This window comes from Pseudomonadales bacterium (assembly GCA_041395945.1).
GTDB lineage: Bacteria > Pseudomonadota > Gammaproteobacteria > Pseudomonadales > Azotimanducaceae > SZUA-309.
In genome coordinates this window covers 1,957,035-2,014,705 of record JAWKZN010000001.1, presented here as the reverse complement: position 1 = coordinate 2,014,705, position 57,671 = coordinate 1,957,035, and the positions used below count along the sequence as shown (strand labels likewise).

Annotated in this window: 46 protein-coding genes (2 of these 46 cut by a window edge); 24 read left to right on the top strand and 22 right to left on the bottom strand. The window is 62.1% G+C overall.

Going from position 1 to position 57,671, the window contains the following annotated elements:
- A protein-coding gene (locus R3E82_09395) for a MaoC/PaaZ C-terminal domain-containing protein (protein ID MEZ5551089.1) crosses the window boundary here: on the top strand, window positions 1-427 show its 3' portion. The gene continues 50 nt to the left of window position 1, outside the view; 427 of the gene's 477 nt are visible here — the last part of the coding sequence; its start codon lies beyond the left edge, outside the window; it ends in the stop codon at window positions 425-427.
- Between the two features lie 193 nt (window positions 428-620).
- Here the strand turns inward: R3E82_09395 and R3E82_09390 are convergent, their stop codons facing one another.
- The gene (locus tag R3E82_09390) at window positions 621-2,219 is read right to left on the bottom strand and encodes an isocitrate lyase (GenBank protein MEZ5551088.1); all 1,599 of its coding nucleotides are present in this window, start codon (window positions 2,217-2,219) and stop codon (window positions 621-623) included.
- 138 nt (window positions 2,220-2,357) lie between these two features.
- Between R3E82_09390 and R3E82_09385 the strand changes: the two genes are divergently transcribed.
- Entirely contained in the window at window positions 2,358-3,632 is a 1,275-nt protein-coding gene (locus R3E82_09385) for a neutral/alkaline non-lysosomal ceramidase N-terminal domain-containing protein (GenBank protein ID MEZ5551087.1), read from the top strand.
- A gap of 51 nt (window positions 3,633-3,683) precedes the next feature.
- On the opposite strand, the gene R3E82_09380 is transcribed toward R3E82_09385, so the two are convergent.
- Entirely contained in the window at window positions 3,684-5,378 is a 1,695-nt protein-coding gene (locus R3E82_09380; GenBank protein MEZ5551086.1) for an amidohydrolase, read from the bottom strand.
- A gap of 206 nt (window positions 5,379-5,584) precedes the next feature.
- Here R3E82_09380 and R3E82_09375 point away from each other — a divergent pair, with 206 nt between their 5' ends.
- The gene (locus tag R3E82_09375) at window positions 5,585-6,844 is read left to right on the top strand and encodes an MFS transporter (GenBank protein MEZ5551085.1); all 1,260 of its coding nucleotides are present in this window, start codon (window positions 5,585-5,587) and stop codon (window positions 6,842-6,844) included.
- A gap of 328 nt (window positions 6,845-7,172) precedes the next feature.
- Here R3E82_09375 and R3E82_09370 read toward each other — a convergent pair whose 3' ends face one another.
- Complete coding sequence (locus tag R3E82_09370; GenBank protein MEZ5551084.1) at window positions 7,173-8,321, bottom strand: cytochrome c peroxidase; 1,149 nt, start codon at window positions 8,319-8,321, stop codon at window positions 7,173-7,175.
- Between the two features lie 94 nt (window positions 8,322-8,415).
- On the opposite strand from R3E82_09370, the gene R3E82_09365 reads away from it, so the two are divergent.
- The 4 genes from R3E82_09365 (at window position 8,416) to R3E82_09350 (ending at window position 12,425) form a co-directional block, all read left to right on the top strand.
- Entirely contained in the window at window positions 8,416-9,501 is a 1,086-nt protein-coding gene (locus R3E82_09365) for a hypothetical protein (protein MEZ5551083.1), read from the top strand.
- Entirely contained in the window at window positions 9,498-10,145 is a 648-nt protein-coding gene (pdxH, locus tag R3E82_09360; GenBank protein ID MEZ5551082.1) for a pyridoxamine 5'-phosphate oxidase, read from the top strand. The genes R3E82_09365 and pdxH overlap by 4 nt, the downstream gene beginning before the upstream one ends.
- Before the next feature lie 112 nt (window positions 10,146-10,257).
- A complete protein-coding gene (locus R3E82_09355; GenBank protein ID MEZ5551081.1) occupies window positions 10,258-11,478 on the top strand; it encodes a phosphoribosyltransferase family protein in 1,221 nt (406 codons plus the stop codon).
- Between the two features lie 20 nt (window positions 11,479-11,498).
- Complete coding sequence (locus R3E82_09350) at window positions 11,499-12,425, top strand: DMT family transporter (protein ID MEZ5551080.1); 927 nt, start codon at window positions 11,499-11,501, stop codon at window positions 12,423-12,425.
- A 21-nt stretch (window positions 12,426-12,446) separates the two neighbouring features.
- Here the strand turns inward: R3E82_09350 and R3E82_09345 are convergent, their stop codons facing one another.
- The 5 genes from R3E82_09345 to R3E82_09325 form a co-directional block, all read right to left on the bottom strand.
- A complete protein-coding gene (locus R3E82_09345) occupies window positions 12,447-15,554 on the bottom strand; it encodes an efflux RND transporter permease subunit (GenBank protein ID MEZ5551079.1) in 3,108 nt (1,035 codons plus the stop codon).
- The gene (locus R3E82_09340; GenBank protein ID MEZ5551078.1) at window positions 15,551-16,744 is read right to left on the bottom strand and encodes an efflux RND transporter periplasmic adaptor subunit; all 1,194 of its coding nucleotides are present in this window, start codon (window positions 16,742-16,744) and stop codon (window positions 15,551-15,553) included. Before R3E82_09340 ends, R3E82_09345 begins: the two co-directional genes overlap by 4 nt.
- A complete protein-coding gene (locus tag R3E82_09335; protein ID MEZ5551077.1) occupies window positions 16,741-17,421 on the bottom strand; it encodes a CerR family C-terminal domain-containing protein in 681 nt (226 codons plus the stop codon). The genes R3E82_09340 and R3E82_09335 overlap by 4 nt, the downstream gene beginning before the upstream one ends.
- A 196-nt stretch (window positions 17,422-17,617) precedes the next feature.
- Window positions 17,618-20,536, bottom strand: coding sequence for a TonB-dependent receptor (locus R3E82_09330; GenBank protein MEZ5551076.1), 2,919 nt, complete (start codon window positions 20,534-20,536; stop codon window positions 17,618-17,620).
- Between the two features lie 248 nt (window positions 20,537-20,784).
- Window positions 20,785-22,443: a thiamine pyrophosphate-binding protein gene (locus R3E82_09325; GenBank protein MEZ5551075.1), complete on the bottom strand. Its 1,659-nt coding sequence runs from the start codon at window positions 22,441-22,443 to the stop codon at window positions 20,785-20,787.
- Between the two features lie 168 nt (window positions 22,444-22,611).
- On the opposite strand from R3E82_09325, the gene R3E82_09320 reads away from it, so the two are divergent.
- From R3E82_09320 to R3E82_09295, 6 genes are all read left to right on the top strand, one after another.
- On the top strand, window positions 22,612-23,583 hold the full coding sequence (locus R3E82_09320) for a D-glycerate dehydrogenase (protein MEZ5551074.1): 972 nt from the start codon (window positions 22,612-22,614) through the stop codon (window positions 23,581-23,583).
- Between the two features lie 44 nt (window positions 23,584-23,627).
- The gene (locus R3E82_09315) at window positions 23,628-24,092 is read left to right on the top strand and encodes a GFA family protein (GenBank protein ID MEZ5551073.1); all 465 of its coding nucleotides are present in this window, start codon (window positions 23,628-23,630) and stop codon (window positions 24,090-24,092) included.
- Complete coding sequence (locus tag R3E82_09310) at window positions 24,089-24,772, top strand: TIGR00153 family protein (protein MEZ5551072.1); 684 nt, start codon at window positions 24,089-24,091, stop codon at window positions 24,770-24,772. The genes R3E82_09315 and R3E82_09310 overlap by 4 nt, the downstream gene beginning before the upstream one ends.
- The gene (locus tag R3E82_09305) at window positions 24,769-26,025 is read left to right on the top strand and encodes an anion permease (protein MEZ5551071.1); all 1,257 of its coding nucleotides are present in this window, start codon (window positions 24,769-24,771) and stop codon (window positions 26,023-26,025) included. Before R3E82_09310 ends, R3E82_09305 begins: the two co-directional genes overlap by 4 nt.
- Before the next feature lie 9 nt (window positions 26,026-26,034).
- Entirely contained in the window at window positions 26,035-27,108 is a 1,074-nt protein-coding gene (locus tag R3E82_09300; GenBank protein MEZ5551070.1) for a class I SAM-dependent methyltransferase, read from the top strand.
- Window positions 27,109-27,205: 97 nt separating this feature from the next.
- A complete protein-coding gene (locus tag R3E82_09295; protein MEZ5551069.1) occupies window positions 27,206-28,354 on the top strand; it encodes an alpha-hydroxy acid oxidase in 1,149 nt (382 codons plus the stop codon).
- Here R3E82_09295 and pgaD read toward each other — a convergent pair.
- From pgaD to R3E82_09265, 6 genes are all read right to left on the bottom strand, one after another.
- Window positions 28,321-28,803: a poly-beta-1,6-N-acetyl-D-glucosamine biosynthesis protein PgaD gene (gene pgaD, locus R3E82_09290; GenBank protein ID MEZ5551068.1), complete on the bottom strand. Its 483-nt coding sequence runs from the start codon at window positions 28,801-28,803 to the stop codon at window positions 28,321-28,323. The two genes, R3E82_09295 and pgaD, sit on opposite strands and share 34 nt — an antisense overlap.
- A complete protein-coding gene (gene pgaC / locus R3E82_09285; GenBank protein MEZ5551067.1) occupies window positions 28,793-30,067 on the bottom strand; it encodes a poly-beta-1,6-N-acetyl-D-glucosamine synthase in 1,275 nt (424 codons plus the stop codon). The genes pgaD and pgaC overlap by 11 nt, the downstream gene beginning before the upstream one ends.
- The gene (gene pgaB, locus R3E82_09280) at window positions 30,067-32,007 is read right to left on the bottom strand and encodes a poly-beta-1,6-N-acetyl-D-glucosamine N-deacetylase PgaB (protein ID MEZ5551066.1); all 1,941 of its coding nucleotides are present in this window, start codon (window positions 32,005-32,007) and stop codon (window positions 30,067-30,069) included. The genes pgaC and pgaB overlap by 1 nt, the downstream gene beginning before the upstream one ends.
- Window positions 32,007-34,493 carry a poly-beta-1,6 N-acetyl-D-glucosamine export porin PgaA gene (pgaA, locus tag R3E82_09275; protein MEZ5551065.1) on the bottom strand — a complete coding sequence of 829 codons (2,487 nt, stop codon included), beginning with the start codon at window positions 34,491-34,493 and terminating at the stop codon, window positions 32,007-32,009. The genes pgaB and pgaA overlap by 1 nt, the downstream gene beginning before the upstream one ends.
- 90 nt (window positions 34,494-34,583) lie before the next feature.
- Window positions 34,584-35,804 carry a D-arabinono-1,4-lactone oxidase gene (locus R3E82_09270; GenBank protein MEZ5551064.1) on the bottom strand — a complete coding sequence of 407 codons (1,221 nt, stop codon included), beginning with the start codon at window positions 35,802-35,804 and terminating at the stop codon, window positions 34,584-34,586.
- A complete protein-coding gene (locus R3E82_09265; GenBank protein ID MEZ5551063.1) occupies window positions 35,801-37,006 on the bottom strand; it encodes an MFS transporter in 1,206 nt (401 codons plus the stop codon). Before R3E82_09265 ends, R3E82_09270 begins: the two co-directional genes overlap by 4 nt.
- An 84-nt stretch (window positions 37,007-37,090) precedes the next feature.
- Between R3E82_09265 and R3E82_09260 the strand changes: the two genes are divergently transcribed.
- Window positions 37,091-38,074: a prenyltransferase gene (locus R3E82_09260; GenBank protein ID MEZ5551062.1), complete on the top strand. Its 984-nt coding sequence runs from the start codon at window positions 37,091-37,093 to the stop codon at window positions 38,072-38,074.
- 56 nt (window positions 38,075-38,130) lie between these two features.
- Window positions 38,131-39,540, top strand: a complete 1,410-nt coding sequence (locus tag R3E82_09255) for a Na+/H+ antiporter NhaC family protein (GenBank protein MEZ5551061.1) — start codon at window positions 38,131-38,133, stop codon at window positions 39,538-39,540.
- Here the strand turns inward: R3E82_09255 and R3E82_09250 are convergent.
- Window positions 39,525-40,733, bottom strand: coding sequence for an NnrS family protein (locus tag R3E82_09250; protein MEZ5551060.1), 1,209 nt, complete (start codon window positions 40,731-40,733; stop codon window positions 39,525-39,527). The genes R3E82_09255 and R3E82_09250 overlap by 16 nt on opposite strands.
- Window positions 40,734-40,864: 131 nt before the next feature.
- On the opposite strand from R3E82_09250, the gene R3E82_09245 reads away from it, so the two are divergent.
- Window positions 40,865-41,599, top strand: a complete 735-nt coding sequence (locus R3E82_09245; GenBank protein MEZ5551059.1) for an AAA family ATPase — start codon at window positions 40,865-40,867, stop codon at window positions 41,597-41,599.
- A gap of 48 nt (window positions 41,600-41,647) precedes the next feature.
- Here R3E82_09245 and R3E82_09240 read toward each other — a convergent pair whose 3' ends face one another.
- Window positions 41,648-42,616 carry an NmrA family NAD(P)-binding protein gene (locus tag R3E82_09240; protein ID MEZ5551058.1) on the bottom strand — a complete coding sequence of 323 codons (969 nt, stop codon included), beginning with the start codon at window positions 42,614-42,616 and terminating at the stop codon, window positions 41,648-41,650.
- A 260-nt stretch (window positions 42,617-42,876) separates the two neighbouring features.
- Between R3E82_09240 and R3E82_09235 the strand changes: the two genes are divergently transcribed.
- Entirely contained in the window at window positions 42,877-45,081 is a 2,205-nt protein-coding gene (locus R3E82_09235; GenBank protein ID MEZ5551057.1) for a PQQ-binding-like beta-propeller repeat protein, read from the top strand.
- A gap of 45 nt (window positions 45,082-45,126) precedes the next feature.
- Here R3E82_09235 and R3E82_09230 read toward each other — a convergent pair whose 3' ends face one another.
- A complete protein-coding gene (locus R3E82_09230; GenBank protein MEZ5551056.1) occupies window positions 45,127-45,747 on the bottom strand; it encodes a DsbA family oxidoreductase in 621 nt (206 codons plus the stop codon).
- A 215-nt stretch (window positions 45,748-45,962) separates the two neighbouring features.
- Here R3E82_09230 and R3E82_09225 point away from each other — a divergent pair, with 215 nt between their 5' ends.
- A complete protein-coding gene (locus R3E82_09225; protein MEZ5551055.1) occupies window positions 45,963-46,838 on the top strand; it encodes a sulfurtransferase in 876 nt (291 codons plus the stop codon).
- 7 nt (window positions 46,839-46,845) lie between these two features.
- On the opposite strand, the gene R3E82_09220 is transcribed toward R3E82_09225, so the two are convergent.
- The 3 genes from R3E82_09220 to R3E82_09210 form a co-directional block, all read right to left on the bottom strand.
- Window positions 46,846-47,538, bottom strand: coding sequence for a peroxidase-related enzyme (locus tag R3E82_09220; protein ID MEZ5551054.1), 693 nt, complete (start codon window positions 47,536-47,538; stop codon window positions 46,846-46,848).
- A 169-nt stretch (window positions 47,539-47,707) separates the two neighbouring features.
- Complete coding sequence (locus R3E82_09215; GenBank protein ID MEZ5551053.1) at window positions 47,708-49,876, bottom strand: cytochrome D1 domain-containing protein; 2,169 nt, start codon at window positions 49,874-49,876, stop codon at window positions 47,708-47,710.
- 81 nt (window positions 49,877-49,957) lie between these two features.
- Window positions 49,958-52,192, bottom strand: coding sequence for a TonB-dependent hemoglobin/transferrin/lactoferrin family receptor (locus R3E82_09210; protein ID MEZ5551052.1), 2,235 nt, complete (start codon window positions 52,190-52,192; stop codon window positions 49,958-49,960).
- Between the two features lie 264 nt (window positions 52,193-52,456).
- Here R3E82_09210 and R3E82_09205 point away from each other — a divergent pair, with 264 nt between their 5' ends.
- The 6 genes from R3E82_09205 to R3E82_09180 all read left to right on the top strand — a co-directional run bounded on the left by R3E82_09205 (window position 52,457) and on the right by R3E82_09180 (window position 56,881).
- Window positions 52,457-53,707: an alginate export family protein gene (locus tag R3E82_09205; GenBank protein ID MEZ5551051.1), complete on the top strand. Its 1,251-nt coding sequence runs from the start codon at window positions 52,457-52,459 to the stop codon at window positions 53,705-53,707.
- An 85-nt stretch (window positions 53,708-53,792) separates the two neighbouring features.
- A complete protein-coding gene (locus R3E82_09200; protein MEZ5551050.1) occupies window positions 53,793-55,109 on the top strand; it encodes an aminotransferase class III-fold pyridoxal phosphate-dependent enzyme in 1,317 nt (438 codons plus the stop codon).
- Window positions 55,106-55,324, top strand: a complete 219-nt coding sequence (locus R3E82_09195; GenBank protein ID MEZ5551049.1) for a hypothetical protein — start codon at window positions 55,106-55,108, stop codon at window positions 55,322-55,324. Before R3E82_09200 ends, R3E82_09195 begins: the two co-directional genes overlap by 4 nt.
- A 21-nt stretch (window positions 55,325-55,345) precedes the next feature.
- On the top strand, window positions 55,346-55,858 hold the full coding sequence (locus tag R3E82_09190; GenBank protein ID MEZ5551048.1) for a PQQ-binding-like beta-propeller repeat protein: 513 nt from the start codon (window positions 55,346-55,348) through the stop codon (window positions 55,856-55,858).
- On the top strand, window positions 55,773-56,522 hold the full coding sequence (locus R3E82_09185; GenBank protein ID MEZ5551047.1) for a hypothetical protein: 750 nt from the start codon (window positions 55,773-55,775) through the stop codon (window positions 56,520-56,522). Before R3E82_09190 ends, R3E82_09185 begins: the two co-directional genes overlap by 86 nt.
- A gap of 38 nt (window positions 56,523-56,560) precedes the next feature.
- Complete coding sequence (locus R3E82_09180) at window positions 56,561-56,881, top strand: hypothetical protein (protein MEZ5551046.1); 321 nt, start codon at window positions 56,561-56,563, stop codon at window positions 56,879-56,881.
- Window positions 56,882-56,933: 52 nt separating this feature from the next.
- On the opposite strand, the gene R3E82_09175 is transcribed toward R3E82_09180, so the two are convergent.
- Both R3E82_09175 and dinB read right to left on the bottom strand, forming a co-directional pair.
- Window positions 56,934-57,374: a hypothetical protein gene (locus tag R3E82_09175; GenBank protein ID MEZ5551045.1), complete on the bottom strand. Its 441-nt coding sequence runs from the start codon at window positions 57,372-57,374 to the stop codon at window positions 56,934-56,936.
- On the bottom strand, window positions 57,371-57,671 hold the final stretch of the coding sequence (gene dinB / locus R3E82_09170) for a DNA polymerase IV (protein MEZ5551044.1). 956 nt of this gene lie beyond the right edge of the window; only the last 301 of its 1,257 coding nucleotides appear in the window; its start codon lies beyond the right edge, outside the window; it ends in the stop codon at window positions 57,371-57,373. The genes R3E82_09175 and dinB overlap by 4 nt, the downstream gene beginning before the upstream one ends.

Sequence of the window (57,671 nt, the reverse complement as noted above, 5' to 3'; positions counted from 1 at the left end):
ACAGACTGATTGGGTGGAACTGGACCAGATGCAGGTGAATATATTCGGTGAGATCACGCGGTGGCCGAAGCGCGGCCACAACGATCCCGAATGGGCAAGGAAACACAGTCCTTACGGCGGCACTCTGTTACACGGTTTTTTCATGGTCAGCCTGGTGACCCACTTTCTCGAACTCGGTGGATTGCTGTACTCAGATGGTCACAGCCCGCTCAACTATGGAATGGATAAGGTCCGTATTCTCGCGCCGGTTGTTATCGGAGACGGTGTCCGCCTGCGCGACCGGATCTCGATCATGGCTGTACAGGACAAAGGCGAGGGAAAGCGACTCATTAAAACGTCGCATCATATCGAGGCAGAGGGAATGACCGGTCCCGCGGCCTATGTCGAGTACCTGAATCTCTGGCATCCCAGAGCGCTCCCCGACTAGCAGCGAAACCATTCCGTCTTCCGTAACCGATCGAAGTCCGGAGGTCCTCCGCTGTTGCCGGTAAGGTGACAAGGTAGACGATTCCACATCGAACCCGATGAACCCGGCATCGGTAGTGCTCTGTTCGACTTCGAGGGCACAACGGCGACCCGAGGGCCGCCGTCGCATCGTCCGGTTCAGCAAAGCCGATGGATCAGAACTGATTCATCGTATTCGCAGCGCCGCCCGCCAGCAGCGCCTTCTCACCGAGGAAGTACTCCTTGTGATCGTCACCGACATTGGAACCGGCGAGATCCTGGTGCTTGACCGACGCCAGATCCCGGCGGATTTCCTGACGCTGCACGTCGCGCACATAGGCCAGCATGCCCAGATCACCGAAGTAGCCCTGACTGAGTACATCGGTCGACAGTGCCGCCGTGTGGTAAGTCGGCAGGGTGATCAGATGGTGGAAAATGCCGGCTTCGCGCGCTGCATCGCGCTGGAAGTTCTGGATCAGGCGATCGGCTTCCTTCGCCAGCTCTGAATCATCCAGGGCGACATCCATCAGTCCGCGTTCGTTCTTCTTCGGGTCCGGATACCTGGAGACATCCTTGCCGGCCGCCTTCATTTCTTCGTAAACCTGCTCGCGGAACTTCATCGTCCAGTTGAAGGACGGCGAGTTGTTGTACACGAGTTTGGCTTCCGGCCGCTTCCTGCGGATCGCGTTGACCATCTCGGCGATCTGCTTGAGGTTCGGCTTTTCGGTTTCGATCCACAGCAGATCGGCACCGTGTTCGAGACTGGTGATGCAGTCGAGCACGACCCGGTCAAAACCGGTGCCATCCTTGAAGGCGTAAAGACCATTGTCCAGACGCTTCGGCTTCATGAGCTGACCTTTCTGGTGGATGGTTACATCGCCGTCCTTGAGTTCACTGATGTCGTGTACCACTTCCGCATCAAGGAATTCGCAGTACTTGGCGCCGAGGTCGCCGGGTTTCAGAGGGACCGGTACCTTCTGGGTCAGTCCGGCACCGAGGGAGTCGGTACGGGCGACAATGATGCCGTTGTCCACGCCGAGTTCGAGGAACGCATAGCGCACCGCGTTGATCTTCGAGACGAAGTCTTCGTGGGGTACGGTGACCTTGCCGGCCTGGTGACCGCACTGCTTGGCATCCGAGACCTGGTTTTCGATCTGGATGGCGCAGGCACCGGCTTCGATCATGCGCTTGGCGAGCAGGTAGGTGGCTTCTTCGTTGCCGAAACCGGCGTCGATATCGGCAATGATCGGCACCACGTGGGTCTGGAAGTTGTCGATCTTGGCCAGCACCGCATCGACGTTGCCGCCCCTGGCACGGGTTTCGTCGAGTTCCACGAAGATGTGGCGCAGTTCCCGGGCGTCGGCCTGCTTCAGGAAAGTGTAAATTTCTTCGATAAGGTCCGACACGGATGTCTTTTCGTGCATGCTCTGGTCAGGCAGCGGACCGAACTGGGAGCGCAGAGCAGCGACCATCCACCCGGACAGATAGATATAGGAACGTTCGGTGGTCTGCTTGTGCTTCTTCACCGACATCATGGTCTGCTGGGCGATGAAACCGTGCCAGGCACCCAGGGACTGGGTGTACTTGCTGGTGTCCTTGTCGTAGTTGGCCATGTCACGGCGCATGATGTCTGCCGTGTAGCGGGCGATGTCGAGTCCGGTGCGGAACCGGTTCTGCAGCCGCATGCGGGCCACATATTCGGAGTTGATGGCACCCCAGCTCGGATGACCCTCGCGCAGGGAGGCGATTTCGTCGATGGTCTTCAGGTAACCCATGGTGTTCCTCTACCGGTCCGGTTTAAAAGAGCGCGCACTGTATACGAACAATTATGGAATGGGTGGACACTAATACATTCCAAACGAGAATTGTTGGCGAGTCCCGCATGTCCGGGCCATCAGAGAGGTAGTGGTAAGATGATTGACGTTTCCAGCAGACTGCTCGTGAGTTTCCTGGTCTGGGCTCTCACGGGGCCCGCTGCGGCAGGGGGTCTGGAGGTCGGCGCTGCCTCGGCATCCGTGTCGCCGCCGAACGGGACCTTTCTCGCCGGTTACGATCGGGATCGCCGTTCGGAAGGGGTGGCCGACGATCTCTTTGCCCAGGCGGTGGTGGTTTCCGACGGGCAGATGGCGCTCGCCATTGTCGTGATCGACTGTATCGGGCTGCTGCACGACGATGTCCGCGCCATCCGTGCAAAGGCGATGGCCGGACTTGCGGCCCGGGGCAGCAGGCTGCCGCTGACCGCGGAGCGCATCCTGGTGACCTCCACCCATACCCACGCGGGCCCCGATGTGGCGGGACTCTGGGGTGCGCATCTGTTTTCCAGCGGTCGGGACACAGCCTATCTCGAGCGGCTTATCGAGGTAGCGGCAGCACAGGTGCTTCAGGCAGCTGAAGCCCTCGAACCCGCGCTCGTGCGGGTGGGGTCGGCGCCACTCAAGCTCGACTGGGTGGAAAATGTCAGCGAACCCGGCCTGCTCGATGACCGCCTCTCGGTGATGCAGTTCCTGCGCGCGGACGGCCCCGGAACGGGCACGAGTATCGCCACCCTGACCAACTTCGCCTGCCATCCCACCGTGCTCGGTCCGGACAATCATCTGGTGTCCGCTGATTACGTTGCCGGTTTTTATCGGGATATGTCCTTGAGTCTCGGTGGAGTGAATCTGTTTCTGCAGGGCGCCATTGGCGGCTGGGTACAGCCGCAGCAGGGGGATCGCACACTGGCGCTGGCGGACGCGTACGGCGCCATGCTCGCGGGTCTGGCCCGGGGGCTGCTCGCCGCTGGCAGCAATCAGCTCAGCAGCCCCCTGGCCTTCAGAAGTACACAGGTGCGCTTCCCCCTCGACAACTTCGGCTTCCGGCTGATGCTGTGGCTCGGCGTGCTGGAACGGACACTCGACGACGGTCACTTCGTGACCGAGGCCGCCTGGTTCGCCATCGGTGATACCCAGTTCGTGACCCATCCCGGTGAGACCTCACCCGCCTATAGTCTCGCGAGTCGCGCGCTGATGCGGGATGCCCGGCACAGTTTCGTGCTGGGTCTGGGACTCGACGCCCTGGGCTACATTCTCAAGCCGGAATATTTTGAATCACCGGAAGCCTTTCCCAATGGCGAATACCTGACTTCCGTGTCGGTGGGACCCCGGACCGGACCCATCCTCATGCACGCGCTGGAATCGCTTATTCCGTAACGAAAGCCACATGCGCACGCGCTGAGCAAATGAGGCTTTTTCAACAGGCTGCTAGGGCGCTGCGAAGACCGTTACCCCGCCGATCACCGTCCTCAGCACCTTCGTATCGCGTATTTCCGCAGGCGGTATCCGGGTGAGATCCCGATCGAGCCATACCAGATCGGCGAGCATGCCGGCCTTCAGCATGCCCCGGTTGCCCTCGTCGAAAGACGCATAGGCGGCATCCCGGGTATAGGCGGCCAGGGCCTGCTCCACACTGATTCTCTGCTCAGGAACCCAGCCATCCGGATTGGCCTCATCCAGGGTACGGCGGGTCACTGCCGCATAGATGCCGAGCAGGGGTACAGGGGGTGCGACAAACCAGTCACTGCCGAAGGCAACGCGCGCGCCGCCTTCGAGCAGGGAGCGGAAGGCGTAAGTAGTGCGCGCACGCTCTGCACCGATCACCCGATCCGCCCAGCGGCCGTCGTCGATGGCGTGGTAGGGCTGCATGCTGGCAATCACGTCGAGTTCGGCAAAACGGGAGATGTCGTCCGGGTGGATATGCTGGGCGTGTTCGATGCGGAAGCGTCGATCCCGGGGTCCGTTGCTGGTGATGGTGTCTGCATAGATGTCGAGCAGGGTCGAGATCGCCCGATCGCCAATGGCATGTACCATGACATGCAGGCCCGCCCGGTCCGCGTCGCGTATCCAGGCTGCCATGTCCGCGGGTTCGTTGATGAAGAAGCCGCGGTCACCCGGTGCGTCGGTGAATGGCTCGAAGAAGGCGGCGGTGTGTGAGCCGAGCGAACCATCCATGAAACCTTTCAGCCCGCCTGTCTGCAGCCAGTTGTCGCCCCGGCCGTTGGTGGCGATATCGTCCACCAGGGACGGCCACTCGCTCAGGGGCCGCACAGAATAGATTCGAGTGCCGAGTCCGCCCGTCTGCCGGCTGCGCCGGTAGGTGGCAAGACTCCGGGCGTCGGCCATATCGTGCACGGTGGTGACGCCCTGTGCCGCCACATGGGCGCTGGCGCTGGCCAAAGCCCGGTCGAGCTGAGCCTCGGTCGGTGCCGGCACCACTTTCTCCACCAGACCCATGGCATTGTCTTTCAGCACGCCGGTGGGAATCCCGTCCGCATCCCGCACGATCTCACCGCCGGCAACATCCGCGGTGTCTGCGTTGATCCCGGCAAGTTTCAGGGCAAGGCTGTTGGCCAGCACCATGTGACCATCGAGCCGGTTGATCATGACCGGATTGTCCCCGGTCACCCCATCGATCCAGTCCCGGGTCGGCAGCCGGCCACCCCAGTTCTCGTGGTCCCAGTCACCATTCTGGATCCATTCCCCGGGAGCCAGGGTTGCAGCATAGGCACCGATGCGGCTGGTGAAGACTTCGGGTGTGGCCGCATCCCGCAACTGCACGGAGGACAGCGCGAAGCCGCCGGTGAGGAAGTGCACATGGGTGTCAATGAAACCTGGCACCACCATGCCCCGATCCGCTTCGATGATTTCTGTCTGCGGTCCGGTGAGTGCGGGATCCGCGGCGGCGGCCCCCACGGCGAGAATTCTGTCCCCGCGAACGGCCAGGATGTCTGCCCAGGGTTCGGCGGGATCTCCGGTCCAGATCCTGGCGTCGCGGATGATCAGATCCGCCACCGGGACGCCGACCGCGGCCGCGTCGGCAGCATCCCGGGCAGGTGGCAGTTCGGGCGTGCAGGCTGACAGCAGCATCAGTAAGGCGCAGGTACGAAGCGGGGTGAGCATGAGATTTTCCGTTGCAGCAGTGAAAGTGATTGCAGGAATCGAAGCAATTCCGGAACCGACACTATAGCGAACGGCTGCCCGGGGTTCGCGCCGGGATGCCCGCAGCCGGGTGTTTGCCTGCCTGTGATGGCACAGCCGGAAATCCAGGTTGCTTCCCGTCGGTGTTTGTGGAGGATGGGCGCCACACTCCGGACGAACCCGCGATCATGGTTGCGACACTCTCCCGGGTCAGCATGCTGCTGATCGCGGTAGCCATCCTGCTGATGGGCCACGGCCTGCAGCTCACGCTGCTGCCGATGCACGCCCAGGCGGTGGGCTGGTCGACCTATGCGGTGGGTGTGACCGGGTCGCTGTATTTCCTCGGCTTCGTCATCGGCTGCGTGCTGGTGCCTTCGATTGTTGCCCGGGTGGGCCATATACGCACCTTCATGGTCATGGGGGCACTGGCCACCATCGCGCTGCTGCTCTGTGCGCTGATAGTGGAGGTGCCCGCCTGGGCTGTGTTCCGTTTTGTTACGGGTTTCGCGCTCTCGGGTCTGTACATGGTGATCGAGAGCTGGCTTTCTGAAGTGGCGCCGGCAAAACAGCGCGGCACGGTGCTGGCGATCTACACCATGATCTGTCTGCTCGCCATGAGTGTCGGTCAGTCATTTCTCGGTTTTCTATCTCCCGAAGGACTGGAGCTGTTCCTGATTGGCGCCATGCTGCTGTGCCTGGCCATCGTGCCTATCGGCATTGCGCGGATGGCGGCGCCACGCCCGCTGCCCTCAGCCCGCTTTTCGCCAAGAGTGCTGTTGAAAGCTTCCCGGGTCGCGGTTGTGGTGTCCTTTCTCAGCGCGCTGGTGACGGGTGCGTTCTGGACTGTCGGCCCGCTGGTCGGACGCGCCTACGGTCTCGATGCCGCAGGTGTCGGCATCATGATGAGTGCAGGCATTCTCGGGGGCGCTTTTTCGCAGCTGCCAATCGGGCGTCTCTCGGATCGCTACGATCGCCGCGCGGTGATCGGTGCCGTGCTGGCATTCGGTGCGGCGATCTGTGTGGTGGGCTGGTTCTTTGCCGGAGACAGCGCGCTGCTGCTGTACGCTGTCATGTTCATGATTGGCGCGGCCACCATGCCCGTATATGCACTTTGCATTGGCCATGCCAGCGAAAACACCAGCATCCCGATGGTGGAAGTGGCCAGCGGTATCCTGGTGATGAACAGCCTGGGTTCGATCGTCGGTCCGATGGCGGTCGCCGCACTGATGGACACCTTCGGACCTGCGAGCTTTTTCGGCTATGCGTTTGTTGGTCTGTTTATCGCGGCGGCGTTCACCTTCTATCGGCTCGCAGTGGTCGAGCGCCCGCATCACACCGACCACCCCATCCGGGTATTGCCGCGAACCACCCAGGTGGTCGCCGAGTTGTCTGACGAGTATGTCGAGGCGGAGCCGTCTGCCGGGCAGGATCGAACGGAGAATTCCTGACGCGCATGCGTCACGGTATGAGTTCACGTTTCGCGGCTGATTGCACCTGCTGTTGATTTCGCTTGGCTGGTGGTCGGTGTGGCCTGTTGTCGGAGCCTGTTGCGTGGCTGGGGAGGAGAGGGGGTGTTACGGACCTACGCTCGGGCCCTCCAGGCTGCCCTCTGTTGACGGACCTGCCTCGCGCAAAGCCGCGAGTCAATCCGCTGCGCGAGGGCACAGCGGAGCTGCCGAGCGAGGCCCGGAGTTGCAGGTCCTCACCCACGCACGGATCAACCTTCTTCCGAAATTCCTGGTCAGGCGGAACGTGTGAATCGGTGACGAATGTGGGCTAACGCAGCAGATGCTCAAAACGCGCATCAGTCAGCGTGCGCAGAAAGGCAACCAGCAGTTGCGCCCGATGATGGTCAATGGGCTGACCCTGTCGGAGCAGGTTCATATCCACTGTTTCCGGGATTTCGGCACTTCCCCAGGGCAGTCCGGTTTCCGGATTGGTGTGACTCACCGCGTTGTTGAGAGTGTATTTGCCGTAGAAGAAGACTGCGGTGTGCAGATCGGTAAATACGCCGTTGTGCATGTAGGGTCCGGTCACTGCCACGTTGCGCAGTGTGGGGACCCGGAAGCGTCCGGCCTGTGCGGCGTCATCAATCGCGGGGTTTGCCTGCAGCCCGATGTCGGGCACCACGCTGCCGTCCGGGTCTGGAATGGCGGCATTCGTCGGCACACCGATGTTGTGGTATCGATAGCTGGTGAAGGTCTCCCTCCGGGAGATCTGCTGCGGGCTGCTCAGATGACAGCTCGCACAGTTTGTGAGATTCGAGAAAAACAGCTCCCGACCCAGACCCTCATCTCGGCTGAGGACGGCTTCGCCTTTCAGGTAGCGATCGTATTTTGAGTCAAAGGTGCTGAACGCGGAGGAGCGTTCGAAGGTTGTCAGTGCGGCGACCAGTGCCTTCGCAACCTGTGCCGGCCGATCCAGCAGGGCAGCACCGAACAGGCGCGCGAGTGCCTCACGGTAACCGGCCTTCTCCAGCACCCGGATCACCACGGCGTTCATGTCCGGCTGTGCCATTTCGATCTTACTCAGCAGCGGGCCGCTTAACTGTTCATCCAGGGTGGCTGCCCGGCCGTCGAGAAAGAAGCCACCCACCGGGAAGCCTGTGCTGTCGTAGTGGAAGGGCGGGGTCAGCGCCGCGTAAGTGAGGGTGGGTGTGTTGCGGCGTCCTGCGGAACGTCCGTCTGCACCCAGCGATACCGCGCCGGACGCGATATCCCGTCGTGGATCCACAAAGGCGAGATCCGGATCGTGGCAGGTTGCGCAGGACTGGGTACGCTGCAGGGACAGATCGGTATCGAAGAACAGCGCGCGCCCGAAGTCCTCTACGCTGTCCATAGTCAGGGGCGACTGTGGTAAAGCCGGTGGCGCCAGACTCAGGGACAGCAGAAGGGTGGCTATGTGTGGCAGATTTCGGGCCTGCATCGGCGCATGGTAGTGCAGTTGCGGTTCGCAAACTCGACTTCAACCGGTCCCGGACTTATGCTCCGGAAGTCACTTTGAGACCTGCGGAGTTCCCATGTCCCCACGATCCACCCTGTCGAGCTGCTTTACTTTCACGCTTCTGCTGTTCGCGCTGCTCGCAGTATCTGCAGCGGCTGTTGCCAAGGACCGCACGACAGCTCGAGATCTGAGCGGTACCTACAACATTGCCACCCTCACACCGCTGCAGCGTCCGGATCGCTTCGCGGGCAAGGCGACGCTGACCGAGGAGGAAGCCGCCGCCATCGCCGCCTACTGGGCCGGCAACCTCGCCAAGGACAACGAACTCAGTGATCCGGATCGCGGCGCACCACCGGTGGGCGGTGCGGAAATTTACGTGCCCGAATTCGAGGGAGCGGCGGGTGGTGTCGGGGGCTACAACGCCTTCTATGTCGACATCGGTGAAAGCAACTTCAAGGTCGATGGGCTGTACCGTACCTCGATCATCACCAGCCCGGACAACGGCAAGCTGCCTGCGATGAGCGCCGCAGGGAAGGCGCGGATGATGAAACAGCGCGGCGAGTTCAGGGAAAACACCGGCACCGCCTGGTGGATCGACATGGAGCAGGGACCCTTTGACGATCCGGAACTGCGACCACTCGCGGAACGCTGCATTCTCGGTTTTGGCTCCACCGCCGGCCCGCCCGCTCTGCCGGTGATGTACAACAATCTGAAACGCATCGTGCAGACCGACGATTACGTGATGATCCTCAATGAGATGAACCACGATGCCCGGGTGATCCGTATCGGCGGCGAGCACGCTCCTGCGGATGTCAGAAAATGGCTGGGAGATTCGGTCGGTCATTGGGAAGGCGATACGCTGGTAGTGGATACCACCAATTTCCGCGAGGAGCCTGGACTCTTCATGGCGACCGGCGATCTGCACGTCGTCGAGCGGTTCAAGCGCCAGAACGACGGATCGCTGCTTTATTCCTTCACGGTCGATGATCCGACCTGGGTGGAACCCTGGAGCGGCGAGTACCCCTGGCCGGCCTCCGAGGATATGGTCTTCGAATATGCCTGCCACGAAGGCAACTATGCCCTGGGGGGCATCCTGCGAGGTGCGCGGATACTCGAGGAAGAGGCGCTCAGCCAGCAGGCTGACGGTAACCCGTCGGATTGACCGGGGCAGGCGACAGCCGCGACCACCGTCGCGACTACCGTGCACATGAGCTGCAGCGTGACAGGCTGCCCGATGATCCCTTCGTCCAGTTCACCCGCTGGTTTGACGAAGCGGTGAGCAGTGGTACCAAGGACGCCACGGCGATGGCACTGGCGACCGTGGATGGCGCCGGAGTCCCTTCGGTGCGCATTGTGCTGCTGAAACACTATTCTCCCGAAGGGTTCTGCTGGTACACCGATTACCGCAGTCAGAAGGGCCGGGAGCTGGCCGCCAACCCCACCGCGAGTGCGGTTTTCTACTGGCGCGATTTCGACCGCCAGGTGCGCATCACGGGCTTCGTTGCCAAAGTCAGTGCAGCGGACTCCCAGGCATACTTCGACTCACGCCCCCTCGACAGCCGCTATTCCGCGGCAGCCTCCCACCAGTCTGCCCCGGTGGCGGATCGTCAGACACTGGAGGCGGCTGTTGCGAGTCTCAAACGCCAGTATCCGGACGGTCAGGTTCCCCGCCCGGCGTCCTGGGGAGGCTTTCAGCTGCGCCCGGAACGCATTGAATTCTGGCAGGGCAGGGAGGGCCGGCTGCACGACCGGTTCCTGTATCAGCGCGCTGCGGCAGGCTGGCGCATCGCCCGTCTGCAGCCCTGACTTCAGGAGTTTCGAGACAATTCGCGGATTCCTCAATGCGCGATGTTGACTCCCCAGGGCGCGGGCGTCATTGTCCTTCGCGCGCCGTTGAATCCTGGGGTTCGGGTCACTGATGAGTCTTCCAATCAAATCTTCCGATGTGGTCGTGGTCGGCAATTCCTCGGATGATCCTTTCGCGATCGACGTTGCCTATGCGGTCGGCCAGACCGAAGACATCGCGGATGTGATCAGCATGAAGACCTTCGCCAACTCGGAATTCTGTCCACGCTTCATTTCTGATGAGCTGGATTTTTCCCGCATCGGCCGCAAGCTCGATGGCAAGGTGGTGGTGATTGTCAGCACCTCCAGCCGCCAGGTGAGCCGCCAGACGCTGGCGATGCGCACCCTGCTCATTGCACGCTCCGCCAAGGAAAACGGGGCCACGGAAGTTGTGCTGGTGGAGCCCGACCTCTACTACAGCGCTCAGGATCGCGGTGCCCGTCCCGATCTGGGTGAAACCCTGTTCGAACGCGATAACGCGGACCTGAAGAAGTTCGATGGACAGCCCTTCACCGCCAAGCTGTACGCGCAACTGCTGAAACTTGCCGGCGTGGACCGGGTACTGACGGTGCACAATCACTCTTATGCCGTGCAGACCATGTTCCGGCAGATCTTCGAAGGCGGCTTCCACAATCTGATGCCTTACGAAATCTATGTGGACTATCTGCGCAATTCGGACATCGTGCGCCACGGCGCTCAGGGTGAAGGACTCGCCCTGTGTGCACCCGATAAAGGCGCCAGGGACTTCGTGAAGGAACTCTATAATCAGCTCGGCCTGCCCAAGGCCAAGTTCATTCTGCTGGACAAAGAGCGCAGCGGTGAGCGGGACGTGGAGATCACGCTGCACAAGGAGAGCGAATCCAAGTTTGAGGAAATCCACGGCCATGACGTGGTGCTGCTCGACGACATGGTGCGCACCGGCTCCACGGTCGTGAAGTCCTGTCAGTTTCTGAAGAAGATTCAACCGGGCCGGCTCGTGTTTGCGGTTACTCATTTCTATGCCAGTGACGAAGGCAGGCAGAAGATGGCGGACACTGCCCTGGATGAAATCCTCACCCTGAACACGCTGCCCGCGGTGCTGAACCGGGATGAACAGGGACGCCTGCGCAAGAAGATGGTGGTCCTGAAGATCGAAAACTGGCTCGCCCGGGAACTGTGCCGCATCCTGGGTCTGCCGGGCCGCACCGGCGGCAGCCTCTATCAGATCGACATGTCCTCCAAGAATCCCCGCTTTCTGCGCAAAATCTGGTCCAATGATCAGCTCCAGAGTCTGCGGGAGGAGCGCGCGGGCTGACAGCCTGCTGTCAGTCCCGGGTGCAGTCCTCTGGGAAGCCTGAGCTCGACAGCACCCCGGCATTGCGCAGGGACCGGATCGATGCGCTCGCTGCGACTACCCTCATCTCCTTCAATGTGCTGCTGGGGCTCAACCAGGCACTGGTGAAGCTGGTCAACGCGGGTCTGGCGCCGGTATTTCAATCCGGGCTGCGCTCGGCCTGTGCGTTTTTCCCCGTTCTCGCCTTTGCTCTGCTGGCGCGACGGCGTCTGTCGCTGCGGGATGGCAGCCTGGGTCCCGGCATCCTCAACGGCCTGCTGTTTTCCGGTGAGTTCTGTCTGCTGTTTCTGGCGCTCGACTACACCACGGTCGCCCGGGTGTCGCTGTTCTTCTACACCATGCCCTTCTGGGTTGCGCTGAGTGCCCACTTCCTGATCCCCGGTGAGCGCCTGACCTGGCTGCGCAGTGCTGGTCTGCTGCTTGCGGTGTTCGGTGTGGCACTGGCGCTGCAGGGCGACGGCGGGCGTATTGCAGCTGGTGCGTCGTCCTGGATCGGCGATCTGCTGGCGCTGTGCGCCGGCATGTTCTGGGCGGGTATCGTGCTGCTGACCCGCACCACCCGTCTGTCGAACTGTTCACCCGAGATGAACCTGCTCTATCAGCTGGCAGTGTCGTCCGTGGTATTGCTGGCGCTGGCACCCCTGTTCGGAGATCTGGTGCGGGAGATAACACCCTTCCTTGCCGGGGTATTTGCCTTTCAGGTACTGATGATTGTCTGTGTCGGTTTTCTGGTCTGGTTCTGGGTACTGTCCGTATATCCCGTTTCCCACATGGCCGCCTTCAGTCTGCTCGCCCCGGTGTTCGGCGTGCTGTTCGGCTGGGCAATCTTTGATGATCCAATATCGCCGCTGTTTGTGATCGCGCTGGGCCTCGTCGGTGCGGGGATTGTGCTGGTGAACCGGCGCTGACCGGAACACCTGCCGGTGGCGTCAGCTGCCGACAGATTCGGCGAGCTTCCGGGCCGTAAACGGATCGCCCGCCATCCCGAACAGCTTCCGCAGCAGGCGCCCGGCGCGCAGTACGTAGTGGAAGACCACGGGGACCACGATCAGGCTGAGGATGGTCGAGGTGATCAGCCCGCCGATCACCACGATGCCCATCGGCGCGCGGAAACTGGTATCCGCGTCCAGCCCCAGGGCCACCGGGAACATGCCCGCAGCCATGGCCAGGGTGGTCATCACGATAGGCCGTGCCCGTTTGCGACAGGCGTCGAGCAGGGCGTCAGTCTCGTTCATCCCCCGATCGCGCATGCCGACTACCGCATAGTCCACCAGCAGAATTGAGTTCTTGGTGGTGATACCCATCAGCATCAGCAGACCGATCGTAGCCGGCATGGAGAAGGAGGTATTGGTGAGCAGCAGGGCCAGCACGGCCCCACCCACGGACAGAGGCAGCGCGGCCAGGATGGTGAGGGGCTGCATGAAATCCTTGAACAGCAGCACCAGCACCATGAACACACAGACGATGCCGGTGAGCATGGCAATGCCGAAACTGGCGAACATCTCCTTCATCCGTTCCGCATCACCCACGTCCAGTTTGGTAACCCCTGGTGGGAGGTTGTTCAGCGCCGGCAGAGCGTCCACCCGCTGGGCGGCTTCCCCCAGGGAGATGCCGGCGAGTTCGGCGTCGATCTGAATGTTGCGGGAGCGGTCGTAGCGCGACACCTGGGCAGGTCCACTGCCAATGCTGACGTCGGCGACGGCAGACAGGGGCACCAGGCCACGGGCACCGGGAACCCGCAGCTGTTTGATGGTCTCGAGATCCCGTCGCGACGCGTAGGGCAGCTGCACGCGGATGTCCACCTGACGCTCGGGCAGATTGAGTTTGGCCAGCGCGGATTCGTAGTCACCGGCGGTGGCTACCTGCACAGTTTCACCGATGGCTGCCGCGTTGACGCCGAGTTCGGCCGCTCTGGAGAAGTCGGGTTTGATGAGGATCTCGGGCCGCAGCAGGCTCGCGCTGGAGGTGATGTTGCCGAGGCCGGGCACCGTGCGCAGTTCCCGGATCACATTCTGCGCGGTGCGTTCCAGCGCGAGAGGATCTTCCGAGGTGAGGTTGAGTTCCAGCTTTTCGCCCGACATGCCGTAGCCGACTTTGAAGCGCGCCCCGGGCAGTGTCGTCAGGCGCTGCCGGATTTCGTTTTCGATTTCCAGCTGAGAGCGTGAACGCTCTGCGGTCGGGGAGAGCTGCACCGACAGGCTCGCCTTGCGGATGTCGCCGCCGCCACGTTCTCCGCCCCCGCGGCTTGACATACCCATCCCGCCACCGGCGCCGATGGTGGTGAAGACCTGGGTGATTTCCGGGATGTCGGCGATCAGGCGGCGCACCTCTTCGGCACGCGCCAGAGTGGTTTCTATCGGTGTCCCCGGTGCCAGTTCGATCGAGACGGACGTTCGCGAGGCATCCGACGGTGGCACGAAGTCCTGGGGCAACGAGCCGAGACCGAGGATCGAGACGACGAAAAACACTGCGGCGGCGGAGGAGGTGAGGAATGGATGACGCAGTGCGGCGGCCGCGATGCGCAGGTACAGACGCAGCATGCGGCCATCTTCCGGTGCGCCCTTGTGCGGCTTCAGGATCCGCGCGCAGAGCATGGGCGTGATCAGGCGCGCTACTACCAGAGAGAGCAGCACGGCGATCACCGCCGTCCAGCCGAACTGTTTGAAGATCAGGCCCGGGATGCCGCCCATGAAGGCGGTGGGCAGAAATACCGCCACCAGGGTCATGGTGGTGGCCACCACCGCCAGTCCGATTTCGGTGGCCGCGTCCATTGCCGCCTGCAACGGCGTCTTCCCATGACGCAGATGCCGGACGATGTTTTCGACTTCGACGATGGTGTCATCCACCAGCAGACCGATCACCAGGGACATGGCCAGCATGGTGATGACATTCAGCGAAAAGCCCATCCAGTAGATGATGGCGAAGGTCGGAATGATGGAAAGAGGCAGGGCTGCGGCGGAAATAAGTGTAGCCCGCCAGTCACGCAGGAACAGAAACACGACGACCATCGCAAACAATGCACCTTCGAAGAGCATCTTCATGGATGACTCGAATTCGTGCTGAATGCGTTCGACGAAGTCGAGGACGAGTTCGAACTCAACGGTCGAGTGAATCCCGGCGAGCTCCGCGATAGCTTTGTCCACCTCGGCGGCCACCGCCACCGCGTTGGAATCCCGCGAGCGTTGAATCTGGAAGGCCACCACAGATTTACCGTTCAGCAGTGCAACCTGGGCGCGTTCGGCGACCGTATCCTTAATGGTGGCGATCTGATCGAGCCGGAAATGCGCACCGCCTGGAAGTGCGATATCGAAAGCGGCGAGCTGTTCGGCGTCGTCAACCGTGGCGATGGTGCGCAGCGACTGGCGGGATTCCCCGATTTCGCCGCGTCCACCGGAGAGCTGCTGTTGAGCACGGCGCAGTTGTCGGGAGACATCGGCGGCGGTGATGCGCAGCGCCGATAGCTGGGTCGGGTTCAGCTCCACCCGGATCTCCCGGCTCACGCCGCCCAGGCGGTTCACCGCGCCCAGGCCGGGAATCGCTGTGAGTCTGCGTGCCACGATGTTGTCGACGAACCAGGACAGGGCTTCTTCGTCCATGGAGTCGGATGCAACCGTGTAGGTCAGGATCGGCATGCCCGCGGTATTGACCTTGCTGACAATGGGTTCTTCGAGCTCGCGGGGCAGGTCTGAGCGAAGATTGCCTACCGCGGCGCGGACATCGTTGAGTGCTTCGAACAGGTCGTGTTCCAGCACGAACTGGATCATGGTGGTCGACGCACCTTCGGTGACCGTGGACTGGATGGCCTCGATCCCTTCGATGCTGCCGATGGCGTTTTCGATCTTGCGGGTGACTTCGGTTTCGAGCTGGGACGGAGACGCTCCCTGCATCACCGCAGTAACAATCACTGCGGGAAACTCCATGTCCGGCATGTCCTGGATGTTAAGGCGGCTGAAGCCGAAGGCGCCTGCCATGGTCAGCAGCAGGAACAGCACGATCGGCGGAATCGGCTCGCGGATGGCCCAGGTAGCGAAATTCATAGCGAAGCCTGCTCGCCGCGATGGGCTTCCTGCGCCGCGACCACCCGGACGATGTCGCCATCGTTGAGGAAGGCGCCACCGCTGGCGATCACGGCGTCATCGAGGGATACGCCGCTCAGGACTTCCACCACATCCTGCGCCCTGCGGCCGATCACCACCTTTTTCTGCATGGCTCTGCCTTCCTCGGCATCGACCACGAACACAAACGAGTAACCGTCGCGTAGTACCAGGGCGCTGGAGGGCAGGGAGATTCCAGCTTTGTCCCGTTGCAGAATTCTGCCGGTCACGAACATGCCGGGCCTGGCTTCGCTCGATGCCGCCTGAGCGTCCAGACTCACGTAGACGATGCCTGTTCGCGTTCCGCTATCCAGTGTCGGGGCGACCTGGCGCACCATGCCGTGGACCGTACTGTCGTCCGGCAGCGTGATCTCCGCACGATCGCCGACCTCGATACCGGCGATATCCGCACCGGTGAGTTCCGCGCGCCACTCGAGCCGCTTCTGTCTGACCAGTCTGAACAGCTCCATGCCGGGTGCGGCTACCGCTCCCAGCATGGCCGAGCGGGCGCTGATCACACCATCGTCGGGTGCCAGCACACGCGTGTTGTCGAGGTTCAGCTGCGCAGTAGTGAGCCTGGCTCGGGCCAGTTCGACCTGAGCCTGGGCGGCGTCGGTCCGGGTGGTGGCGCTGATCAGGTCCTGCTCGCTGATCATCTGGGTAGCGTGCAGCTGCCGGGCGCGATTGCTGTTGGCCTCGGCTTCAGCAAGCCGTGCATTGGCCTCCGCCAGGGATGCCTTCTGCTGTGCAAAGGCGGCAAGCATGGGCGCGGGATCGAAACGGGCCAGGAGCTGGCCGGCAGTGACCCGGTCGCCCACGTCCACAAGCAGTTCCACAAGCCGCAATCCTGCAACCTCCGCAGCGACGACAGCCTCCTGCCAGGCGGCGATCGCGCCGTTGGCGACGACCGTCTCCGGCCAGAGTATGGCAACCGGGCGCACGGTCGATACTGTGAGGGCGGCGTGCGCAGTGGCAGGACGCGCGGCCGTGTTCTGACTTCCGGTGCGTTGCGCGGCTGTCCCTTCGGGACCGCCGTCCGGACGCAGTGCGGAAATTCCGATCACGCCGATGGCGATGGCACAGCCCAGCGCTGCGATGACCCAGCGAATGCGACGGGACTGAAGGACGCTCATAGCGACTCCGGTTGCGTAAGACGACGATGGCGGCGCTCGGCCTCGACGAGGGCTGTTGCGGAAATCACCAGCTGTTCTACGGTGTCTGCCACCTGAGCTTCGCTGTCGATCAGACCCGGTGCGAGGGCACGGACGGCGGATCGCTCGACCAGCAGCACCATGGCGATACCCAGCAGGCTGAAGACGATCTGATGGGCACGGCTGTCCGGCTTTTCGATGCCGATTCTCGGCATGAGAAAACGCAGCAGCGGATCGTGGTAGGGGCGCAGCAGACCGGTCTGGTTCGACTCGAGAATGCCTGAAGGCTGCACCTGCTCGCGCAGAAACAGCAGGCGCATGTGGCTGCCCTTGTCCGGTGCCAGCACAAAACCCATCACATGGCGGTACCAGGCGCGCAGTCCCGTTTCCAGATCGGTCGATGGATCGTCGAGGGCGGCCGGCAACTCGATGAGACGCTCCGGGATCCGGAAGACTTCCCGATAGAGAGAGGCCTTGTCGCCGAAGTAATAGTGAATCGAGGCGACGTTCACTTCGGCCAGCGCGCAGATCTCCCGGGTCGATGCCTGGCCGTATCCCTTGGCGGCGAAGACCTCGAGGGCGGCGCTGAGAAGACGCTCCCGGGCCGCCGGGGTCTCGCCGGGGTCCGGGTTTGCCCGGGATTGCGCGGGATTTTTCACCGGTTCTGCCCGATGTCTGAGGGGGCGCTAAATTAAATCAAACGCTTGAATTAAGCAATTGCTTGAATCAATTCTGAGACAGATCGCACGTTCGGGAGGAGGGCGACGGATGCGGATTTCGCAGCCGGGAGGTGCCAGGCGCGGAGAGGCCCTGGGGTCGTTGGCTGAAAGGTGCGACAAAGACGCAACCGGTTTCTCAGCGGCTGCGGGCCCCACCGAACTTGTAGCGGACCTCCAGGCCGATCAGCCTGGGATCCGTTGTAGCGCCCGAGCGCAGATAGTTGCTTCCTTCTCCGCCGCGGTCGATCTGGCGTATCCCGATTTCGTCGAAGACGTTGTTTGCGAAGACAGTCAGGTTCCACGCCTTGTCGACGGAGAGCCAGGTTGCGCGCGCATCGAGACGGGCGTATGAACCCGTGGCGTCGTCCTCGTTCTCAAACGGCGAAAAATACACCTTGTCGATCCAGTTCCAGCCGGAGAAGAACACGAGCTGGCCGAGGTCGCCCAGCGGCCACTCGTACTGACCCCAGACACCGCCCTTCCATTCGGGAATGCGGGGCATCCGATTGCCCTTGATGTTGATCGGCTGACCGATCGCGACGAACAGCGATCCCGGTGATTCCTCACCAAAGCCGTCAATGAGGACGAAGTCACTCGCATACTCGGTATGGGTGTAGCTGAAGTTCAGGCCGAGGGTGATCCTGCCGGTGGGCAGCCAGACGATCTCGGTGTCGGTGCCCCAGATCTTTGCATCGGGGACGGCCCAGACGCTGGTCGAGGTCTCGTCCGGATCGATCACCGAGGGTCCCTGGCCGAAGGTGTGGATGTCGTTGTAGTCGTAGTAGTAGAGGGCGGAATTGATCTGCAGGGTGCCGTCGAGCAGGGTGCCTTTGTAGCCCAGCTCGTAGGAGATGAGTGTCTCGGGTTCATACTCAGGGTTGGAGCTGAAAAATCCGAAGTTGAAGCCCCCTCCGCGATAGCCTTTGGTAGCAGACAGATAGATCAGATCATCGTCCGTTGGCGTCCAGTCCAGATTGGCGCGCCAGGTGATCTCCGTATCCTGACGATCGAGTTCGCGCCAGATCGACGTGGCAGTCGGCAGTCCTGCGTTGAGGAGTCGCTGCGGATCGAGAATCTCGCCATTCGGGCCTAGGAAGCCGAGTGCCTGATTAATGAACATGAGCGTTGACAGGCCGCCGGACGGATCGAACCCGAGGGGCAGGACGTCATCGGTCGTGTAGTAGTAGATGGATTCGTAGCCGTCGAGCTCATCCCGGGCCCAGCGCACGCCCAGAGTGAGCGCCCAGGCTTCGCTGAATGTGTAGGTGGCCTGGGTGTAGGCGGCGTACGCCTCCCGTTCAGTGCGCGTCTGGTATTCCTGGCTTGAGCCCACCGTTTGGGGACCATGCGGCACGCTGTTACCGGTATCCCCCACCCACTTGCCGAAACAGTAGACGGGAATGCCATTGAGTGGACCACAGTAAAAGGGCAGCGGCGTGCCGTTCTTTTCCGCGGTCCCCGCAACTCTCGCTGAGAGGAGATCGAGCTGCGGTGTGAAGTCGATGAAGGCGAGCGCCGGGTCGATCGCACCATAGGGAATCGGAAAATCGTTCGCGTAGGTCGAACCACAGGCGGTGCCTGGATCGCAGGTGGAGTCGTAGTTGTCGCCGCGCTGGGTCAGTTTGGCATCGTAGTAGAAGAGTCCCGAGGTGATCGACAGTGCGTCCGTCGGATCCAGAAACAGCTGCAGTTCGTGAGACGTGTACTCCGCCTCCTGGCTCACGTAGAACTGGGTATCGAACAGGGTGTTGTTGCTGAGGTCCGTGTCGGTGGTGCGATCGTAGAAGTAGTCCGTGTAGCCGAAGATGTACTTGAAGCCGACTCTATCGGTCGGATTCCAGGCGGCGTCGAGCGAAACGGCCTGATGATCGAAGTACTCGTCCTGATGACCGTTGGTGGAGGTCTCGAGGTCGTCACCGTTGATGTTATCGAAGCCGAGAACGGGGAGCTGCGCGGAATCCAGCCCATACACGCTGTTGAAGCCCTCGTCCGAACGATCCACGCCGGGTACTTTGCGTTGCGCGAGCACATCCGCTCCGGTTACCGGATTGCGGAAGGTAAAGGTTGGCATGCCGGCGATCGTGCAACCCACACCCCGTTTGATGCCCGGACTGTCGACGGTTGCCGTGCGCACCAGCTGGCTCGGACAGGTGATCGAGGGGTTTACGGCGCGATAGCCGCGGACGAATGTGCTGGTGTCCCGGGTGCCGGTGTTGTTCTCTCCAAAGACGACGATCCCGCCGGCGTCTGCGCCAGCCATTCGACGCGCGTAGCTGCGTTCGTTGACCCGGGTATTGATCTCGATGGTGTCGGTTGGTGTCAGCCGCAGGCCCAGCGCGTAGTTTTCGTCGCCATAGTTGCCTGCGTCCGGCGCGGGGCCGAGATCATCTATGTAGCCATCGCGCGTCCGTTTGACACCAGTCACCCGGGCCTGCAGCCAGTCGCGGATGATCGGTCCGGACAGCATTCCATAATATTCCTGGAGGTCGTAACTGCCGACAATGGCGCGTGCTTCGCCCTCGAATTCGTCGGTTGGCAGCCGGTTGATGAAATTGATGGCACCGCCGATCGCATTGCGGCCGTAGAGGGTGCCCTGAGGTCCGCGCAGCACCTCGATGCGATCGATGTCGTAGAGACCACCCTCGGTGGAGGCGATGCCGAAGTCTTCCGAGTACACGCCGTTGAGATAGGTTGCGACACCCGGGTCGCCCCCCAGAGAGCGGAAATTGCGGCCGACACCACGGATGGCCACATCGTACGGCTCGATCACGGCGGCGGGAATATAGTTCTGCAGGTCTTCCTGGTTGCGGATGCCGAATTCTTCCAGGATTTCTCCGGTAAACGCAGTGATCGAAATCGAGGTGTCGCTGACGGTGGAGGCCCGTCGCTCGGCAGTTACCAGGATCTCCTCGATCTGACGCGCCGCCTCGGCAGCAGCCTGGGGTGGGGTGCTCGCAGTCCACGCCGCCGCGATCGCGAGTATCGCCGAATTTCGTACACGGCTACGGGATCCGGGTGCGGGCTCCAGGCGTCTTACAGGGTCCGGGTCTGGCACGATGGCATCTCCCACAAACCTGTACACAGGGCGATGCTACTCCTTCCTGGGGAATCGGGAAAAGTCAGGGGGTGAAGAAGGACACCGCGCCTTCGGGGGAATCACACGTTCAACAGCAGATGCTCGCGCTCCCAGGGCGAAATCTCACGCTGAAACTGCTGCAGTTCGGCTTCCTTCGCCCAGGGCACCGCGGCCGCCGCGATAACGTTCGAAGGCGTCGGGCAGGTCCGATACCCGGTCGAACTGACTCACTGTTTGCCCGATACGACAATCTCGAGCAGATAAGGGGCGTTGGTGGCCAGGGCACGTGTCATTGCCGGGCCGATGTCCTCGGGGTCTTCAATTGTTTCACCATCGACCCCCATGCCCTGGGCGAGTTGCGGGAAGCCCAGGGTCGGATTGGTGAGGTCCATGTGCGGGTAAGGCTTGTTGGAGCGGATATCGAAGCGCGAGCGGTAGATGTCCAGGTTGTGTTTGAGTACCCGGTATTCCCGATTGGAGAGGATGATAAACAGGATCGGCAGCTGATGGTGGGCGGCGGACCAGAGTGCCTGGATGCTGTACATGGCCGAACCGTCTCCTGAGATGGCGACAACCCGGCGTTCGGGTTGCGCCACCTGTACACCGATGGCGCCTGCCAGCCCCTGGCCGATACCGCCCCCCCGACCGCCGAAATAGTCCCCGGCACGGCGTTCGTTGAACTGGTGCGCGACATCCAGGGACGCAGTGATGGATTCGTCGACCAGAATGGCGTTATCCGGCAGCGCACGGGCGATCTCGTGAACGGCGCGCATCGGTGCCATGGGTCGGGTGTCCCACAGTTTCTCCAGAGCGGCGGTGGCCCGGGCAGTGATCTCGCCGTGCTCTGCCAGCAGACTCTGATTACGGGACTGAGCGGCCTTCTGGTAACTGCTCTCCGCGTTGCCGAGTGCGCTGGTCAATGCGCCAAGCGTGCTCTTCAAGTCTCCCACGATGCCGAGGTCCACCGGCAGGCTGTGGGCGAGTCGACTCCGATTGTTCTCCAGGTGCAGGACCTTTGCCCCGTTGGGGATGTGGGGTGTCGGGTCGTGCCAGACGTCTTCGAAGAACGGCCCGCCGATGAGCACGATCAGATCGTTGGGGCTCAACAGTTTCTGCACCGCCGCGGCTTCGAAGGGGGTGCGACCCCGATAGTTGGGATGGCGGCTGGGGAAACAGACCTGTGCACGCAGTCCCTCGTGGTGAACTCTGGCACCACAGAGCTCCGCCAGCCGGACCAGTTCGTCGAGGGCACCGCAGCGGGAGGCGTCATCACCTACCACCAGGCAGGGAGATTTCGCTTTCAGCAGCAGCGCAAGCGCCGCATTTATCGCCTCCTGGCTTGCGCCTGGTGCGTGCAGTTCGCCCGCAATACTGGCGCTGATCCGGGTCTCCTGCTCCATCACATCCACCGGCAGTGCGATGAAAACCGGTCCACAGGGGGGTTCGTTGGCGATCTTGAAGGCGCGACGCAGCAGTGGGCCCATTTCATCTGCGCTGCGCGGTTCGGCGCTGAACTTGGTTACCGGTGCGGCCATCGCAACCAGATCGTGGGACAGCAGCGGATTGTCCAGACGCATGCGGGTGTCCTGCTGGCCGGCGGTGACGATCATCGGCGAACAGGCCTTCAGAGCGCCATACATCATGCCGATGCCGTTGCCGAGCCCGGGTGCCACATGCAGATTCACGACCGCCGTCCGCCCGGAAGCCTGGGCGTAGAAGCTCGCAGCGCAGACGGCGACCCCTTCGTGCAGAGCGACATAGTAGGGCAGTTGCGGATAGTCGATGAGCCGGTCGAGCAGTGGGTTCTCGGTGGTCCCCGGATTGCCGAAAATACAGTCCACTCCATGCAGGAGCAGTGATTCCATGAAAACCTGTCCGCCACGCATGGTACCCACCCACTATGATCGTCTGTCCGGGGATTGTAGGTGTCCCGGAGTTGGGATCATAGGTTGGAATCCAATCCAGGGGTGCTTCCGGCTATACTCGCCCGGCTTTGGGGCGTTTCTGGACACTCATGACAGTGCGTGATTCTCGCGCGGGCGCGCGGCTTTTCCATGTCTGCTGATCGACCTCTTGTGGTCGTGACCCGGCGCTGGCCGGCGCCGGTGGAAGCCCGCCTGTGCGAAAGCTTCGACACCCGGCTGAACGAAACCGACGAACCCTTCACGAAGGCACAACTGCGTGAGGCATTGGCTGCTGCGGACGCGCTCTGTGTCACGGTCACTGATCGATTGGATGCCGCCTGCTTCGAAGGTCTGGTGCCTAAGGTGCGCCTTATCGCTAATTTCGGGGTGGGGTTCAATCACATCGATCGGGATGCCGCCGCCCGGCATGGTATCCGGGTGAGCAACACACCGGGAGTGCTGACCGACTGCACCGCCGATCTCGCCATGACCCTGCTGCTCATGACGGCACGGCGCACGGGGGAAGGCGAGCGGGAACTGCGGGCCGGCCGCTGGCAGGGCTGGCGGCCCACCCACCTGCTGGGTACCCGGGTCAGCGGTAAGACACTGGGAATCGTGGGGGCGGGTCGCATTGGTCTGGCGCTTGCGCAGCGGGCCCGGTTCGGTTTCGGCATGAAGATCCTGCTCAGCGGGCGCTCGGCCATCCGCCCTGAGGTTCTCAATCCCCTCGACGCGGAAGACTGCACCCTCGATGAGCTGCTGAACCGGTCGGATTTTGTGTCGCTGCACTGTCCGGCGACACCCGAAACCCGGCATCTGATTGATGCACAAAGGCTCGCACGAATGCCGGCACACGGCATACTCGTGAACACTGCGCGGGGCGATATCGTTGATGAGAGCGCTCTGGCAGCCGCACTCGCCCGGGGGCAGATTGGGGGAGCGGGACTGGACGTGTACGAACGGGAGCCCGAGGTGAACGCGCAGCTCCTCGATCTGGAGAATGTGGTGCTGCTGCCGCATCTCGGCAGCGGCAGTCGGGAGACCCGCATCGCCATGGGTATGTGCGCGCTGAACAATCTTCGGGCCTGCTTCGACGGTCAGCCGCTCCCCAATCCGGTGTAAGTGAGTGGTTTCGAAGGAAAGGCAAGTCACACAAGGACGCGGCAATGGCTGAACTGAAAAACGACAAGGTGAAGCGCACAGGTGGCTGTGCGTGCGGAGAGATCCGCTACGGGTTCTATGAGCCGAAGGTGGCGCAGCTGGCCTGCCATTGCCGCAGCTGCCAGTATGCGGCAGGTGGCGCGCCCGCCTATGTGGTTGTGGTGCGCAAAGAGGAATTCAGGATCACCAGGGGGATTCCCAAGGAATTCACTGTGCTCTCGGAAGCGGGCAACCATGTCACCCGCGCCTTCTGCGGCACCTGTGGTACCCATGTCCTGGCCTGGAACGATGCCCAGACCGAAAGCTGCTCGGTGAAAGTCGGCACCCTGGACGAGCCGGCGAGCTTCCGCCCGCGGATGCACATCTGGATGTCCGAAGCCCAGCCCTGGCATCGGCGCAGCTGGTTTACTCTGCGCTTCAGCCGCAATCCACCGGGCAGCGGACGGTCAACAAAGGAGGAAGTGAATTGAGTACGGTTGGCGGATATCTCTCGAATATCTTCGGCAAGTCGCCTTTTCAGGCAGTGCAGGTCCACATGAGCCTCTGCATCGAGGCGGCGGAGATGACCCTCGAACTGCTGCGGCAGGCGGAGGGGGGGAACTGGACAGAGGTGGAACGGCTCCGGGATGAAATATCCCTCATCGAAGCAAGGGCCGATGACGTGAAGAGCGGCATCCGCTCGCAACTGCCCAGAGGTTTCCTGCTCCCCGTGGCCCGCGCCGACCTGCTCGACCTGCTGACCCGCCAGGACAAACTGGCGAACCGGGCCGAAGACATCGCCGGGCTGGTTACGGGTCGTCAACTGCAGTTTCCGCCGTCGATTCAGGTCCAGGCTTCGGAATACGCGGATGTCTGTGTGGACACTGCGCGTCTGGCCGGTGCTGTGGTGAAAGAACTCGATGAATTGCTGGTCTCCGGTTTCAGCGGACGGGAGGCCTCCCAGGTGATCGCCATGATCGAGGCGGTGGAAGCCCGGGAGCGGGACAGCGACAAACTGCAGGCCCAGCTGCGCCGGGCCCTGTTTGCCATCGAAAACGATCTGCCACCCGTGGGAGTGATGTTTCTGTACAGGCTCTTCGAGCTGCTCGCGGATTTTGCGGACATCTCCGAACGGGTCGCCCACAGAATTCAGATGATGCTCGCCAAATGAGCCTGGACCCGAATTTCGTACTGCTGTCCCTCGCCCTGATTTTCGGCCTGTACATGGCCTGGGGTATCGGCGCCAACGATGTGGCGAATGCGATGGCCACCTCCGTCGGTTCCAAGGCGATCACCGTGAAGCAGGCGATTGTGATCGCGGCGATCTTCGAGTTTCTGGGTGCCTTCCTCGCCGGTGGTGAGGTCACGGATACGATCCGTAAAGGCATCATCGATGCGGACCTGTTGAACGATCCGGATGTGCTGCTGTTCGGCATGCTGGCATCGCTGCTGGCCGCAGCGGTCTGGTTGACGGTGGCATCCCGCTACGGCTGGCCGGTTTCAACCACCCACTCCATCGTCGGCGCCATCGTCGGCTTCGCACTGGTGGCCGTTGGTCCGGAGGCCGTCTATCTCGGTAAGGTCGGATCGATCGCTGCAAGCTGGGTGGTTTCACCCGTGCTGGCGGGTGCGGCCTCCTTCGTCATCATCATGACCGTGCAGAAGCTGATCTTCGATCAGCTCGATCCGGAGAAGGCGGCGCGACGCTATGTGCCTTATTACATCTTCCTGACTGCCCTGGTGATCGGCCTGGTCACATTCACCAAAGGTCTGTCCCACGTGGGGCTGGATATCAGCCGCAGCGAAGCGCTCCTTTATTCCCTGTGCTTTGCCACACTGGTTACTGCGCTGGGTGTACTGATGATCCGTCGCATACCGCCGGCAAGTCCGACGGAAGTGGAAGCCTTCCATTTCACCAACGTGGAAAAGGTCTTCGGCATTCTCATGATCGTCACTTCCTGCGCCATGGCGTTTGCCCACGGCTCCAACGATGTGGCGAACGCGATCGGCCCGGTGGCCGCCGTGGTATCGATCCTGCAGACAGGACTGGTCTCCCAGTCATCGCCGGTACCGCTCTACGTGCTCCTGCTCGGTGCGGTGGGTATCGTGGTGGGACTGGCGACCTTCGGCTACCGGGTGATTGCAACGGTAGGCAGCAACATCACCGAACTCACGCCCAGCCGGGGATTTGCCGCGACCCTCGCTGCAGCCTCTACGGTGGTACTCGCCAGTGGTACCGGACTGCCGATCTCCACAACCCATACGCTGGTCGGCGCGGTGCTCGGTGTCGGTCTCGCCCGGGGCATCGGCGCACTCAATCTCGGTGTGATCCGTACCATTCTCATGTCCTGGATCATTACCCTTCCCGCGGGTGCCGCACTCGCGGTATTTTTCTACTATCTGCTCCGAATCATTCTTACCTGAGGAATACTTATGTCTGAAGTGGCCATCGACCCGGAGGAACTGAAGCGCTACTCCTTCAGTGTCTGGAGTTACAAGCAGGGCGAGATGGTGTCCCTGATGATCCACATCGGTGACCGGCTCGGGCTGTACAAAGCGCTCGATGGTGCCGGGCCGGTCAGTGCAGCCGAGCTGGCAGAACGCACGGGTCTCAAGGAACGCTGGCTGCTCGAATGGCTGCGCGGGCAGGCGGCAGCGCGGCTGATCAACTACATCCCGGATGATCGATTCGAACTGACCAGGGTTGGTGCCGCCGTGCTGGCGGATGAGACCGGCAGTCTGGCTTTCGCTGCGGGAGCCTTTGCCGGTGCCACACCGCCGGCGACCGTGGATAAACTGGTGGAAGCCTTCAGGACGGGAATCGGTCTCTCATACGAGGACCTCGGCCCGAACGCCGCCCATCGCACCGAAAGGATGCTGGGTCCCTGGACCCGCCAGGAACTGGTGCCGAACATACTGCCCGCCCTGGATGGTGTCGTGGAGAGACTGTCTGCGGGTGCTGTGGCGGCCGATGTCGGGTGCGGTGGCGGGGTTGCCCTGATGGCTATGGCGAAAGCGTTTCCGAATTCGGAGTTCCACGGCTACGACCCCAGCGGCCATGCCATCGACCGCTGTCGTGCAAAAGTGGCAGAGCTCGGCCTGAATAACGTGAAACTCTTTGTTGCGGGCGGCGAGAGTCTGCCGAAGAAACCGACCTACGACTTTCTCATCACCTTTGACTGCATTCACGACATGACCCATCCGGCAGAGGTGATTGCATCCATCCGCGGTGCGATGCAGCCGGACGGCACCTGGCTCATCAAAGACATCCGCAGCCAGTCGGAATTCAAAGATAACCTGCGCAATCCGCTGCTCGCCATGTTCTACGGCTTTTCGGTGTCGGCCTGCATGTCGTCGGCTCTGTCGGAACCGGGTGGTGCCGGACTCGGCACGCTGGGCTTCAACCCGGAAGTTGCGGAGAAGATGGTGAAGGCGGGAGGTTTCGGTCGCTTCCAGCTCCACGATTTCGAGGATCCGAGCAATCTCTACTACGAGGTGCGGCCGTAGTGCGACGCGCATGTTGCGTACGCGCACACTGCGTGCGACCGGCAGCTGTCGTACGGCAGGCCGGCGTCACCGGTCTGCGCCTGAGAGTCGCGCCGCGGTGCCGGTGATCACCTGTATTGAAGATCTGCGGGTGCTGCATGAGCGGCGGGTACCGCGGATGTTTTACGACTATGTGGATTCCGGCTCCTGGAGTGAGAGTACCTACCGGGCCAATGCCGAAGATTTCGCGCGGATCAAGCTGCGCCAGCGGGTGGCGGTCGATATCTCGGAGCGATCCCTGGCGACCAGCATGCTCGAAGACAGCGCCGCCATGCCCGTTGCCCTGGCCCCCACCGGTCTGACCGGCATGCAGCACGCGGATGGCGAGATACTCGCCGCCCGGGCCGCTGAAAAATTCGGCATACCCTTCACGCTGTCGACCATGAGCATCTGCTCGATCGAAGACGTTGCCGCCCGGACGCAACGGCCGTTCTGGTTTCAGCTCTACGTGATGCGGGATCGGGACTTTGTCGGGCGTCTGATTGATCGTGCGAAAGCGGCAGGCTGTTCGGCACTGGTACTTACCCTCGATCTGCAGATTCTCGGTCAGCGGCACAAGGATCTGAAGAATGGCCTGTCCACACCACCGAAACCCACTCTGCGCAACATCCTCAATCTGCTGACCAAACCCGCCTGGTGTGCGGGCATGCTTGGTACTTCCCGTCGCGGTTTCGGCAACATCGCCGGTCATGTGGAGGGCATCGGTAACATGGGCTCACTGGCCGCCTGGACAGCGCAGCAGTTCGATCCCACTCTGAACTGGGAAGACGTTGCCTGGATCAAGGACCGCTGGGGTGGACCGCTGATCCTGAAAGGCATCATGTGTGTAGAGGATGCACGGCTCGCAGTGCGTTCCGGTGCGGATGCGCTGATCGTGTCCAATCATGGGGGCCGTCAGCTCGACGGCGCACCCTCGAGCATCGCCGCACTCGCGCCCATCGTTGCAGCGGTGGGGGATCACATCGATGTGTGGATGGATGGCGGGATCACTTCCGGACAGGATGTTTTCAAAGCCCTTGCAGTCGGTGCACGGGGCGTGCTGATCGGGCGCGCGTTTCTTTACGGACTGGGTGCGATGGGGGAGGCGGGTGTTACCCGCGCACTCGAGATCATTGCCAGCGAACTGGACCTCACCATGGCCTTCTGTGGACTGACCGCGGTGAATCAGATTACTCAGGAGGCGATCTGGGATCCGGCCGAGGGCTGAGGGTGCTCGAGTAACTGCAGCCGACCGTCGCTGTCGAATGTCACGCTGTTCTGCTGGCGCTCCCGCAGCCGGGTGAGGGTGGTGCGGTCAATGTCCCAGTAGGCGGCTTCCTGTTCGAAGGTCACTGTGGGTACCGCGAGCCGCCTTTCCCGCTCACCGAAGCGTCGCAGCTGGAAACGCGACCAGCCGACGATGCACAGGCTGATCAGCAGTACAAACAGTCCGAACCAGTACAGCAGGTTCACCAGGCTGGCGGGGCCACCGGCGCGTTCGACCAGGGTGTAGGCGAACTGCAGACCGAGCAGCCAGGCGAAGAGACTGATCAGAGGCAGCCACAGATAGGCATAGAGGGCCCACAGCGCCAGGGTGAGCAGCCGGTCCCGGCGGCGCGCGCGGCGTGTCAGCACCCGGCGGGCATTGATGATCACATCGTTGATTTCACGAACCATCTGCAGTGTCCGTGTCCCGCAGTCCGCGGTCGGGGCTGCGCCAGATGGCGCGCCGATTGCTGCCGCGGGCCAGTGCCCGGGGCAGAGCGGTGACCGAAGTCACGACCTGGATGATCCAGTACAGCATCGGGTACCACACCATCCAGTAATAGACCCGGCCGAGCTGACGTTCATAGCGGCTGTCGATCACCAGACTCACCGCGAACTGCAGCAGACAGGTGGTGCCGAGCAGCAGACCGCTCCAGCCCGGCAGAATGGTGGCGGAATCCAGGGGTGCAGGCAGTGCGACAAACTGACCAAGCAGCCAGAAGCTGAATACCAGAGCCATGGTGTAGGCCCAGAAGGTGCTGACTACTAGCTCTGTCGCCACCAGCCACATGCGCCTGGTGCGCCACCGGAACAGGCTGCGCATGTGGTTGACGAGGACCTCGATGCCGCCCTGTGCCCAGCGCAGTCGCTGGCGCCAGAGACCACCGAAAGTTTCCGGCATCAGGATCCAGCACAGGGCGTTGGGCTCATAGCGGATGTCCCAGTGATTGAGCTGCAGACGCCAGCTGATGTCGATGTCTTCGGTCATCACGTTCAAACCCCAGTAATCGACCTGGTGCACGGCGACTTTGCGGAAGGCGGCCACCACACCGGAGACCGTGAAGACCCGGCCATAGATCCGCTGCGCGCGCTTGAGCAGGCCAATGATCGAGGAAAATTCGCCGACCTGAATTCGGCCGAGCAGGGTGGTGCGATTGCGGACCCGGGGATTGCCGGTCACCGCACCGACACGGGGCCAGAGTGCGAAGTGATGGGCGAGCCAGCGGGTCGACTGGGGCGTGAGCAGGGCATCGCCATCGAGACACACCAGGACGTCGTGCCTGGCGGTGAGTGAACCGACCCGCAGTCCCATTGCCTTGCCCTGATTGCTGGCAAAATGCACGACGCGTACCTGGGGATGCGCGGCGGCAAGTCGATCCAGGATGGCGCCGGTTTCGTCTGAGCTTGCATCGTTGATCACGATGATCTCGAATTCCGGGTAGTCCTGAGCCAGCAGGGAACGCACGGTCTCTTCGATGTTTTCCATCTCATTGTGACAGGGCACGATGAAACTCACCCCGGGCCACACGTCGAGTTCGGGGGGATGTTCCGGCTGGGTGTTGGCTTCCTTCTCCCGGTAGTAGAAGTAGTACACGGAAGCCGTGATCCACAGGATCGACATGAACAGCGGGTAGTAGAAGGTGAAGTTCAGCAGGCTCTGAAATGCCGCATCCATCAGTGCACCCTCTGTCCGGGTGTTTCTGTCAGCGACATGCCGCGAATCATCTGCTCAAGGTCCGGTCTGCCCTTGATGAAGTCATCCGGGTAGTAGGCGAGATTGTCGACCCCCCGGGCGCGCAGGAACTCCATGGTCCGTCGCAGTTCCCGGCTGTCGATGGGCTGCTGCGATACCCAGTCGACGGTCTGCAGCTGAAAAATGGTGTGTGCGAGTCCGCCAGGCTGGCGGCCAGCGGCTTCGATGAGTGCGGCGAAGAAGCGCCGATGATTGGGACGTTTCTCGAAGCGCGGCATGGCCATCACTGTGGTGTAGTCATAGCTGGCCAGGTAATTTGTGTAGTTCTGCGCGAGATGGCGTTCCGAGCCGGGGTCGGTGAGCGCAGGTGCGAACAGATTACGGGATGTTTTCAGACCCGGGCGCCAGCGCGCCAGAACTCGGCTCAGTTCGAGAGAGAAATCCGTCAGCGCCCGGCTTTTGAACCTGGTCCAGCGGTGGGCCAGATCCGGGTCGGCATGCAGCAGGTCGGGATCGAAGGTTCTGCCGACAGCCACCGCGAAGGCGGCCAGTGCCTCGGGGTGGGTGTCTTCGAATTCGTTCAGCCTGCCGTCGTCGTGGAAGTGAATGCCCTGAATGGGCGCGTGGCGACCGAGATCATCGAACAGGTCGGTTATAAACTGCCGCGCCTCGGGCACGAAGACCGACAGGCGCGGCTCACCCTCGGGATCGGGCGCCGTCGAGCCATCCCGGGTCTGCAGGGTCCGCCATTCGGGTCTGGCGACGAATGCCGTCAGGGGCATCCAGGCAAACACGCTGACTCCGGCACGGGTACGCAGCTGCCAGGCGGCGCGATTGAAGAGATCGGCGCGTACCGGCAGGTGGCGATTCGGAAAATACAGGGCGTCTGCGGCACCGTCACCGTCGGGATCCGCGAACGCCTGCAGAAAGACATGGCTGATGCCCATGGCCTTGATGCGATCGAGCAGCAGACCCAGATTGCGCTCCTGCTGCAGCACATCCCTGTCATAAACATAATCCAGATCGACCTGGGCGGCGCGTACCGGACGCACCGGTTGCCGATCATCGAAGAGCGCAGCGAATCCGGGCACGCCGGGATTGGCGACCAGCATGTGTCGCGCGACAATGCCGTCGCCGCTCAGGGGTGCCGGTTCGTCGAGGGTGAGCTGCAGTGTCATGCCACGCTCTGCGGCGAGGCGGCGACCGCTCTGGTTCCAGGCACCGTAGGGCCAGGTCATGATCCGCGGCCGCCTGCCGAGATGACTTTCGATCAGCGCCACGCTGCGATCGAGGTCGGCGGCGAGCCGGGCCTGATAGGCGGCTTCCGATTCGTACTCGGAAGACTCGTAGCCCAGCGTGACGGCGGCTGGCTGTTCATTGCCCTGGGGATTGCCTGGAATACCACGATGCAGGTCGTGGCTGTGGGAGCCGATTTCCACGAGACCCGAGGCCTGCATTTCCGCCATCTCCGCCCAGCTGAGAAAATCGGCCGCGCTGAGCGGCTGACCGTTGTAGGCGATGCGCTGTTCGGTTTCGATCCAGGCGGTGACCGGGCTCACCACGGCCGGATAGCGGAAGGCCTTGAGCAGCGGAAACACGTGGGTATAGACGCTGCGGAAACCGTCGTCGAAGGTCAGCAGTACGGCTTTGTCCGGCAGCGAGTGGGTGCCGGCCTGTGCGGCCAGGATGTCGTCCACGCTCACGACCTGGTAACCCCGGGAGGCCAGCCAGCGGAAGTGAGCGGCCAGATGTTCGGCGGTGACCGCGTACTGATCCGGGTCGTAGTTTTCTGCGAGGTTGTCCCGGACGTCGTGATAGCCGAGCACGGTCACCGCCACCGAGGTCTCGGGTTGCGCCGTTAAAGAGCTGGTGCTGCTGACCAGGAGCAGAGCGCTGAGCAGAAGGCGGGAACAGGCAGGCATCAGATCCGCCCCTCCAGGCCGAAGCGGAAAAACAGCCCATCTTCCGTGTCGCCGTCGTACACCCGGCGGCTGTAGCGGATGCCGCCGCGAAATCCCCAGCGCGTGGACGGACGCCACTCGATTTCATAGTCGACTGACGCGATGGGCTCGCTGCCGAATCCGTCCTGATCGTAAATGCCGACATCGCCGCCGAGTCTGTGGGTGAGTGAGTGTTCGTAGCGGCGGAACTGTCGCCAGATACCGCGCAGTCCGACGCTTGCGTCGACAGCGCGACCGGGGCTGAAGTAGCTGGGCTCATCAAGGCTCGAGCGGGTGAGCCCCGCGCTGCCGTAGGTGTCCAGTTTCCACCGGTAACCGTTGTAGAGCCGGTAGCTGCCGTTCAGGCCGAAGCCGCTGATGTCGTTGCCGTCGTCCAGAGACTGCAGGCGCGCGCTGCCGGCAACAAACCAGTTTTCGTTGTGCCGGTACGTGGTAGCGAATGCGAGCAGATCACCCTCGATGCCCTGGCCATCGGCGCGCAGTGGTGTGGCGTCACTGTTCCACTCTGCGCTGGCGCCAAGGAACCAGTGATCGGAAGCGCGATAATCTCCCCGCAGGGCGATGCCCGGGTCACCCATGTCGAAGCGGGCGGCGTGAACTTCCGCCCGACCCTCCCAGCGGTGACGACGGTAATCCACCCCGGCGCCGATACGGCGACGGGCGTGATTGCCTTCTTCGAACTCGGCCCAGCTGTCGCTGCTGTGGACGAAGCCGCGGAAGGCTTCTCGCTGGGGCGGGCTGAACCACCAGGCATCGACATCGTACTGGCTGGAGCCAAAGGTATCTCCGGAGCTTTCTCCGAAACCGGCATCGATGATCAGTTGACTCAACTGGTGAACCTGCCAGTCGTTGTGCAGCTCGATCACGCCGGTATCCGTGGGGAACTCCCGATACAGGGCGGCCTCTGCGCTGCCGGTGGCGGCGAACTGGCGCTGTGCGAACCGGTTGCGGGCCAGCGCGGTGCGCAGGGCAGCTTCGTCTGCCGGAAAGCGATCGATCAGTTGTCCGTACTGTTCGTCCGCTGCTTCGTGGAGGCCGCGCCAGCGATTCAGATTACCCAGCTCATAGCGCGCCTGGCTGTTGTTGGGTGCCACGGCCAGGAGAGCCTGCAGCCGCTGCTCGGCGGTATCCATCTGGTCCGCATAGGCTCGCCCCATGGTCGCGACGATCGTGGCCCGGGTATGTGCGGGATTGGGCTGCCGCACACTGCTGCCCGGTACCGCACGAACCGGCTCGAGGCGCTCGACCACGTCGTCAATGCACTCGAACGCCTCCTCGAAGCGCTCCAGCTCGATCAGCGCGTAGAAGAGACTGATGCGGATCTCCATATCAGCCGGGTCCGCTTCGATGCCGCGGCGCAGAGCCTGTTCGGCGAGCTCGGGTTTGCGCAGCGCGAGATAGGCGTTACCTGCTGCAGCATGCACATACCGGGGCGCGCGAGGATCAGCGTCGATGAGACGCCGGTAGTCTTCGACTGCTTCGCTGCGCCGATGCGCCGCGGCCAGTCCCACGATCCGGTCGTAGGTCAGCAGACGGGCGAGTTCGCTGGCCGGGGGCTCTGCGGCAAGGCGTGCAGCTATGGCCTGCAGGGCTGATTCGATCCCGGGAAACGGATACCTTTGTGCCGGAGACTCGATGGCGTCACGCAGGTCCAGCGCCAGGACATCCGCTTCCAGACGGTTCAGCTCACGCGGCGTCAGTACATCCGGCTGCAGGGCGGCAACGCGCAATGCCTGGCGCGGCAACAGCAGCGCCCGCAGTGCCTGGGCCTTGCCGCGCAGCGCAGCTCTGTTCTCAGGCTCCAGCTGCAGAACCAGATCGTATTCACCCAGCGCCTGGGCATAGGCCTGATCCTGGTGGAAGAGATAAGCGGACGGAACCAGTACGGGCGTTGTGTGGCGGGTGGCTGACGGCACCGCCTCGAGGGTGGTGCGGGCAGTGCGCGGGTCTCCGTAATCTGAGTAAGCCATCGCGAGTCCGACCCGGGCGTCAATGCTTTCCGGGCTCGCCGCCACAGCCTGTGCGTAGTAGTTGATGGCTGCTCCGAAATCCCGGGTGTCCCGTGCTGCGCGGCCGAGAGCGAGCAGTGCGTAGGCCGGTGCACCGGCCAGCGAGCGGCCGGCGATCATATCGAGTATGGGCTGGCGTTGACCCGCCCAGAAGCGCACCAGCATTTCATCATAGAAAAGCGGATCCGAATCCGGATAGACGTTGCGCAGCCTTATGAGCTGGTCCAGAGCGGGCTCATAGGCACCCGCTCGGGCCTGGGTGATTGCATCGAGCCGGGCACGCCGGACAGCCTCCGGCAGTGCTGGCGGTGGCCGTCTGCTCGTGGTGTCTGCAGCGGACGCCTGCATTGCGGGTTCTGCGGCAGCAGTGGATCCTGCAACCGCTGTCAGACAGACCAGCAGCAGCGTGCGGATCAGGCGCTCAAAGAATGTCGTCATGGGTGATACAGGCGGATAAAGGTAACGGCAGCCGGGTAGGGGCTAACAGATTCGGCCGGGTGTGCGGGTCGCGGAATGCATGTCCGCAGTCTAGTTCATCTGCGGGAAACCTGCAGGTCGCAGAGTGTCAGACGAATGTACATCGAAGAGACCGGCCAGGTAGTCGTTGCAGAAGATGCCCGTCGGATCCAGTTCCGCGCGGACGCGCCGGAAGGCTTCGAAGTGCGGATAGAGATCGGCGAGATCCCGCGCGTTCAAGGTGTGCAGTTTGCCCCAGTGCGGTCGCCCCCGATGATTGCGGAATACCGATTCCGCGGCGTCGAACAGCGGCCGGTGATCCCGCTCTGCACCCTGGTGGACGGACAGTGTCACGGATTCCCGGTCGCTGGCGGTGCTGAGCCAGGCATCGTCCGCCGCGAGGGTACGGTATTCGATCGGCCAGGGCAGCTTCGCAAACCGCGAAAGTAACAGCTCGCGCAGTTCCGTGAAGCACGACCAGCCACTTTCGTAGGGTACCGAGTACTCCATTTCGTTGAAGCGGGTTTCTCTGCTGCTGGGGAAGATTTCGTGTGCCGGCCCGATGATTTCCGTGGCGCTGATTCGCCCCGGCGTGTCCGTCGATCTGTGCAGCGTCTTCATCTCGAAGCTGTCTGAGCGCGGTGTCCAGAAAAATTCGCAATGGCGATGGTCCGCGATCAGGTCTTCGAGGGTGGCTGCGACTTCTTCAAAGCCGGCCTGCTGTTTACGTTCATGGAGCAGAAAGGCGGGTTCGACCTGTAGCGTGACCTCGGTGAGTACCCCGAGCAGGCCGACCGACACCCGCAGTGCGCGCAACCAGTCGGGCGTACGCTCCGCATCGATGATCAGCGCTTCTCCGGATGCGGTCACCAGTTGTGCGGACAGCAGTGCGTGCGACAGATTGGGCAGGGTCCGGCCGGTGCCGTGGGTGCCGGTACTCAGTGCGCCGGCGATACTCTGCCGGTCGATGTCACCCTGCTGGGGCAGGGACAGTCCTTCTGTCCAGAGCAGCGGACCGAGTTCGTGAATCTTGGTCCCGGCACCAACGCTGACCTGGTGACTGCCTGCATCGACGCGATGGATCCCGGTGAATGTATCCAGTGAGACGATGATGCCGTCGGTCCAGAACGGCACAAAGGAGTGACCGCTGCCGACACAGCGCAGTTTCAGCCGTTCTCGCTCTGCGAGCCCTGCCAGATCCCGAAGGGCGGACAGAGATCCGGGGGTGCTGACCTTGTGTGGTCGATACTGCTGCCCTCCGGACCAGTTCTGCCAGGTTGCGCCGTCACTCATCCGGCGCTCGCGGCCTGCAGACGCGCATGGTCGGGATGGCGCAGTCGCCATACCAGCAGGGCCACCATCAGCAGCAGTGGCGGCAGGGCGCACAGCAGCAGCACCGTCCAGCCGAAGCTGTGGATCAGCGTGCCCGCCATGAGGCTGGCGACAGCAGCCACGCCGAAGATGCTGAACTCGTTGACTGCCTGGGCGCGGAAGCGCTCGCTGGGCAGGTAGGTCCTCACCAGCAGGGTGGTGCCGCCGACATAGAGAAAATTCCAGCCGATGCCGAGCAGCACCAGCGCCCACCAGTAGTGCATGACCTCGTGTCCGCTGAGGCCGATGGCGAGAGTGGCGAGCATTGCCAGCAATCCGGCCCCCATGACTGCATTGGTGCCGAACCGTCCGATCAGGGGGGCGGAGATCAGACTGGGCAGATACATGGCGATCACATGAGCACGGACCACACCGGCCGCATCGGTCACGCTGTGACCATCGACCACGTGCATGGACAGAGGCGTCGCGGTCATGATGAAGACCATGACACCCTGACCGATCATGCCTGCTGCGACAGCGAGTACGAACAGGGGCTGGGTCACGATATACCGCAGGGGCCGACCCGGGGCGCCTGCTTCCGTCGATTCCGGGGGTGCGGTCGGATGCAGCGCCAGCAGGAGCAGTGTCGTGCACGCATAGAGCCCGGCCAGAATCAGCATTGCTGCGCGGAAGGGGTGATCGGGTGTCAGAGCGGGGCTGCTCGCGGCGATCTGCGGGCCGAGGAAGGCGCCGCCGATGGACCCGAGGAGGATGATGGACACCGCCCAGCTGACCCGATGTGCTGCCACACTCTCGGCAGCACCGAAACGGAACTGCTGACTGAAGGCGAGGGTGGTGCCGATCACCAGCGCTGCCGTGCAGAACAGGGGAAAGCTGCCGAGTGTCAGGGCCCAGGCGGCCAGCAGTGCGGCTGCGCAGGCCACCATGCCGGCGAGCGCATAGCCCAGACGGCGACCGATGCGCTGCATGAGCAGTGTCGCGGGAATCGTATTCAGGGCGGTACCGATCACAACCAGTGACAGGGGCAGGGTGGCCAGAGCGGGATTGCTGGCGAGCTGACTGCCGATGATGCCGCCGAGGGTCACCATGAGGATGGAGCCGGATACGAAGATCATCTGCGCAAGACACAGGATAAGGATGTTACGGTTCAGTACATCGCGCATTCGTCTGCTCGTTTCAGGTCGCCATCCGGGTTGGATCGGTGGCAAGCTTATCACCGCCCCTCGACCGATAACGACCCGCACACCATGAACTCAGCTCACAACTTCTCCGGTGCCATGCCCCGGCTGACCCCCCTGCAGTGGCAGCAGACGGGCGCACTGGCCCGCTGGTTCATCGTATCCCGCGGACGCGTCCTGGGGCTGACCCTGTTTCCCTGTCTGCTGGCTGCACTGCTTGCGGTCGATGCCGGTCTCTTCGAGTGGCGGTACTGGCTGTTGTGTCTGATGGGTCTGCTGCTGGCCCATGCGGCCAACAATCAGCTCAATGACCTGGTGGATTCCACCCGGGGTGTGGATGCCGGCGACTACTTTCGACGCCAGTACGGCACTCAGGTGCTCGAAGACGGGTTCCTGTCCCGTCGGGCGCTGACGGTCTGTTTTCTCGGCACGGGCGGCCTGGCGGCACTGGCGGGAGTCGCCCTTGTCTGGTTGTCCGGATGGCTGGTTGCACTGCCGTTTCTGGCAGGTGCGCTGCTGCTGGTGTTTTACACACATCCACTCAAGACACTGGGACTCGGTGAAGTGGCCGTGTTGCTGGTATGGGGGCCGCTGATGACCGGCGGCACCTACCTGGCAACTACCGGCGAATGGTTGAACTCGGTCGCCTGGCTGGGCACTGTGTGTGCGCTGGGTCCTGCCGCGGTGATTTTCGGTAAGCACATCGACAAAGTGGCGCAGGACAGAGCCCGGGGTGTCCGCACGCTGCCGGTTCGACTCGGCGCGGCGCGCTCACGATGGCTGGTGATTGCGCTTGTGCTGTTGCAGCTGTGCGCCACGTTCTGGCTCGTCGGGACTGGAGTGTTGGGCTGGCCGCTGCTGCTGATCACAGGCGCGCTGCCGGCTGCCTGGCGGCTGTGCCAGGTGTTGCGATTCCCTGCGCCACAGACCTGTCCTGACGGATTCCCTGAAGGCGTATGGCCGCTGTGGTACGTTGCCCATGCTTTCGTGTACTCGGGTCGCTTCGCGGCACTGTTTCTGATTGGCTTCGCCGCTGCACTGCTGGTCGACTGAACGGAACCCGGCGACCAGGGACAGACGTCCAGAAGCCGTGACAAAGTGAGGGTGGCATGCACAGTGCCGGGACCGAAATGAGCGGCTGGGGCCTCTGGTCGCTGCTGCCCCTGGCAGTGACACTGATTCTGGCTTTCGTTTCTCGCTCCGCGCTGATCGCGATGCTCATCGGGGTTTTCATCGGCACACTCATGATCGGCGCCCTTCCCGGAGTGGGTCTGAATGAGTTGTTGCAGTCGTCGCTGGGCAATTCAGACTTCATCTGGATCTGCGAAATCGTGATTCTCATCGGCATCCTCTTCGAAGGGTTCAAGCGCTCCGGCGTGCTGCTGGCTCTGGCGGAGCGATTCGGTGGCGCCACCCATTCGCCACGCCGTGCGGCGCTCACGGCATGGGGTCTGGGATTTCTGATCATCGATGACTACTTCAGTCCACTGATGACGGGTGCGGTGGTGCGTCCGATGTCGGATCGGGCGGGTATGCCCCGGGAAAAGCTCGCTTTCATACTGGATGCCACGACCGCCTCGGTGTGCATTCTGGTGCCGTTTACCGCCTGGGGCGCCTATATGGCCAGTCTGATCGCCGCCCAGGGTGGTCCGGTCACATCGGCTGAGGAAGGTCTTCGGGTTTTCATCGGCTCGATCGGCTACAACTTCTATCCCCTGCTGATTCTCTGTTTCTCACTGCTCGTGTGCCTTCGTGTTATTCCGGATTTCGGGCCGATGCGACGCGCCGAGCAGCGGGCTGCGGAAACCGGCGCACTGGTGCGTCCCGGAGCCAATCCCCTGCTGGATTCAGACAACGACCTCGGCGCCTCCAGCGAGGGTGCCTCATTGCTGTCTGAACTGGCGCTGCCGGTAGCGCTGGTGGTGGGAATCGGTGTGGGTTCTCTGGTCATCGCGGGTTCGGTGCAGATTGTTGAGGCCTTCATGGCGGGTGTCGTCAGCCTGGTGGGCGTGCTGCTGCTGCGGCGCCGTCTGCGCAGTGCGTCTGAAATCGCCGCACTCATACTGGATGGTGCCCGGAGCGTGATGCCTGCGCTGCTCATCGTTGCACTGGCGTACGCGCTGAATACAGTCGCTGGTCAACTCGGCGTCGGTGAGGCGATCGTGGCTGCTTTCTCGGGCAGTTTTGAACCGGGCTGGCTGGTGCCGCTGACCTTTGTGATCACCGCCGCCATCGGCTTCAGTACCGGCACTTCCTGGGGTGCATTTGCCATGATGATGCCGGTGGCGGTACCCGTCGCCTATGCATTTTCCAGTGGCGAGTTGACCCCCATCGTCTATCAGACGATTGCGGCTGTGGCCGGAGGCGGTATCTTCGGTGACCATGCATCACCGGTGTCCGATACCACGGTGCTGGCTTCCCTGGGAGCCGGGTCAGACCACATGGATCATGTGATTACTCAGCTTCCTTATGCTCTGCTGGCAGCAGCACTTACCACGGGTCTTTACCTGCTGTTGTGATCGATCCGGGGTCGCATGAGCATCGGTGCATAGGCGATGACGAAGCTGGCGAATGCGACCGTCCAGCCGATGCCGGCCAGTGTGATCCACAGCTGATAACCCTGGGGCGCCAGCAGCGGGCCCGCCACCCGGAACACAGCGGCGCAATGAATGGCGGCGAAACAGATCCCTTCTGCCACGCCCGCACGCAGGGCCCGGCCGGTATGGCCGAGGGCGCTGCGTGTCATCATCGCGAGCATCAGTGCGGCCATGGCGCCGACGACGAGGGCGTGAACACTCAGCATCGGCAACTGGCCGGGTGCGCCACCCAGAGCGGCGCGCAGCAGGAAGTGCACGGGAATCCAGGCGTAGGCAAGCGGCAGCGCCAGCAGCAGCAGGTTCTGATGCGTGCGCCAGGGTTGCCAGGCGAGCAGCCGTAAACTCTGTGTCACGCCAGCGAGCCACAGCAGTCCGGTGTAGAGGTGCGACGGACCTGAATCCGCGAACGGCGCCATCAGATCGATCAGGGTAATGAGAACGGCTGCGCCGATCGCCAGAACTTCCAGGAGCAGCCACCGGCGCGGCTGCAGGCCGGCGACCGCATTTGCAGAAAATGCGGGGATTACCCGGCCGCCGATGACGATCATCAGCAGACCCACGACATCCAGCCCGACAGTAATCGGATTCAGTGCGTGCAGCGGGTTGTCGATGCCCAGACGCCTTGCGTGAAATACAAGATTTGCCACAGTGAGTAACGCCAGGATGACGAGAACGAAAGCATTGCGGTAGTTGCGCGACTGCCATAAGGGTATGGCGATGCTGAGTGCCAGGGCAGGCAGGAAACTCGCGTCGAGCAGTGCAATGAAAAGCGCGGCATTGCTTTCGTTCGGTACAGGCACCAGCAGCGCTATCCGCGCTGCTGCCCAGAGGCCGAACAACAGGGCCAGTGCGGTACCTGAGGGTGTCGGACGCCCGGTCCAGGCGCGCACCGCAGTCAGCAGGAAGCCGGCGATTACGGCCGGTGCGAAGCCGAAGAGCATTTCGTGGATGTGCCAGTTCAGATCGATGGCCGCTCCCGGCTTCCCGCCTGCCGGTGACAGGCCGAGGGCGATCACCAGCCACAGGGGAACAGCCAGGCAGGCAAAAGCGGCGGCGCCCAGATAAAAGGGCCGGAATCCGACGCTAAAAAAGGTCCGGTACAGTGTCACAGTCATCGCGGGCAGAGTACTCAGTTATCTAGAAACAACTATAGTGGTATCCCCTAAGTCATTCTCTACCTTGCATAAAAGTCCAGAAGTGGTGTAGGTTGTGGCCACTTTCATGGCTCAAACGGGGGCCGTCGAACTTGTCCAATCGCAAGATCGTCATCCTCAATCCCAAGGGTGGATCGGGTAAGACCACGATTGCCACCAACCTCGCCGCCTACTATGCGAGCAGTGGCAAGCCGCCGGCATTGATGGACTATGACTCACAGGGCTCCAGTACCCGCTGGCTCAGCAAGCGTCCGGAATCGGCTCCCTACATCCACGGTATCGCCACCTACGAAAACCATGCGGGGCAGACGCGCTCCTTCGCGTTACGGGTGCCACCCGAGATCGAACGGGTGATCGTCGATACTCCAGCGGCATTTCAGAAACACGATCTCATGGACTTCACCCGGGGGGCAGACAAGATAGTCATTCCCGTGTTGCCATCGGCAATCGACATCCACGCTGCGACCCGCACCATTGCCGACCTGCTGCTGTCCGCGAAGGTTTCGCGCCACGAGAATCGTCTGGCGGTGGTGGCGAACCGGGTGAAGAGCAACACCATCATGTTCCGCTCCCTGATGCGCTTCCTGGATTCTCTCGAAATCCCGGTGGTCGCCATATTCCGCGATACCCAGAACTACATCCGCACTGCGGAAGCGGGAGTGGGTGTACACGAAATGCCCGCCTCCCAGGTTGCCAAGGACATGGCTCAATGGCGCCGGCTGGTGAACTGGCTGGAGAATGATCCGGTGCTGCGGGTGGTACCGAAAAGTCCCATGCCCGCACGGGACCCCCGTCAGTTCGTACCCGGTAAGCAGCGCCTGCCGTAGTTCGCACGATCCCAGCGGGATGCTGCCCGACATCGGAGTGGATGCTGCTCAACTCGGGAAAGGATCGCTGCCCGAGGGGGTTGCCCCCGCAGCGAGTTCCGCTGCGTAGGCTTCAAGATTGCGTGGCGCACGTCCCAGTACCTGCTGAACCGTGGTCGAGACTTCCGATCCTTCGCCTGCCAGAAACGCTTCGTTGAACTGCCGCAGGATCCGTACGTGCCAGTCGGGTTGTCCCGACGCTGCGAGTGCACGGGCGAGCACCTCCCGGGGCTGACGCTCATAGCGCACGGCTCTGCCCAGCGCGTTGCTGAAGGTTACTGCCACCGCTTCATAGGTGTACGCCTGGCCCGCGGTCAACGCGACTGCAGAACCTGTGACCGGCGTGTCGCCGGTAAGCACGGCGGCTGCGACATCGGCAATATCCCGGGCATCGACCATGGCGATCGCCGCATCGCCCACTCCGCCGCGAAGGATGCCGTCGCGGCGCATACCGCCGACCTGAAAGGCCAGGTTCTGAAAAAAGAAGTTGGGCCGCAGAAAGGTGGCAGGCAGCCTCAGCGCGCGGATTCCCTGCTCGATCTGCGCATGCCAGCGGCCGCTGTCAACCGGTGAATCGAGGCGGGTAGCGAGCCCGGAAATCTTCACGATCTGTGGCGGTGCGGGGCATCGCGCGGCCGCTGCGGCCAGGGCGAGTTCCCGCGCCCGCATGTCGGGATGCACGGGGGAGACGAGGAACACGGAAGCAACACCGTCGAGTGCAGCATCGAGCGATGCCGTATCGGTGAAGTCGCCGGAGACGGGTTCCATACCCTGAGGTGTCTGCCAGCCGTCCTGAAGTCGCGCAGGACGCACGAGCAGCCGGGGCGTGTGTGCATGTCGATCGCGCAGGGCTTCGGCGACCAGCCTGCCCAGACGGCCACTTGCGCCGCACACGAGGACCTTCTGGTTCACCGCGTCGTGGCCCGTAAAGCACCGTGCGCTTGCCTGATCCTGTTTGACCGAATTCGCAACATCCATCCTCTCATGTGAGTTTGTCGCTCAGCCGTTGCAACAAAGGATTCATGGTCCTGATGTCAGAGGTTCAAGTCCACCCACAGCTGGCATAATGCCATGACCTGCGTGGCCTACTTTACTCCGCCAAAATCCCGGCTACAGGATGTCCTCCATGGAGGCAGGCAGATGGCGAAAATCTGCCAGAAAACTCCAGGAACTGCTGCCCCATCAGACCGGTATCGGGTATAAGTCGATGAACCCTCAGATTCAGGTCGGAGATCACCATGAAGGGACTGGCCTTCTGGATACTGACAGCCGCAGCCGCTGCAGCACCTGTGACTTCGGTCTATCCGGAAACCGGCGACTGGCCCAGTTACGGCAGTACGGCAGCGTCGACCAAGTACGCGCCGTTCGACCAGATCAATGCTGACACGGTAAAGGATCTCGGCATCAGCTGGATCTGGGATTCAGTGGACAACAGGGCCATAGAGATCCGTCCCGAGTTTGTGCCGGGCGCTTATAAATCGACTCCCATCAAGGTGGGGGATGTGCTGTTCACGAGCACCTCTCTGGGCAGTGTGGTCGCGCTCGATGCTGCAACCGGCAGGCAGATCTGGGTATTCGACACCGGGACCTGGAAGGACGGTCGACCGGCTAATATCGGATTCAATCATCGCGGAGTGTCGTACTACGAAGACGGTGATCGGTCTCGTATTCTCATGGGCACGAACAACGCCTATCTGTGGTCGCTGGATGCAAAGACCGGCAGACCCGACCCGAAGTTCGGCGATGGCGGCAGGGTGGATTTAACGCTGGGTCTCGGCCGTCCGGTCAACCGGAAGCTTTATTCCAATACCGCTGCACCGATGATCGTGGGCGATGTCGTCGTTATGGGATCCGTCGTGCAGGACTCACCGGCATACGGTTTTCGGATGCCCAGGCGCAGCATGATGCCCCCTGGCCATGTGCGTGGATTTGACGTCAGGACCGGGGAAATGCGCTGGATCTTCCATTCGGTGCCCAGGGCGGGTGAATACGGTGCCGATACCTGGGAAACCGAGGACTGGACAGATACCGGCGCAGCGAATGTCTGGGCACTCATGAGCGCGGATCCTGAACTGGGTTACGTCTACCTGCCTTTCGGCACGGCAAACAACGATTTCTATGGCGGCGAACGGCTCGGAGGTAACCTTTTCAGCGAGAGTCTGGTATGCCTGGATGCGGCGACGGGCAAGCGCATCTGGCATTTCCAGATGATCCATCACGGCGTCTGGGACTACGATCTGCCCGCCGCACCAAACCTTGTCGATATCGTTGTTGACGGGAAAGCTGTGCAGGCGGTGGCGCAGGTGTCGAAACAGGGCCATATCTATGTGTTCAACAGGGTAACAGGCGAACCGGTCTGGCCGATCGAAGAACGCCCCGTACCACAATCGACGGTTCCGGGTGAAAAGACCTCGGCAACCCAGCCCTTTCCCACCCGACCGCTGCCGTTTGATCGACAGGGCATTGCTGAAGACAGCCTGATCGATTTCACCCCCGAGCTGCGCGCCCAGGCGGTGGAGATGATTTCGCGCTACGACATCGGTCCACTGTTCACACCACCCTCACTCAGAGGGGCGGTGGTGTTGCCGTCGGACGCTGGCGCGGCCAACTGGACCGGTGCGGCGGTAGATCCCGCAACGGCAATGATTTACATCCCGTCAATGACACTGCCCGCGCTGTTCAAACTGGGAGAACTCGATCCCGCCCAGACCGAATACCGCTATGAACGCTCAGCCATGACCTTCATGGGTGGACCCATGGGGTTGCCGTTGATCAAACCGCCTCTGGGTCGGATCACGGCCATCGATCTCAACACCGGTGAGCACAGCTGGATGGTCCCCAATGGAGAGGGCCCCAGAGAGAAGCTCATCGCTGCAGGGATTGCGGATCCGGGCCCGGTGGGGAATCAGACCTTTACCCACGTGCTGGTGACCGGCTCCCTGCTGTTCACAGCGCTCAACGACGATGGCAGACCCGTGTTGCGGGCGTTGGATAAGGCCACTGGCGCTTTGCTGCAGGAGATCTCTCTACCAATGAGCCCGAACGGGGCGCCCATGACCTACATGGCGGGTGGCAGACAGTACATCAGTGTCGCGGTAGGTGGTTCGACGGATGCCAGGCTGATCTCCCTGGCGCTTGGCGGCAACCTGAAAATGAAACCCAGAGAACTCACTGCCGCAGATCAGCTGATTCGCCCCGACCTGCTTCGAGTGGCACAACTGTACGGTCAGTCCTGCGCGAGCTGCCACGACAATGCGGTGCATGGCGCACCCAGGCCGGGAGACGCGGCGCTCTGGCGCCCGCGTCTCAAAGATGGCATCGAAAAAATGTATCAGAGCACCATCAATGGTATCGGTGAGATGCCCGCCCGCGGTGGCTGCGGGCAATGCACCGATGGCGACCTCATGTCGCTGATTGATGCGATGGTGGAGGGGATTCAATAGCCGGCCTGGGTTTCCTGACAGCAGACAGCGTATCCTGGCCGGCCTTCAGTGGCCGCGCTCGTCCACCGCCTGCCTGATCAGCCTTTCCAGCACCTCATAGGGTTGAGCACCTGCCACTCCGTAACCGCCGGCGACGAAGGTTGGCACTCCGGTGATTCCGTAGGCGCGGGACTTCTGCCAGTCGGCGTCGATCTGTGCGCTTAACGTGCGGTTTGCCAGCACCTGCCGCGCGTCCTCGGTCGACAGGCCCACCGATGCCGCAATCTCGACCAGCACGTCGATGTCGCCGATGTTGCGTCCCTCGACGAAATAAGCCTTGTACAGCGCATCGTGAATCGCCCCACCGCCCGGCTGGGTATCCGCCCATCTGCCGAGCTCCTGGGCGAGACGGCTGTTATAGGTGTGGGTGCGCCTGCCGTACGGAAGCCCTTCCTTATCCATGAGGGTCTTCATACGCGCGTACATCGCCTCCAGATCGATGTCGCGGCCGGCGAAAAGTGCTTCGAGACGCAAGCCCTCGCTGGGTGTTTCCGGGTGCAGGGGAAAGTGCACCCAGGTCACCTTCACAGGAAAGTTGTTTTTCAGTCGTTCAATACGCCCGGTACTGAGATAACACCAGGGTCAGACGTAGTCTGTGAAGACCTCGAGTTCTATCGGTTCGCTCATGACAATGCCTTGGGTTGCGGATCTGAATTGTATCGCACCGGCTGCGGTGCGGATCAGGGAAGTACTGTATACGTCGCCGTGCCGGCAGGTCGTGGACCGTTGCAGGGCGGTTCGGCCGGGGGTATGTTGAAACAGACCGGAAGAAGGACTCTGTCAGGCGTTCAGAGCAGCAGCCGGAGTAGAAATCAGCCGCGCAGGTGGTCGAGGAGATGAATATGAGCTATGTACATCCGGAATATCTTACGGAGCCGAAAGCCCTGGCTGCTGAGATCTCGGCGGGTGATGAATCGTTGCGGATTTTCGATGCCACCGTTTATCTGAAGCCGGCCGAACGTGGCTATCGCGCGGAGTCGGGCAGGGCCGATTACGAACAGGCCCACATTCCCGGTGCGGCCTTCCTCGATCAGATGGGGGCGCTGTCAGACCCGCGCAGTGGACTCGGCTTCACTCTGCCTGATGCCCGGACACTCGAAGCAGCGTTGCGCGCGGCAGGGATCAGCAACGTGCACCGGGTAGTCCTCTACAGTGCCGGGCACCTGATGTGGGCCACCCGGGCCTGGTGGCTGCTCCACTATGCAGGCCATGACCGGGTGTCGGTGCTCAATGGCGGGCTTGATGCCTGGAAAGCGGCCGGCGGCGAAGTGGTATCAGGCTCTCATGACTATCCAAGAGGCAGCATGGCGGTCAGGGCGCGCAGCCACAGGTTCGTGGGGCAGCAGGATGTGCTTGATGCCATCGGCGTGCGGGGCGTCTGTACGGTGAATGCCCTGGCCCCCGATGTCTATTCCGGCTCTTCGGCCATGAGTTACGGGCGCAAAGGCCACATTGCCGGTTCCATCAATCTGCACTACGAAGAACTGCTGGACGCCGGGCGCTTCCGCGATGCGGCAGCGCTCGATGCTGCACTCGGACAGCGCGGGCTGTTGAGTGCAGATCGGGTGATCGCCTACTGCGGCGGTGGCATATCGGCCACCATCGATGCCTTCGCCTGCCTGCTGGTCGGCAAGGAGGAAGTCGCCGTTTACGATGGCTCCATGTCGGAGTGGGTGCGCGATACGGCATTGCCGATGACGACGGGAGAGCTGCCCTAGCAGGCTGCTAGCCAGACTCTCCCCGGGGATTCCTGCCCATGGTGTAGAACTCAGAATTTGGTCGGATGTCTGCCAGATTGGCCAGTCGATTACTCTGGGCGAAGAAAGCGGCGATGGCGCCGATGTCCCAGATGTCATCCTCTGTGAATCCGGCTTCCCGCAACAGCCTCAGATCCGCGTCTTCTATCGTCGCCGCAGCGCCGGCTACTTTCAGTGCGAAATCGAGGATCAGACGATCCGCAGCCGGGATGTCGGCCTTGCGATAGTTCACGGCGATCTGATCTGCCAGCAGGGGCTGCTTTGCACGAATCCTCAGGATGGCGCCATGTGCGATCACACAGTAGTGGCACTGGTTGGCGGCGGAAGTCGCCACCACGATCATCTCGCGCTGTGCGGCACTCAGTCCGCCTCTGCGCTCCATGAGTGCGTCGTGGTGGGCGAAGAAAGCCCTGAACTCCTCCGGGCGGTGGGCGAGGGCCAGGAACACGTTCGGCACGAAACCCGCTTTTTCCTGCACGGCGAGAATGCGGGCGCGGATGTCCTCAGGCATATCGTCGAGCGCGGGTATCGGAAACCGGCTGATCGCTGCGGGTGGTTCGGGTTTGTGGGAATTTTCAGATGTGTGCGATTTCTCGCGCTGGGGCTTCGCTTTCGATTTTCGATCGGGATGGGCCTTGCTTCGGGATCCGGGCTGTCGCATCAGGCAGTACTTCTGACTTCAACTTGGAGGCCCAGTGTACTGAGTGTTGCAACCGCAGGACAATCGACGCTTCTGGGATGCAGACGCGGCTGCGCCCCAAAAAAAAGCGGCGCCCTCTCTGTTCGAGTAGGGCGCCGCGAAAGTCGACGTATGTCGAGACGTTTGTCGATCAGTAGATGTCGTGCACCGTGTTGTAGATGTTGAACTTGCCGGTGGGTGTCACCAGCCGCTTGTCTTTGATCACGGCCTTGAGTTTCCGGGTCTTGTCATCCACCACAACGATGGCGGATTCCTCCTCCTTGCCACTCCAGACCGAGAACCAGACCTCGTTACCTGCTTTGTTGTACTCGGGTTGCACTATCCGCTTCGGACCCGGTCCGATATCGGCCCACTCGCCGATCGGCAGCACTTCGTAGCCGGCTTCGAGGTTGTTCACGTTGAACACGGCTATCGTCTGGCTGACGGCCGGATCCGGATTCAGTGGTGCATCCACCCAGAGATTCTTCGACTTCGGGTGACTCTTCACAAACAGCGAACCGCCGCCCTGACCTTCGAGTACACGGACGACCTTCCAGGCGTGGTCCGGGTTCTTCACAGGATCGGTAGCGATCACCGTAACGTTGGCGTTACCCAGTGCGCTGGTCACCCAGACCGGGCCGTACTTGGGATCCACCAGATTGGCGCCTCGACCGGGATGCGGAATTTTTTCTACATCGATCAGTGCGGTAAGTTTCCGATCCTTCGAGTCCACCACCGCAATCTTGTCCGACTGGTTGGCCGCGGTGAGGAAGTAGCGATTGGTGCTGTCCCAGCCGCCGTCGTGAAGGAAGCGGGCCGCGTTGATGGTGGTCTCACTCAGGTTTTCGATGTCCTGATAGTTCACCAGCTTGATCAGACCGGTTTCCTTGATGTTCACGATGAACTCAGGATGCTGGTGTGAGGCAACGATAGCGGCAACCCGGGGCTCGGGATGGTATTCCTGGGTATCTACAGTCATACCCCGAGTTGAAACCACCTTCAGCGGTTCCAGCGTATTGCCATCCATGATCACGTACTGGGGCGGCCAGTAGGCGCCGGCGATGGCGTACTTGTCTTCGTAGCCCTTGTACTTGGAAGTTTCCACCGAGCGTGCTTCGAGTCCGATGCGGATTTCAGCGACTTTTGCCGGTGGGTTCATGTACAGATCGATCATGTCGATCTTGGCGTCCCGGCCGATGGTGTAGACGTAGCGTGAGGACGCTGAGGGTCGCGAGATGTGCACCGCATAGCCGGTCTTGATGACTGAAAGCAGTTTCTTGCTCGGTCCGTCGATGATGGCGACTTCACCCGAGTCGCGCAGGGTGACCGCAAACATGTCCTCCACATCGAACTTGTGCTGCACGCGCTTGGGCCGCTGGGATTCAGGCACGATGAGATTCCAGGACTCGGTAATCTTCGGCAGTCCGAATTCCGGCGGTTCCGGCGGTGGATGCTGGAGGAAGCGGGCAAGAATGGAGATCTCTTCCTTGGAGAACTCACCGGAAGTACCCCAGTTGGGCATGCCGGCGGGCGATCCGTAATTGATCATCGTTTCGAGGTACTGAGTACCTTTTTCCCGAGTGATGTCGGTTGTCAGAGGCTTACCCGTGGCACCCTTGCGCAACACGCCGTGGCATCCCGCACATCGCTCGAAGTAGAGCTTGGTCGCAGTGCTGAATTCGTCCTCGGTCATGGCCGGACCTTCGGTTGTCACCATCGACACCGTGCTCTCACCAGCCAGGGGCGACGGTGCACCCTGATAGGCCATCTCGACTCCCGGGCTCTCTCCCGGGTGCGGGCCCCCTTCGATGCCCTCTGCTCCTGCTGCTGCGGCTCGTACTTCGGCCACTTCGCTGGCGCTTACCGTACCGCCGGAATTGCCCCAGGCATTCAGCACATAGGTCAGGATGGCGGCGACGTTTTCATCGGACAGATAGGCCAGGTGGGGCATCACCGAGTTGTAGGTCTTGCCGTTGACTTCGATCGGTCCGGACACACCTTTGATGACGGCCTCGATGCCGCGCTTCTTGTCTGCCAGCAGGTAGTCGGACTTGTTCAGCGGCGGGAAAACACCCGCCATGCCCTCGCCATTTGCCTGGTGACAGGCCTGGCAATAGGTGGCGAAGCCCGCCTTGCCGACATCGCCCTGGGCGACTTCGGCTGCGTGTACCTCGGCGCTGAAAGCGGAACCCGCCAGCAGTGCAGCAAACAGGCCGGCTCCTAAGCCGGTGAATCTTTTAGCCCTCCGGGTGCGGACCTGAGGGTCCGAGCGGACCTCAGGGTCCGAGCGATCCGGTGCCGGGCTCAGTGGGTCGTTCATTTTTCAGTTCCCCTTAGACATTCGGGTTGCAGCCTTCAGCAGGCGCAACGTTGAGTGAGTCCGTTTCATTGGACTTCAGTTTTACAGGTCCACACGCAGCGATACGCTGGCGTATCGGCCAGGTGCGGACAGGTAATCAATCATCGGATCGTCGCTGCTCCGGTTCCGGACCGAAGACCAGCGCCAGTAGGTTTCATCAAAGGCGTTGAACAGACCGGCATCGATGCGGATGGTTTCGCTGAAACGGAAACTGCCGGTCAGATCGACAATGGTGAAACCGTCTGTTGTGTAGAGGTCGACCTGGCTGGCGTCTACCCGGTCCTGTGCGGCGACGGCGGTGGTGATGAGAGACAGGCGCCAGCGCTCGACGGGCTGCCAGGTGAGGGCAGCGATGACTTCGAGAGGATCGACGGTGTTGAGCGGTTCGTCGGTCGTGCGGTTGTCCCCCCGAGTCCAGCTCGCCGCGAGATCGACGGTGAGCCCGGTCACCCAGCGCTCGAGGGTGGCGTTGAAATTTACTTCAGCGCCGTAGACGCGTGCGCTGTCGATGTTGCGTGACTGGAAAAGCAGCGCGCCGGTGTCCGGATCACGGCCGAGATTGACCCGGGTTTCGATAAGGTCGTCATAGTCGACGCCGAACAGGGCCAGGTTGACCCGGTAGCTGTCTCGATCCAGCGTCAGACCGATTTCAAAGCCATCCGAAGTCTCTGACTTCAGATCCGGATTCGGCAGTGCGCGATAGTTGAACAGCGGAATGTCGAAGCCGATGTTGACGTCTTCGAAGGGTGGCGCCCGGAAGCCATGTGCATACTGCAGGTAAGCCCGGGTGTCCGAGCGGATATGCCACAGCAGGCCCAGCTTCGGAGACAGGGAGTCATCGGAGGCATCGATCACCCCTGTGTTCGGATTGTCTGCCCGATACACGGCGTCCGCATCCGCATCCAGATCGTAGGTCTGGTAGCGCAGACCGGGAATCACTGTGACGTTGCCGATGGCGATCTCGTCATGCACGTAGAGGGCCAGTTCGTTCACCGAGGAATTCGGGAAGTCACGAACCGGCATCACTTCTCCGAGCAGGTTGTTGCTGAATGTACCGGTCTGCAGATTGACGATGCGTCCGTCGCGCTGCTCGGTGATGTCGCTGCGTTGCAGGTTCATCCCCCAGCCGATGCGGTGTTCGACACTGGTACTGAACAAAACGCTGGAAAAGCTGCTTTCGAGATCCGAACTCAAACCCCAGGTCGTGGTGTCGTAGCGGAACTCTCTTTCGTTCTGGACCGGTGGACTCAGATTGAGTCGCTGTTCGATCGTGCGCTGTTCAACTGCAACGTCCTGCCAGTAGACGTTGAGCTGCCCCTGATCGAGCCAGGTGTAATCCGTCTCGAACTCGTAGCCTGCAGTTGCCGCGTAGCGTCTGCGGCTGTCGTCACCGACGATGCTCGTGGTGCTGCGGAATTGCCGGCCGTAGCCGAGCACGCTGACCACATCCGTATCCACGGATTCATCGAACCAGGACAGGTCCAGCCGCAGCCGGTTGCCCGATGGCAGGGTGTAGGCGAGTTTGCTGAACAGGGACTGCTGCTGCCGGTCCTGGGCGTCCGGCTCGAGATCGGAGTCGGACAGTGCGCTGCGATCACTCTCGTGTCCCTCTTTTCCGGAGACGTGGACCACCCCGGCCAGCTCACCTTCACCGATACGATTGCCGAGCGCGAAGGACCCGTTGAGCCCGGTGGCATCGTCCCTTCCGCTGTAAGTCGCGGAGCCGCCGATGTGGTGTCGTGAGTGGGTGAGATATTCCTCGGGATCACGGGTGACAATGGCGACGACTCCGCCCAGCGCGTCATTACCGAAGAGGGTAGAGGCAGGTCCGCGCAGGATCTCGATGCGGGAGACGGCATCCACAACGAGGAAATCCTGGCCAGCGTTGGCAAAGGAACCGATATCGAACTGGTCAGGTACCGGAACGCCATCGATGAGGCTGGCAACCCGATTACCCGACAGGCCGCGGATGGTGAACTCGGTTTCTCCGAACCGGGTGTCAGCCGTGGCGACACTGATCCCGGGCGTATAGCGGGTGACGTCCGAAAGGCTGCCTGCCATCTCATTCAGGAGCGTCTCGTGGGTGATTACATCGAACTTCCCGACAACATCCTGGGCCGGTCGCGGCAGGCGCGCGCCGACGACAAGGACTTCTTCGATGGGCTCGCTGCTGAAGGATTGAGCAGCCACGACCTGTGCGGGCCAGGTAAGGACCATCAGCAGACACCCACCGGTGAGAGCACCTGTAAACAGGTCGCGCGAGGCGTCTCTGAGCATGGATCGAAATGTCCCGTTAGCTGTTCTTTGATGTCTTTTTCGCGCGCACAGTTTCACTGATGCCCGATGGACCCTCACTCAGTGAATCCCACTAGTTGATCCCGCGGTTAACACGGGTAATCCACCAGAACGACCTGTCGTAGACTGCGCCTCCCGGACCTCCGCTCGCGGGTTGCGTTCAAGGCAACGTGGGTACCCGAACAGAGTCTGGAAAAACAACGCCGGGATTACCCGCATTTTTCAATGGCTATGGGGACAGGTTAGATGAAACTGGAAATTTTAGCAGTAACCGTGCTGCTCTCGTTTGTTCTGGGTGTGGCGCAGGCTCCTGCTCAGGCTGCAGAGGGGTCCGCCGCCGGATCTACCGACGACGTGGGCAACCTCCTGACCGGTGGCAAGCTGGACCTTTCGTTCCGCTACCGCTATGAGTTCGTCGACCAGGAGAGTTTCGACGAAGACGCCGACGCCTCGACCCTGAGGACGCGCCTGACACTGCAGTCCGGCGAGTACCGTGACTTCGATTTTCTGATCGAGTTCGACGACGTCCGTGAGGTCATCTGGGATGATTTCAATGCCGGAGCCGGTAACACGCCCAGTCGCACGGAGTACCCGGTGGTTGCCGACCCGAAAGGCACCGAGCTCAATCAGGGTTACGTGGACTACAACGGCATCGACGATGCCTACCTGCGGCTCGGCCGTCAGCGGATCAACTTCGACAATCAGCGCTTCGTGGGTGGTGTCGGCTGGCGCCAGCAGGAGCAGACCTTCGACGCCGTTCTCGGCAACTGGAGTACCGAGCACTTCCAGGCCTCCGTCGTCTATGTGGATGCGGTTCGGCGGATTTTCGGAGAGAAGGTGTCCGCAGGCAAAGACGAACAGGATGGCACCTATTTCATCAACGCCGGCGGGGATACCCCATTCGGCAGGCTGGTCGGCTACTACTATCACTTTGACAGTGAGGACCGACCCGGTTTCTCCAGTGGCTCGGTGGGTGCCCGCTTTACCGGCTCCCAGGGGGTCAACGATGACCTGAAGATCCGCTATGCGCTCGAATTCGCGAGTCAGAAGGATGTCAGCAATAATCCTGCGGATATCAGTGCCGAGTACTGGCTCATCGATGTCGGGGCGGTCTTCGGCATCTACGACATCGGCCTGGGCTGGGAGGTATTGAGTGGCGATGACTCATCGATTCTCAATGAGGCTTTCCAGACACCGCTGGCCACGGGGCATGCCTTTAACGGCTGGGCGGATGTGTTTCTGACCACACCGGCTGCCGGGCTTGACGATCGCTATCTGAAATTCAAAGCCACCCCCGGTGACTTTCTGATCGACGCCCGGTATCACGATTTCGATGCGGAATCCGGCAGTGCAAGCTTCGGCAGCGAGATTGATGTCCAGTTCGGCTATAAATTCAATGGCCGTTTCCGGGGCGATCTGTTCTTTGCGGATTTCAGTGGCAAGAGCGGAATTGACGATGTCACCAAGTTCTGGCTGATGGCGACCCTCACCCTGTAGGTCGGGTGGCCGGCCCTGGCGGGGGTCGGCCGGGGCCCGCAAACTCCAGTATGATGCGGGTCGGGATACGAATGAGGGGATGAGGATGTTTCCAGACCCGGCATCGCGGTCGGCGGCGCTCAATGCACGCGCAAAGAGCGTCCTGGCCGGCGGCGGCAGCCGCAGCACCATCCGCACCGATCCTTACACGCTCTACCTGCAGTCCGCCCAGGGCTCCGAAGTTGTCGATGTGGATGGGAATCGGCTGATCGACTTCATCAACAACTACACCTCGCTGATTCACGGTCACTCCTACGGACCCATCACCGAGGCGGTGCGCAGGCAGGCGGCTCAGGGCACCGCCTTCTCTTTCTGTCATGAGTCCGAGCTGGAACTGGCTGAACTGCTCTGTGAGCGGGTACCCGGCTTCGATCGAATCCGCTTCATGAACTCCGGCAGCGAGGCGGTGATGAACGCCATCAAGGCTGCGCGCGCCTTTACCGGCCGCGGCAAGATAGCCAAGTGCGATGGTTTCTACCACGGCTCTTACGACTATGCGGAAGTGAGCCTTTCTACGGGCCCGGAGGACTGGAAAGCGGAAGATCCGGTATCCAAGGCTTACAGTCGCGGCACACCAGCGTCTGCCCTGGGCGAGGTGGTGGTGATCCCCTTCAATGAGCCCCAGCACACCCAGCGCATTCTCGAACGTCATGCGGGTGAGCTGGCCTGCATCATGATCGATACCCTGCCGATGCGACTCGGCAGCAATCTGGTGCAGGACGACTATGTCGCCACCCTCGCGAAGATGGCGCGCGAACACGGTACCCTGCTCATGTTCGATGAGGTAGTGAGCTTCCGGCTTGGCTACTCGGGCAGTCAGGGTGTGCTCGGTGTGACACCGGACATCACTGCCCTGGGTAAGATCATCGGTGGCGGTTTCCCGGTGGGTGCCGTGGCCGGTCGCGCCGAAGTGATGAGCGTGTTCGAAACCGGCCCGGATGGGATCACTCCGCTGCCCCACGGCGGCACCTTCAATGCCAATCCAATCACCATGGTCGCCGGGCTGGCGGCGATGCGGGATATGACGCCGGCAGCTTTCGAAAAACTCAACGCACTCGGTGCGGTGACGCGTGCGCAACTCTCCGCCGTCTTCAGCGAACTCGGCATAGCGGGTCAGATCAGCGGCCGGGGATCCATGTTCAAAATTCATCTCCACCAGCGGCCGCTGGTGACGGTGCAGGACGGCGCCCTCGATGCCCGGGAACAGAGTGCCATCAATCGCCTGCGCAGCCGGCTGATCGGCGAGGGGATGTTCCTCGGGACGGCCTGCATCGGCTGCCTGGCGACCACCACCACCCGGTCACATATCGATGCGCTGACGGACGCACTGCGCCGGGTATTGCCGGAGGTGGCGGCCGCTTGAAAGAACCTGCGCTCGCAGGCGTGCTGGCGGTGCTCTGCTGCTCGATTCTGGCGGAAACCGCAACAGCTGCAGCACCCTCTGCACAAACACCGGCAGCAGGATGGGTCGATTCTGAATGGCGCTATCACGGTGGTGATCCAGGCGCCCGACGCTACACGCCACTGTCTCAGATCACCACGGACAACGCAGCCGAACTCGAGATCGTCTGGCGCTGAAGCGCGAGAAACTTCGGACCCGTGCCGGAGTACAAGTACATCACCACACCGATTATGGTGGCGGGTGTGCTGTACGCCACTGCTGGATTGCAACGGGCAGTCGTCGCCATCGATGCGGCGAGCGGCGAAACGTTGTGGACCTACCGCTTTGACGAAGGCGAGCGGGTTGCTTCGGCTCCACGGCGGAACTCCGGACGCGGTGTGGCCTGGTGGAGTGACGGCAGAGGAGACAACCGCCTGCTCGTGGTCACCCACGCCTGCCACCTGCTGGCACTCGATGTCGGCATGCGGCCGCGATCGGAGCAGAATGTACCGGGACACGTGCGGGGTTTTGATGTCCGCACAGGACGCCAGCTGTGGCGTTTCAACACGATTCCCCGCAGCGGCGAACCGGGTCTGGGAGCAGGACAGCTGGCGCTACACGTGCAATGCGGCGGTGTGGACCACCATGTCAGCCGATCTCGAGCGCGGGCTGGTCTATCTGCCGATCGAAGCAGCGACCAGCGACATCTATGGTGGTCATCGACCAGGTGACAATCTCTACTCCACCAGCCTGGTGGCGCTGCATGCCGCCACGGGTCGCAGGGTGTGGCACTACCAGATCGTGCATCACGACATCTGGGATCGGGACAATCCGGCTGCACCCATCCTCATGGATATCAGACGGGCAGGAAAAACCATACCGGCGGCCGCGCAGCTCACCAAGCAGGCGTTCACCTACGTCTTCGACCGCCGCAGCGGGGAACCGCTGTGGCCGATCAGGGAGCAGCCGGTGCCCCAGTCAGATGTCCCCGGTGAGCGCACATCGCCGACCCAGCCGATCCCGACATTGCCGGAACCCTTCGATCGTCAGGGTGTCAGCGAAGCGGACCTCATCGACTTCACGCCGGAATTGCGGGCAGAAGCCCTGCTTCAGGTTCAGGATCTCAGGCTCGGGACGCTGTTCGCACCGCCTTCGCTTGCCGATGCAGCGGATGGAACACGCGGTACTCTGGTTCTGCCGGGCAGTGTAGGTGGTGCCAACTGGGAAGGCGGTGCCTACGACCCCGAATTGCAGCTGCTGTTCGTCGGCTCGATGACCGCACCTTCGGTCTGCGGTCTGGCTCCGGACCCGGGTTCGGACGTTGCCTATTCCATGGTGGGACGCGTGCCGAGGGTCAGTGAGTTGCCGCTTCTAAAACCCCTTACGGCAGCATAACGGCCATCGGTATGACCAGTGGTCGCATACGCTGGACAATGGCGAACGGCGATACACCGGCGGATATTGCCGGCCACCCGGCCCTGACCGGTATCGAATTGCCCCGTACAGGCAAACCCACCCGGGCACCTCTGCTGGCCACGGCCACCGTGCTGATTGCCGGGGAAGGCTGGCTCGGAGACCCGCTGCTGCGGATCCATGACAAGGCAACGGGCACGATCGCGGCGACCATCGAACTGCCGGCGAGTGCCGCCGGTCTGCCGATGAGCTATGCCGTGGCAGACCGGCAGTTCATCGTGGTCGCGGTGGGTGGTCCGGATGTTCCCGGCGAACTGGTCGCGCTGACCTTACCGGACTGAAGCCGGTATTGCCCTCCGGCGCCGGTGATGGCGAATCGGTAACCTGGATTGGTCACCGTTTCGGAAAAAGTGAGTCGAGCCGGTCTCTGGCCTGTTCTTCTGCAGTTTTCGGGGACACGGGCGCTTCCTTCTCCGCGGGTGCGTCTACCGGATCGGTTGGTGCTTCCGCGGTCTGTCCTGAGTCCTCCTGCGGGTCGTCCCCCGAGGCGAACAGACTGTTCAGGCGTGAATGGGCTGCCTCGCTGCGCCGGGGCCGGCGACTGGAGAACGCACCGCCATCCGGGCGAAAGTAATCGCAGAAGTTGGCGTTTTCCTTGTTCATCGGCGGATCGGCGCGGTCCTCAAAGCAGCGGCTGTTGAGATCGTGGCGGAAGTGGCGACACTGCCGGCAGGCGTGCAGTGCTTCGAAACATTTGCGGCAGTGTTCGTGGCGGCTGATCGGCCTCGGTACATCGTCCAGATCATGTCCGCAGTTCCAGCACTTCAGTTTCATTCTTCTCTGGCCCCGTCCAGGTCGGGCACCGCATCGAGGACCGTATCCGCCGCAAGATCCCGGGCACGGCGCACGGCCCCTTCGCCGAAGCGGGCAGCGAGGGCGTCGAGAGTGGTTTCCAGTCTCCGCCGGGAGCCGTCATCGAGCAGGTCGAGCTGGGTGGGTTGCGCCGCTTCGGTGAGGGAATGGGCGGCCATACCGACCAGCCGGAAGGGCCCCTGACCGGCGAACTGATCGAGCAGTTCCAACCCGGCCGTATAGAGGTTTCCGGCCACATCGGTTGGTTCGGACAAAGTG

Excerpts from the sequence above, each read along its gene's own strand:
- R3E82_09305 (MEZ5551071.1), top strand. The coding sequence starts at position 24,769 with ATGAGCCTGGACCCGAATTTCGTACTGCTGTCCCTCGCCCTGATTTTC.
- R3E82_09325 (MEZ5551075.1), bottom strand. The coding sequence starts at position 22,443 with ATGCGTGGCGGACAGGTTTTCATGGAATCACTGCTCCTGCATGGAGTG.
- R3E82_09250 (MEZ5551060.1), bottom strand. The coding sequence starts at position 40,733 with ATGACTGTGACACTGTACCGGACCTTTTTTAGCGTCGGATTCCGGCCC.
- R3E82_09205 (MEZ5551051.1), top strand. The coding sequence starts at position 52,457 with ATGAAACTGGAAATTTTAGCAGTAACCGTGCTGCTCTCGTTTGTTCTG.
- R3E82_09255 (MEZ5551061.1), top strand. The coding sequence starts at position 38,131 with ATGCACAGTGCCGGGACCGAAATGAGCGGCTGGGGCCTCTGGTCGCTG.
- R3E82_09355 (MEZ5551081.1), top strand. The coding sequence starts at position 10,258 with ATGAGTCTTCCAATCAAATCTTCCGATGTGGTCGTGGTCGGCAATTCC.
- R3E82_09265 (MEZ5551063.1), bottom strand. The coding sequence starts at position 37,006 with ATGCGCGATGTACTGAACCGTAACATCCTTATCCTGTGTCTTGCGCAG.
- R3E82_09365 (MEZ5551083.1), top strand. The coding sequence starts at position 8,416 with ATGTCCCCACGATCCACCCTGTCGAGCTGCTTTACTTTCACGCTTCTG.
- R3E82_09380 (MEZ5551086.1), bottom strand. The coding sequence starts at position 5,378 with ATGCTCACCCCGCTTCGTACCTGCGCCTTACTGATGCTGCTGTCAGCC.
- R3E82_09260 (MEZ5551062.1), top strand. The coding sequence starts at position 37,091 with ATGAACTCAGCTCACAACTTCTCCGGTGCCATGCCCCGGCTGACCCCC.
- R3E82_09180 (MEZ5551046.1), top strand. The coding sequence starts at position 56,561 with ATGGCGAACGGCGATACACCGGCGGATATTGCCGGCCACCCGGCCCTG.
- R3E82_09225 (MEZ5551055.1), top strand. The coding sequence starts at position 45,963 with ATGAGCTATGTACATCCGGAATATCTTACGGAGCCGAAAGCCCTGGCT.
- R3E82_09215 (MEZ5551053.1), bottom strand. The coding sequence starts at position 49,876 with ATGAACGACCCACTGAGCCCGGCACCGGATCGCTCGGACCCTGAGGTC.
- R3E82_09200 (MEZ5551050.1), top strand. The coding sequence starts at position 53,793 with ATGTTTCCAGACCCGGCATCGCGGTCGGCGGCGCTCAATGCACGCGCA.
- R3E82_09300 (MEZ5551070.1), top strand. The coding sequence starts at position 26,035 with ATGTCTGAAGTGGCCATCGACCCGGAGGAACTGAAGCGCTACTCCTTC.
- R3E82_09270 (MEZ5551064.1), bottom strand. The coding sequence starts at position 35,804 with ATGAGTGACGGCGCAACCTGGCAGAACTGGTCCGGAGGGCAGCAGTAT.
- R3E82_09340 (MEZ5551078.1), bottom strand. The coding sequence starts at position 16,744 with ATGAGCGTCCTTCAGTCCCGTCGCATTCGCTGGGTCATCGCAGCGCTG.
- R3E82_09235 (MEZ5551057.1), top strand. The coding sequence starts at position 42,877 with ATGAAGGGACTGGCCTTCTGGATACTGACAGCCGCAGCCGCTGCAGCA.
- R3E82_09220 (MEZ5551054.1), bottom strand. The coding sequence starts at position 47,538 with ATGCGACAGCCCGGATCCCGAAGCAAGGCCCATCCCGATCGAAAATCG.
- R3E82_09385 (MEZ5551087.1), top strand. The coding sequence starts at position 2,358 with ATGATTGACGTTTCCAGCAGACTGCTCGTGAGTTTCCTGGTCTGGGCT.
- pgaD (MEZ5551068.1), bottom strand. The coding sequence starts at position 28,803 with ATGGTTCGTGAAATCAACGATGTGATCATCAATGCCCGCCGGGTGCTG.
- R3E82_09210 (MEZ5551052.1), bottom strand. The coding sequence starts at position 52,192 with ATGCTCAGAGACGCCTCGCGCGACCTGTTTACAGGTGCTCTCACCGGT.
- R3E82_09175 (MEZ5551045.1), bottom strand. The coding sequence starts at position 57,374 with ATGAAACTGAAGTGCTGGAACTGCGGACATGATCTGGACGATGTACCG.
- R3E82_09315 (MEZ5551073.1), top strand. The coding sequence starts at position 23,628 with ATGGCTGAACTGAAAAACGACAAGGTGAAGCGCACAGGTGGCTGTGCG.
- R3E82_09240 (MEZ5551058.1), bottom strand. The coding sequence starts at position 42,616 with ATGGATGTTGCGAATTCGGTCAAACAGGATCAGGCAAGCGCACGGTGC.
- R3E82_09375 (MEZ5551085.1), top strand. The coding sequence starts at position 5,585 with ATGGTTGCGACACTCTCCCGGGTCAGCATGCTGCTGATCGCGGTAGCC.
- R3E82_09185 (MEZ5551047.1), top strand. The coding sequence starts at position 55,773 with ATGTCAGCCGATCTCGAGCGCGGGCTGGTCTATCTGCCGATCGAAGCA.
- pgaA (MEZ5551065.1), bottom strand. The coding sequence starts at position 34,493 with ATGACGACATTCTTTGAGCGCCTGATCCGCACGCTGCTGCTGGTCTGT.
- R3E82_09345 (MEZ5551079.1), bottom strand. The coding sequence starts at position 15,554 with ATGAATTTCGCTACCTGGGCCATCCGCGAGCCGATTCCGCCGATCGTG.
- R3E82_09390 (MEZ5551088.1), bottom strand. The coding sequence starts at position 2,219 with ATGGGTTACCTGAAGACCATCGACGAAATCGCCTCCCTGCGCGAGGGT.
- R3E82_09370 (MEZ5551084.1), bottom strand. The coding sequence starts at position 8,321 with ATGCAGGCCCGAAATCTGCCACACATAGCCACCCTTCTGCTGTCCCTG.
- R3E82_09320 (MEZ5551074.1), top strand. The coding sequence starts at position 22,612 with ATGTCTGCTGATCGACCTCTTGTGGTCGTGACCCGGCGCTGGCCGGCG.
- pgaC (MEZ5551067.1), bottom strand. The coding sequence starts at position 30,067 with ATGGATGCGGCATTTCAGAGCCTGCTGAACTTCACCTTCTACTACCCG.
- pgaB (MEZ5551066.1), bottom strand. The coding sequence starts at position 32,007 with ATGCCTGCCTGTTCCCGCCTTCTGCTCAGCGCTCTGCTCCTGGTCAGC.